The sequence below is a fragment of the Streptomyces sp. NPDC002520 genome, assembly GCF_053595235.1.
Map to the genome: position 1 here is coordinate 1 of NZ_JBSFXG010000044.1, position 56,354 is coordinate 56,354.

The window sequence follows — 56,354 nt, forward strand, 5'->3', positions numbered from 1 at the left end:
GGCGGCAGCGGGCGCGGCGACGCGGGTCGCATCGACACCGGGCAAGGCGGCGGGGGGCGCGGCGGCAGCGGGCGCGCCGACGCGGGTCGCATCGACACCGGGCAATGCGGCGGGGGGCGCGGCGGTATTGGGCAAGGCGGTGGGGGGCGCGGCGACGCTGGGCGAGGGGTGGCCCGTATCGGGCGCAGCCGCGGGGATCGCGCCGGCACCCGGCGCGGCGACCTGGGGCCCGACGGCATCAGGTAAGGCGGCGGTGGGCGCGGCCACGCGGGGCGAGGCGGCGGAGCGCGCGGCCGTATCAGGCAAGGCGGCGGGGATCGCGTCGGCACCCGGCGCGGCAGCGCAGTGCGCGTCGGCATCAGGCAAGGCGCTGAAGGTTGCGTCGGAACGGGGCGTGGCGGCGGGGGGACGGGCGGGGCGGGGTGTCGGGCCGGGCGGTGGTGGAGCGGTCATTTCTCCCCCCTTCGGTCGCGACGGCCACAGGACAGGCGCAGAGCGTAGTCAGGGGCGGGAGGAGTGGCCCGCAACCGTGGGGGGACACGGCGGGTGAGGGGACGGGGCGTAGGCCGTTCGGGCGTTCGTCCGGCGTCCGGGGAGGTGGGCCGGGCAGGGATGCGCCAGGCTGCGGGGCAGGAGCACGAGGGCGCGGACAGGCGGTGCGGACAAAGGGCGGTGGGCTCGTGCAGTTCGACGACGACGCGAGGCTGGACACCTCCGAGGTGCAGGATGTGCGCGGGCGCCGGATCCCGGGCGGCAGGGCGACCGTCGGCGGTGGCGTCGTCGGGCTGATCGGCCTGCTGCTGGCCCTGTTCCTGGGCGTCGGCCCGGACCAGCTCGGTCTGTCCTCGGGCGACTCGCCCGGGCCCGCCAGTTCCTCGCTCGCGCAGGTCCAGCAGACGTGCCGTACCGGGCGGGACGCGAACACCCGGGACGACTGCCGGATGGTGGCGGTGGTCAACAGCGTGCAGGACTACTGGTCGCAGGAGTTCCGGCGGCAGGGGGCCACCTACACGCGGTCGCCGACGGTCTTCTTCAGCGGGGAGGTCGCGACGGGGTGTGGTCTGGCGACCTCGGCGGTCGGGCCGTTCTACTGCCCCGGGGACCGGAAGGTCTATCTGGACCTGGGGTTCTTCGACGAGCTGCGGACGAAGTTCGGGGCGAGCGGCGGGGCGTTCGCGCAGGCGTACGTGGTGGCGCACGAGTACGGCCATCACGTGCAGGACCTGACGGGCACGCTGGGCCGTTCCCAGGACGGGATGACCGGGGCGAGCAGCAACTCGGTGCGGACGGAGCTCCAGGCGGACTGCTACGCCGGGGTGTGGGCGCGGCACGCGACGACGACGCCGGACGAGTCGACGGGCCGCCCGCTGATCACCAGTCTGACGACGGCGGACGTCCAGGACGGTCTGGACGCGGCTGCGGCCGTGGGCGACGACCGGATCCAGGAGCGGTTCCAGGGGCGGGTGACGCCGGAGGCATGGACGCACGGGTCGGCGCAGCAGCGGCAGCAGTGGTTCCAGCAGGGGTTCCGGACCGGGGACCCGGCCCGCTGCGACACGTTCCGCTGAGGCGTTGTCAGTGGTGGCTGCGAGACTCGGAAACCACCACGGACACGACCGAGGGGCACGACGGATCCGACGCACGAAGGAGTGATCGGCATGGCAGGCACGGGCGGACGGCCGGGCATCTGTCCGACGCTGTTGTACGCGGACGCGAAGGCGGCGATCAAGCAGCTCACGGAGGCCTTCGGCTTCACCGAGCTGTCGGTGTACGAGGGGGCGGACGGCACGGTGATGCACGCCGAGCTGGTCCAGGGCAACGGTGCGGTGATGGTCGGCTCCAAGGGACGCGGCGGCGTCTTCGACGCGGCGATGAAGGACGCGGGCCCCGCGGGGGTGTACGTCGTCGTGGACGATGTCGACGCCCACCACCAGCGGGCCCTGGAGCACGGCGCGGAGATCCTGATGCCCCCGACGGATCAGGACTACGGCTCGCGGGACTACATGGCCCGGGACGCCGAGGGCAACATCTGGAGCTTCGGGACGTACGCCCCCGAGACAGGCGCCTGAGGCAGGCGCCCGAGCGGCCCGCTCCCGGTGCCGGGCCGGCTGTCTCCCGGTGTGCGCGCCGGCTATCCCCCGGTGTGCACCTGGAAGGCGGCCCGGCGCACGGCCTTGGCGAGGGCGGGGTCGGGGTGGGCGGCGGCGAGCGCGACCAGGACCTGCACGGTGCGCGGATGGCCGACGGCCCGTACCTCGTCGAGCAGCTGGGGGACGGTGGGCTGCACGGCGGCCTCCAGGTGCCGTACGAGCATGTCTGTCTCGCCGTGGTCGGCGACGGCCGCGGCGGTGTCGACCCAGAGCCAGGTCGCCTCCTCGCGGGTGAGGACCTCGTGGGCGTCCTCGGCGTCGACACCGTCGTGCTCGGCGAGCCACAGCAGGGCGTACGGCCGGAGCGCCGGTTCGTCGACGACCGCGCGGACGTCGGGCTCGGCGGGGGCGCCGACCACGCGCAGCGCCTCGAAGGCGAGGCCGCGCAGCAGGGCGTCCTCGCCACGGGCGGCGTGGACGAGTTCGCCGACGGCGCTGCCGACGGGGCGGGCGGCGAGCCAGGCGCGGTACTCGGCGCGGGCGGCGTTGGGGCGCAGCTGGGCACAGCCGCGGAGCATGTCCTCGGCGGACTGCTCGATGTTGCCGGCGGGGCTCTGCGCGGCCACGCAGATCTGCTCCAGCTTGACCCAGACCGCCCAGCTGCCGAGCGGGGTGAGGGTGGCCTGGCCGCCGCCGTGGGTGAGGGCGCCGACGGAGGCGAGGGCGCGCACGGCCCAGTCGAGGAGGGGGGCGAGCGGGGTGTCCCCGGCGGGCGCGGGCTCCGCGGGGCGGAGCTGCTCGGCGGGGCCGGCGGTCCCCCCGGCCCCGGGCGCGTAGGAGATCTCGCAGCGCTCGGTGCGCAGTTCGCTGACCCGCTGCTGGAGCAGGTCGAGCAGCTGCTCGACCGGGACGGGCCCGGCGGACAGCTGAAGGAAGGAGAGCACCTGGGGCATGGCCGAGACGACCTCGGCGACGGCTGCGGGCTCGTGGTCCTCGGGTTCCGGGCAGGCGAGGGACCAGGCGTCGAAGAGGGCGACCCAGCCGCGCAGCACGGCGCTGTCGTCACGGTCCCAGGCGCGCAGCCGCCAACCGGGGCGCGCGCTGTCCCCGTGCACCTCGACGAGTCCGGCGAGGCGGGCGGTGTCCCACTCGGCGCGGATCTGGGCGGAGCTCAGGCCGAGGTCGGTGGCGGCGCGTTCGGCGGTCTTGTCGGAGAGGGTGGCCTTGCCGTCGGCGGTGGCGTCGTTCCCCGGGCCGAGGGCGGCGTCGGCCCAGCGGGCGACGCGGACCGCGCCGGCCAGGCCGGTGCGCGCCATTCGGGCCAGTTCGGCGGGGGCGGGGGTGCCTTCCGGCGGCCGGGGTGCGGGGCGGCGTGGGCGCCGCTGGTTCACAGCTCTGGGGGCGGCGGCCAGGGGTCGCGGTCGGACGAGTCGAAGCCTGGAGTCGCGCGGGATACGGGACGTCACGGGTGCAGTCTTCCGGTTGACGGTCCGAAAACCCAAACGGAATGTCACGGGGGGCGACGGGGGTGGCCAATGCACGGGGTGCGATGACAGGCGAGGAGACGTGATCCAGTCATTCGTACGGCCCTAAACGGAACGGCTGGAACCGGGACGTCCGGCTCGGGCCGGAGGAGTCGGGGCCCGCGTGATCAGCGATGACTCGCATAGGCGGGGTCCCGCACCAGCGGTGGCTCTCCCCGGGTGTCTCACCACGGCCGACTCACATCAGCGGTATCAGGAATCGGCGCAGCCGCTCCTCGTACTCCTGCGGGTCCACGTTCCACATCGCGGCGTGCGAGGCCTGCGCGACGGTGTGCAGGGCGACGCGGTCGGGGTGGCGGGCGGCGAGGCGGCGCGAGTACTCCCACGGGGCCACCGTGTCGTCCGGGCCGTGGAAGATCAGGGTGGGCACGGGCGGCGGGACGGGGTCGGCGGGCCCGGTGACCTGGTCGGCGGAGAGCCCGGCACGGCCCTGCGCGGCGCGCACCGCAAGCGGCAGCAGCGGACCGGGGGTGTGGTGGGCCCGGGCCAGGGCGCGCAGCGTGGCCTCCCAGTCGAGCACCGGCGAGTCGAGGACGAGACCGACGACGCGCTCGCGCACCGGGGAGTGCTCGGCGGTGCGCAGGGCCATGGTGGCGCCGGTGGACCAGCCGAGGAGGACGACCCGGCCGGCGCCGTAGCGGACGGCGTAGCGGATCGCCGCGTCGACGTCCCGCCACTCGGTCTCGCCGAGGTGGCCCAGGCCGTCCGGCGGGCGCGGGGCGCCGAGGTCGCCGCGGTAGGCGAGCGCGAGGACGGGCAGGCGCCGCTCGTGCAGGAAGCGCATGACGTTCATGGCCTGCTCGCGGGTGGTGCCCAGGCCGTGGACCGCGATCACCCAGGTGTCCCGCTGTCCCGGTACGAACCAGGCGGGCAGGGTGCCCAGTTCGCCGGGCACGTCGACGTCGGCGTGGTCGAGTCCGAGGGCGGTGCTCGGGTTGCCGACGTACACGTTCGGGGTGAGCCACACCGCGTCGCCGGGGCCGAGGGTGCCGTGCGTGACGCGTTCGAGGCGTCGTACGACCGCGTCGGCGCTGTGCTCGGCCGACTCCAGGACGGCGCCGACGACCGCGTGGGAGCCGTCGCCGGAGAGGCCGTAGGTGCCGGGGCGCAGGGAGGCCAGGTCGCGGGTGAGGGTGATCCGGCCGGCCGCCGTCGCGTGCACGGTGAGCCGGGGCTCGGTGGGCAGGGGCCGGCCCGCGGGCGCCTTCAGCGCGGCGTCACTGGCGAGCCTGCCGGCGGCCACGGATGCCGCGCCGGCGGCCAGGACTGCGGTGAGTGCGGCGGCGGTCGCCTTGACGGTGCGCACCCGTCCAGTGTCGTGGCGCTCGGTGGTCCCGGCCAGCGGAGCGGCACCGCGGAAGTCCGGCGGGGCGGCTCGGCGGAAGGTCAGCCGCGCTGCCCGTACCCCTTCAGGCGTTCGGTGACCTCGGACAGCTGGGAGTCGGTGAGCAGGGACGGGGACAGACCCGGGAGCGAGGACGCGGTCAGCCAGAGACGGCACATCCACTCCAGTTGGGCGGTGCGGTCGTAGGCCTGGTCGAGGGTGGCGCCATGGGTGACCGTGCCGTGGTTCTGCAGGAGGCAGCCGGAGCGGTCGGTGAGGGCGCGCAGCATGTTCTCGGCCAGTTCGTCGGTGCCGTAGGTCGCGTAGGGGGCGACCCGGACGCGGCCGCCGAGGGCGCTGCTCATGTAGTGGATCGCGGGGAGTTCGATCACGAGGGTGGAGACGGCCGTGGCGTGCACCGCGTGGGTGTGGACGACGGCGCGGGCGTCGGTGGTGCGGTAGATCGCGAGGTGCAGGGGCAGCTCGCTGGTCGGTACCAGCGTGCCGAGCACCTGCCGGCCGGTGAGGTCGACGCCGGTGATGTCGTCCGGGGTCAGCCGGTCGTAGGGCACGCCCGAAGGCGTGACGAGCACGGTGTCGCCGACGCGCGCCGAGACGTTGCCGGAGGTGCCGACGACCAGCCCGTCGGCGACGGTCCGCCGGGCCGTCGCGACCAGTTGCTCCCAGACGCCTGCCGCGTCCCCGTCCGCGTCCCCGTCCGCTTCCGTGCCCGCGGTGCGCCGCTGTTCAGCCATGCCGTGATCCTGCCAGCAGACCGCGTGGGGAACGGCACGTCGGAGCGCAACAGTTGAGCCGCCGAATGGGTGCATATCGCCGCGAAATATACGAAAAACTCCTCCTCGTCGGTGATCAACCGCATTCAATGTTCCCCGGCTCGCCGGACTCCACCGCGCCCTAATCGGGAGGACACATGACCCTCGATCACTCCTCTCCTTCACGCCCTTCACGTCCTTCAGGTCCTTCTCGCCCTCCGCGCCCGACGCGGCGCCGCATGGGCGTCCTCGCGGCGGTCACCGCGGTGCTCGCCCTCGCCGGCACCCAGGCCGCGGCCGCCCGGCCGCCGTCGGCCTCGGCAGGGGGACTGCCGTCGGAGGCCATGGCGGGACTGCCCCTGGGGCACGACGTGTCGTCCCACCAGGAGCACGTGGACTGGCCGGAGGTCCGCTCGAACGGCGCGCGGTTCGTCTACGTCAAGGCGACCGAGTCCACCGGCTACCGCAACCCCTACTTCGACCGGCAGTACGACGGCGCGTACCGGGCGGGGCTGATCCGGGGCGCGTACCACTTCGCCCGCCCGGACCGGTCCTCCGGCGACGCGCAGGCCGCCTACTTCGTGCGGAACGGCGGCGACTGGCGGGCGGACGGACGGACGCTGCCGCCCGCGCTCGACATCGAGTACAACCCGTACGACCCGGACGAGAAGTGCTACGGGCTGAGCGGGCCGGAGATGGTCCGATGGATCCGGTCGTTCAGCGACGAGGTCCGGCGGGAGACCGGCCGCCGCCCGGTCATCTACACCACCGCCCTGTGGTGGAGCGCCTGCACCGGCGACAGCCGCGCGTTCGCCGACGACCACGCCCTGTGGATCGCCAGCCACGGCGCACCGGACCCGGGGGCGCTGCCCGGCGGTTGGCAGCACTGGACCTTCTGGCAGTACGACATCCAGGGCGGTCTGCCGGGTGACCAGAATCTCTTCAACGGGCCGCAGAGCCGGCTGCGGGCCTTCGCGCGCGGCCGTTGACCAAGGGGCACCTGAGGCGCCGGACACGAACAGACGCGAACGGAACCCCGACCCCCCGTTTGTGACACCCCTACGCCCGCCTCAGTTCACCTTCCGTTCACCCAGGTTGCCTACGGTCCAACAGCCAATGACCTCGAACGATTGCCTGGGTAAATGGAAAACTTCTCGCTGATCCTCGCGATTGTGGTGGTAACCGCACTCGCGTTTGATTTCACGAACGGTTTTCACGACACCGCCAACGCGATGGCCACGACCATCTCGACCGGTGCGCTCAAGCCCAAGGTCGCGGTGGCCATGTCCGCCGCCCTCAACCTTGTGGGCGCCTTCCTCTCCGTGGAGGTCGCCAACACGATCTCCAAGGGTCTCGTCGATGAGAACGGCATTCGTCCCGAGGTCATCTTCGCCGCCCTCACCGGCGCGATCCTCTGGAACCTGCTGACCTGGCTGGTGGGACTGCCCTCCAGCTCCTCGCACGCCTTGATGGGCGGCCTGGTCGGGGCCACCGTCGCCTCCGCCGGCTTCGGCGCCGTCCACGGTGACGTCCTGGTCACCAAGGTTCTGCTCCCGGCGGTCGCCGCACCGCTCGTGGCCGGTCTCGCGGCGATGCTCGCCACCCGCTTCTCCTACGGCATCGGCAGGAACGCCGGCGGCGAGGCCACCCGCAAGGGCTACCGCGCCGGCCAGATCGCCTCCGCCGGCCTGGTCTCCCTCGCCCACGGCACCAACGACGCGCAGAAGACGATGGGCATCATCACCCTCGCGCTCGTCGCGGGCGGCACGATCGCCCCCGGTTCCAACCCTCCCACCTGGGTGATCCTCTCCGCGGGTCTGGCCATCGCGCTCGGCACCTACATCGGCGGCTGGCGCATCATCCGCACCATGGGCAAGGGCCTGACCGACCTGGAGCCGCAGCAGGGCTTCGCCGCGCAGACCAGCGCCGCCACGGCCATCCTGGCCTCCTCGCACCTGGGCTTCTCCCTCTCCACCACGCACGTCGTCTCCGGCTCGGTGATGGGTGCGGGCCTCGGCCGCAAGGGTGGCGTGGTCCGCTGGTCCACCGCGACCCGGATGTTCATCGCCTGGGTGCTGACCCTCCCGGCCGCCGCCCTGGTCGCCGCGGGCGCCGAGTCCGTGACGGACCTGGGCGACTGGGGCACCGGGCTCGTCGCCGTCTTCCTCGTCGCCGCCAGCGCCACGATCTGGAAGGTCTCCCGCCGCGAGGTCGTCGACCACACCAACGTCACCCACGACGGCACCACCGAGCCCGCCGGCGTGGTGACCACCGCCATCGCCGCGGTGACCCCGCCCCCCGCCGGCACGGTCGGCGAGGGCCTGACGGCCACCATCGCGGCTCCGGCCATCGCCGACCCGGCCCCGGCGACCCCGCCGGCCGCCACGGTCTGACCCCGAGCACCCGGTACCTGAAGGAAGCATCCCCATGAAGATCGACTGGGCGGCCATCGGCTCCGTCTTCGGTGTCAGCCTCGTGGCGACCGTCGGCCTGGTGGCCCTGTTCACCCTCGGTGTCACCGGCCTCTCCCGCCGGGAGAAGGCCGCGGCGCAGGGCAACTCGGCGGCGCTCGCGGTGACCGGCGCGTACATCTGCTTCGCCGCCTGCGCGGCCGCCGTGGCGTACGGCATCTACCTGATCGTGGTCAAGGCCTGAACCCCGGGTCCACGGCCCGGACCTGACCGACCGTCCGGAAGACTCCGCCCCCGAAGTGTTCGGGGGGCGGAGTCTTTCGCGTGCCCCCACATCGCGCGACCGGCGCCGATGTGGGGCTCGGCACACTCTCCCCACGCAGGTCAACGGCAAGTTGACGGCTCTTCCGGGGGCGTGGTGGACTGCCGGGGCCATGTACGGCGGCAGAAGAGGAAGCCGGTGCGAATCCGGCGCGGTCCCGCCACTGTCACCGGGGTAGAAACCCCGGGAGCCAGGAACTCTCGCCGCCGGTCTCGTCGAACCAGGGCGTGGACACCCTGAGTGAGGACATATCGCCATGCTCGGCTGCCGATCGAGAACCCGTACCAGGACTGCGCCTTCGCCCACGGCCGGCTGAGCCGATGGGTGCCGATCGCTCGTACGCGTACGGCGCCGCCGCCGGCCTCCTGGGCGACCTGCTCCTCGGCGATCCGCGCCGCGGGCATCCCGTCGCCGTGTTCGGGCGTGCGGCCGGCGCCGTGGAAGGCGCGTTGTGGCACGACCACCGCGGCTGGGGTGCGCTGCACACCGCCGTGTGCGCCGGAGGCGCCGTCGCGCTGGGTGTCGTGGCCGAGCGCGCCGTGCGCCGCTCCCCCGCCGCGACCGTCGCGCTGACCGCCGCCGCCACGTGGGCCGTCGTCGGGGGCACCTCGCTGGCCCGGGAGGCCCGGACCGTCGGGCGTGCCCTTCAGGCCGGGGACGTGGCGGCCGCCCGTGCGCGGCTGCCGCACCTGTGCGGCCGGGACCCGCAGGCCCTCGACGCCGACGGGATCGCCCGTGCGGTGGTCGAGTCGGTCGCCGAGAACACCTCCGACGCCGTCGTGGGCGCACTGGTGTGGGGAGCGGTCGGCGGGGTGCCGGGGCTGCTCGGGTTCCGGGCGGTCAACACCCTGGACGCGATGGTGGGCCACAAGTCCCCCCGCTTCCGGCGCTACGGCTGGGCCTCCGCCCGCCTGGACGACGTCGCCGGCTGGCCGGGGGCCCGGCTGACCGCCGTACTGGCCACGCTCGCCGGACCCGATCCGCGCGGTGCCGTACGGGCATGGAAGGCGGACGCGGCGAGCCATCCGAGCCCCAACGCCGGTCCCGTCGAGGCGTCGTTCGCGGGCGCCCTCGGGGTGCGCCTCGGCGGGACGCTGTCCTACGGCGGGCGCGTCGAACACCGGCCCGTGCTCAACGGGGGCGCCGGGCGCGCCGTCCGCGTCACCGACATCGACCGGGCGGTACGGCTGTCCCGGCGCGTCGGCCTGCTCGCGCTCGGCACCACGGTGGCCGCGCGCGTCCTCCTCAAGAACCTGAAAGGACGGGGCGAGTGAACGGTGGTCTCCTCGTCGCCGGCACCACCTCCGACGCCGGCAAGAGCGTCGTGACGGCCGGGATCTGCCGGTGGCTGGTGCGCCAGGGCGTCAAGGTGGCGCCCTTCAAGGCGCAGAACATGTCCCTCAACTCCTTCGTGACCCGCGAGGGCGCGGAGATCGGCCGCGCGCAGGCCATGCAGGCCCAGGCGTGCCGGATCGAGCCGACCGCGCTGATGAACCCCGTGCTGCTCAAGCCGGGCGGTGAGCAGAGCAGTCAAGTGGTGCTGCTGGGCAAACCGGTGGGCGAGATGAGCGCGCGCGGCTACCACGGCGGGCGCCAGCAGCAGCTGCTCGGCACCGTGCTGGACTGCCTGGCCGAGTTGCGGGGCACGTATGACGCGGTGATCTGTGAGGGGGCCGGTTCGCCCGCCGAGATCAATCTGCGGCGCACGGACATCGTCAACATGGGGATCGCGCGGAACGCGCGGCTGCCCGTCCTCGTCGTCGGCGACATCGACCGCGGCGGTGTCTTCGCCTCCTTCTTCGGGACCGTCGCCCTGCTCTCGCCCGAGGACCAGGAGATGGTCGCGGGCTTCCTGGTCAACAAGTTCCGGGGCGACGTGTCGCTGCTGGAGCCCGGCCTGGACATGCTGCACGGGCTCACCGGGCGGCACACCTACGGCGTGCTGCCGTTCCGGCACGGGCTCGGCATCGACGAGGAGGACGGCCTGAGGGTGTCGCTGCGCGGCACCGTCCGCGAGTCCACGGTCGCCCCGCCGCACGGCGAGGACGTGCTGCGGGTCGCCGTCTGCGCGATCCCGCTCATGTCCAACTTCACCGACGTGGACGCGCTGGCCGCCGAACCGGGCGTCGTCGTGCGGTTCGTGGACCGGCCGGAGGAACTGGCGGACGCGGACCTGGCGGTGGTCCCGGGCACGCGCGGGACCGTACGGGCGCTGGAGTGGCTGCGCGAGCGGGGTCTCGCCGACGCGCTGGTCCGCAGGGCCGCAGAGGGGCGCCCGGTCCTGGGCATCTGCGGCGGCTTCCAGGTGCTCGGCGAGCACATCGAGGACGACGTCGAGTCGCGCGCCGGCGCCGTCCCCGGCCTCGGGGTGCTGCCCGTGCGGGTGCGGTTCGCCCGCGAGAAGACCCTGACCCGCCCGGCCGGGGAGGCTCTCGGCGAGCGGGTCGAGGGGTACGAGATCCACCACGGGGTCGCCGAAGTCCTCGGCGGGGATGCGTTCATCTCCGACGGCAAAGGGCACAGCCTGGACGGCTGCCGGGTCGGCCACACCTGGGGCACGCACTGGCACGGTTCGCTGGAGTCGGACGGCTTCCGGCGGGCGTTCCTGCGCGAGGTGGCCGCCGCCGCGGGGCGCCGCTTCGTGCCGGCCCCGGACACCTCGTTCGCCGCGCTGCGCGAGGAGCAGCTCGACCGGCTCGGCGACCTGATCGAACAGCACGCGGACACGGACGCGCTCTGGCGGCTCATCGAGTCGGGCGCGCCGCAAGGACTGCCTTTCATTCCACCGGGAGCGCCCGCATGAGCACAGTGTTGTTGTTGTCGACCGCCGACACCGATCTCCTGGCGGCCCGGGCGTCCGGCGCCGGCTACCGCATCGGCAACCCGACCCGCGTCGACGTCACCGGCGAACTGCCGGGCCTGATCGCGGGCGCCGACATCGCGGTCGTACGGCTGCTGGGCGGAAAGCGCGCCTGGGAGGACGGGCTGGCCGCGCTGAAGGCGGCCGGGATCCCGGCCGTGCTGCTGGGCGGCGAGGCCGTACCGGACGCGGAGTTGATGGCCGAGTCGTCGGTGCCGGCGGGTGTCGTCGCGGAGGCGCTGAGGTACCTGGTCGAGGGCGGGCCCGCGAATCTGCTGGAGCTGTCCCGGTTCCTGTCGGACACCGTGCTGCTGACCGGCGAGGGCTTCGAGGAGCCGCGGAAGATGCCGGAGTACGGCGTCCACGGCGAGCGTGCTCTCGTGGCCGGCCGGCCGACCGTGGGCGTGCTCTTCTACCGGGCGCACGAACTGAGCGGCAACACCGCGTTCGTGGACACCCTGTGCGAGGCGATCGAGGCGAAGGGCGCCAACGCCCTTCCCGTGTACTGCGGTTCGCTGCGCGGCGCGGACGCCGGGCTGTACGAGCTGCTGGGCCGGGCCGACGCGCTGGTCGCCACCGTGCTCGCGGCCGGCGGCACGCACGCCTCGCAGGCGTCAGCGGGCGGCGACGAGGAGGCCTGGGACATCGGGGCGCTCGCCGACCTCAACATCCCGGTGCTGCAAGGCCTGTGCCTCACCTCGTCGAAGCAGGCCTGGGACGAGTCGGACGCCGCCCTCTCCCCGATGGACGCGGCGATGCAGGTCGCGATCCCGGAGTTCGACGGCCGGCTGATCACCGTGCCGTTCTCCTTCAAGGAGCAGGGCCCCGACGAGGTACCGGTGTACGTGGCCGACCCGGAGCGGGCCGGGCGGGTGGCCGGGATCGCCGTACGGCACGCGCTGCTCCGGCACAAGCCGAACGCGGAGAAGAAGGTCGCGCTGGTCTTCACCGCCTACCCGACCAAGCACTCCCGGGTCGGGAACGCGGTCGGCCTGGACACGCCCGCCTCGGCGGTCCGGGTACTGGACGCGCTCCGCGACGCGGGGTACTCCCTCACCGAATACCCCTCCGGCGGCGACGAGTTGATCCACCGGCTCATCGAGGCCGGCGGCCACGACGTCGAGTGGCTCACCGAGGACCAGCTGGCCGCCGCGCCCGCGCGGGTGCCGCTGGCCGACTACCGGGCGTGGTTCGAGACGCTCGATCCGGAGCTCAGGGACGCCATGGTGGAGGCGTGGGGCGAGCCGCCGGGCAGCCTGTACGTGGACGGCGAGGACATCGTGCTCGCCTCCCTCCGGTTCGGGAACGTCGTCGTGATGATCCAGCCGCCGCGCGGCTTCGGGGAGAACCCGATCGCGATCTACCACGACCCCGACATGCCGCCCTCCCACCACTACATGGCGGCCTACCGCTGGCTGGACAACAGCTTCGGCGCGGACGCGGTCGTGCACATGGGCAAGCACGGCACGATGGAGTGGCTGCCGGGCAAGGGCCTGGGGCTGAGCGCCGGTTGTGCCCCGGACGCCGTCCTCGGCGACCTGCCGCTGATCTACCCGTTCATCGTCAACGACCCGGGCGAGGGCACCCAGGCCAAGCGGCGCGGGCACGCCACCGTCGTCGACCACCTGGTGCCGCCGATGGCACGCGCCGACACGTACGGCGATCTGGCCAAGCTGGAACAGCTGCTGGACGAGTACGCGCTCGTCTCCGACCTGGACCCGACCAAGGCGCCGGCCGTGCGGGCGCAGATCTGGACGCTGGTCAAGGCGGCCGAGCTGCACCACGACCTGCATGTGGACGAGCAGCCGGACGACTCCGACTTCGACGAGTTCGTCATGCACATCGACGGCTATCTGTGCGAGATCAAGGACGTGCAGATCCGCGACGGTCTGCACATCCTGGGCGGCGGCCCGGTCGCCGAGCCCCGCGTGAACCTGGTCCTCGCGGTCCTGCGCGCGTCCCAGGTGTGGGGCGGGCAGGCGAACGCGCTGCCGGGGCTGCGGGCCGCGCTGGCCGCGCACTTCGGGCTGGTCGAGAAGGAGCTGCTGGCCGAGCCGGGCGCACCGGTGAAGGTGCCGGTCGAGCTGACGGACCTGGTGGAGGGTCCGTCCCGGTCGGCCGCCGACGCGATCGACCTGCTGGAGCAGCTGTGCCGGCGGTTCGCGGAGGGCATGGAGGCCCGCGGCTGGGCGGTCGCCGAGAGCGCGCCGCTGGTCCGCGAGGTCCTGGGCACCGAACTCCCGGACGCGGTGGCCGTGCTGGAGTTCGCCTGCGCCGAGGTCGTACCGCGGCTCGCGCGCACCACGGACGAGATCGGGCACATCCTGCGCGCGCTGGACGGCGGTTACGTCCCGGCGGGCCCCTCGGGCTCCCCGACCCGCGGACTGGTCAACGTGCTGCCGACCGGTCGCAACTTCTACTCCGTCGACCCCAAGGCCATTCCCTCCCGGCTGAGCTGGGAGGTGGGCCAGTCGCTCGCGGACTCGCTGGTGCAGCGGTATCTGCAGGACACCGGGGAGTACCCCAAGTCGGTCGGCCTCACCGTCTGGGGCACCTCCGCCATGCGCACCCAGGGCGACGACATCGCCGAGATCCTCGCGCTGCTGGGCTGCCGCCCGGTGTGGGACGAGGCCTCGCGCCGGGTGACGGGGTTCGAGGTGGTTCCCCCGGCGGAGCTGGGCCGGCCGCGCATCGACGTCACGGTCCGGATCTCCGGGTTCTTCCGGGACGCGTTCCCGCATGTGGTCGGGCTGATCGACGACGCCGTACGGACGGTCGCCGAGCTGGACGAGCCCGCCGAGTCCAACTACGTGCGGGCGCACGTCGAGGAGGACGCCGCGGGGCACGGTGACCGGCGGCGGGCGACGGCGCGGATCTTCGGCTCGAAGCCGGGCGCGTACGGCGCGGGGCTGCTGCCGCTGATCGACGCCCGCAACTGGCGCTCGGACGCCGACCTCGCCGAGGTGTACGCGGTGTGGGGCGGCTACGCGTACGGGCGCGGGCTCGACGGGCGGGCGGCGCGCGGGGACATGGAGACCGCGTTCAAGCGGATCGCGGTCGCCGCGAAGAACGTCGACACCCGCGAGCACGACCTGGTCGACGCAGACGACTACTTCCAGTACCACGGCGGCATGGTCGCCATGGTCCGGCACCTGACCGGCGCCAACCCCGAGGCGTACGTGGGTGACAGCGCCGTGCCGGACCAGGTGAGGACCCGCACGCTCGGCGAGGAGACCCACCGCGTCTTCCGCGCCCGCGTGGTCAATCCGCGCTGGATGGCGGCCATGCGCCGGCACGGCTACAAGGGCGCCTTCGAGATGGCGGCGACCGTGGACTACCTGTTCGGCTACGACGCCACGGCGGGTGTGGTCGACGACTGGATGTACGAGAAGCTCAGCGCGGAGTACGTCTTCGACCCGGAGAACCGGGACTTCATGAAGAAGTCCAACCCGTGGGCGCTGCGCGGGATCACCGAGCGGCTGCTGGAGGCGGCCGACCGGGGGCTGTGGGCGGAGCCGGACGCGGACACGCTGGAACGGCTGCGCGCCACCTACCTCGAGCTGGAAGGCGACCTGGAGGGCGACCAGTGACCACCCCTTTCCCCTTTACGGCCGTGGTCGGCCAGGACGACCTGCGGCTCGCGCTGCTGCTGAACGCCGTCTCGCCGGCGGTCGGCGGTGTGCTGGTGCGCGGCGAGAAGGGCACGGCCAAGTCGACGGCGGTGCGCGCCCTCTCGGCGCTGCTGCCGCAGGTGCCCGTGGTTCCCGGATGCCGTTTCTCCTGTGACCCTGCCTCCCCCGACCCGTCCTGCCCGGACGGTCCGCACGAGCCGGGGCCGGGCGTTCAAAGGCCCTCGCGCATGGTCGAACTCCCCGTCGGCGCCTCAGAGGACCGACTCGTCGGAGCCCTCGACATCGAGCGCGCCCTGGCGGAAGGCGTGAAAGCCTTCGAGCCGGGCCTGCTCGCCTCGGCGCACCGCGGGATCCTGTACGTGGACGAGGTCAACCTGCTCCACGACCACCTGGTCGACCTGCTGCTGGACGCCGCCGCGATGGGTGCCTCGTACGTCGAGCGCGAGGGCGTCTCCGTGCGACACGCCTCGAAGTTCCTGCTCGTCGGCACGATGAACCCCGAGGAGGGCGAGCTGCGGCCGCAGCTGCTCGACCGGTTCGGGCTGACCGTGGAGGTCGCGGCCTCGCGGGAGCCGGACCAGCGGGTCGAGGTCGTGCGGCGCAGGCTGGCGTACGACGACGATCCGGCCGGCTTCGCCGCGCGGTGGGCGGGCGAGGAGGCCGTCGTACGGCAACGGATCGTGGCGGCACGGGAGTTGCTGCCGCAGGTGTGCCTCGGCGACGGGGCACTGCGGCAGATCGCGGCGACCTGCGCGGCCTTCGAGGTGGACGGCATGCGCGCCGACATCGTGATGGCGCGCACGGCGACCGCGCTGGCCGCGTGGGCCGGGCGGACGGATGTGCTGGCCGAGGACGTGCGGCAGGCCGCGCTGCTGGCGCTGCCGCACCGCCGCCGGCGCAACCCCTTCGACGCGCCGGGCCTGGACGAGGACAAACTGGACGAGACGCTGGAGCAGTTCTCCGGGGACGCCCCGGACGGCGACGAGGACCCCGACCCCGACGGCCCCGGTGGCGGCGGCGGTCGGCCGGCGCCCGACTCCGGTCCCCAGGGCGACGGCGGCGACGCCGCGCAGCCCGAGGCCGGTGAGGGCGGGCAGCCGGGGGCCTCCGGCGCGCGGGAGCAGTCGGCCGTACGGGCCGCCGAGCCCTTTCGCACCAAGGCGCTGAGCGTGCCCGGCATCGGCGAGGGTGCCGCCGGACGGCGCTCGCGCGCGCGGACCGAGCACGGGCGGACGACCGGGGCGCGCCGGCCCCGGGGGACGCTGACCAAGCTGCACCTGGCGGCCACCGTGCAGGCCGCGGCCCCGCACCAGCGGGCGCGCGGCCGGTCCGGTCCTGGGCTGGTGGTGCGCCGGGACGATCTGCGGCAGGCGACCCGTGAGGGGCGCGAGGGGAACCTCGTGCTGTTCGTGGTCGACGCCTCCGGGTCGATGGCGGCGCGGCAGCGGATGAGCGCCGTGAAGGGTGCCGTGCTGTCGCTGCTGCTGGATGCCTACCAGCGGCGGGACAAGGTGGGACTGGTGACCTTCCGGGGCGCCGCCGCCGATGTCGCGCTGCCGCCCACGTCCTCCGTGGACGCCGCCGCCGTCCGGCTGGAGTCGCTGCCGACGGGCGGCCGTACGCCGCTCGCGGCCGGGCTGCTCAAGGCGCACGAGGTGCTGCGGGTCGAGCGGCTGCGGGATCCGGCGCGGCGGGCGCTGGTCGTCGTGGTGACCGACGGACGGGCCACCGGTGGTCCGGAACCGGTGGCACTGGCGGGGCGCGCGGCGCGGCTGTTCGCGGCCGAGGGGGTCGCCTCCGTGGTCGTGGACTGCGAGTCGGGGCCGGTGCGGCTGGGGCTCGCCGGGCAGCTCGCGGGTGAGCTGGGCGGTACGGCGGTGACGCTGGACGAGCTGCGGGCCGACTCGATCGCCGGGCTGGTCAGGGATGTGCAGGGGACGCCGAGGAGGGCCGCGTAATGCCGCAGGGACAGCCGAGTGTCGTACCGGACGACGGTCTGACGACGCGTCAACGACGTAACCGGCCACTGGTCGTCGTGCACACCGGGATCGGCAAGGGCAAGTCGACCGCCGCGTTCGGTCTCGCGCTGCGCGCCTGGAACCAGGGGTGGCCGATCGGGGTGTTCCAGTTCGTCAAGTCGGCGAAGTGGAAGGTCGGCGAGGAGAACGCGCTGCGCGTGCTCGGCGCCTCCGGCGAGGGCGGGACCGTCGACTGGCACAAGATGGGCGAGGGCTGGTCCTGGGTCCAGCGGGGCATCCAGGGTGACAACGCGACCAACGAGGAGAAGGCCCGGGAGGGCTGGGAGCAGGTCAAGCGGGACCTCGCGGCCGAGACGTACCGGCTGTACGTGCTCGACGAGTTCGCGTACCCCATGCACTGGGGCTGGGTGGACACGGACGAGGTCGTGGAGGTGCTGCGGAACCGGCCGGGCACCCAGCATGTGGTGATCACCGGGCGGAACGCGCCGGAGAAGCTGGTCGACTTCGCCGATCTGGTCACCGACATGTCCAAGGTCAAGCACCCCATGGACGCGGGTCAGAAGGGCCAGAAGGGCATCGAGTGGTGACGTCGTCGGTGCCTCGGCTGGTCGTCGCCGCGCCTTCCTCGGGCAGCGGCAAGACCACCGTCGCCACGGGGCTGATGGCCGCGTTCGCCGCGCGGGGACTCGCCGTGTCCCCGCACAAGGTCGGGCCGGACTACATCGACCCCGGCTATCACGCGCTCGCGACCGGGCGGGTGGGGCGCAACCTGGACGCGTACCTGTGCGGTCCGGATCTGGTCGCCCCGCTGTTCCTGCACGGGGCACGGGGTTGCGATCTCGCCGTCGTCGAGGGCGTGATGGGGCTGTACGACGGGGCCGCGGGCCAGGGGGAGCTCGCGTCCACCGCGCATGTGGCCAAGCTGCTCAGGGCGCCGGTGGTGCTGGTCGTGGACGCGTCGTCGCAGTCCCGGTCGGTGGCGGCGCTGGTGCACGGGTTCGCGTCCTGGGATCCGGAGGTGCGGATCGGGGGCGTGATCCTGAACAAGGTCGGCTCGGACCGGCATGAGGAGCTTCTGCGGGAGGCGCTGGATTCGGCCGGGGTTCCGGTGTTGGGTGTGCTGCGGCGGGCGGCTCAGGTGGATACGCCTTCTCGGCATCTGGGGTTGGTGCCCGTTGCCGAGCGGCGGGCCGCTGCGGTCGACGCCGTTGCCGCGATGGCCGAACAGGTGGCCACCGGCTGCGACTTGCCCGCGCTGGAGGCACTTGCCCGTGCCGCGGGTCCCCTGCCGGAGGGCTCCGCCCCCTGGACCCCCGCCTCGCCCACCGGCCGTCCGGCTCCGCCGCCCGGGAAGCCGGCGCCCGTCGTGGCCGTCGCCGGTGGTCCCGCGTTCACGTTCTCCTACGCCGAGCACACCGAACTGCTCGCCGCCGCCGGTGCCGACGTCGTCACCTTCGATCCGCTGCGGGACGAGCAACTCCCGGACGGCACCGCGGGGCTGGTCGTCGGCGGTGGTTTTCCCGAGGTGTACGCGGCCGAGCTGTCCGCGAACGAGCCGCTGCGCAAGGCCGTCGCCGAGCTGGCGCTGGGCGGTGCGCCGGTCGCCGCCGAGTGCGCGGGGCTGCTCTATCTCAGCCGGGAGCTGGACGGGCTCCCCATGTGCGGCGTCCTCGACGCCACCGCGCGGATGACGGAACGGCTCACCCTCGGCTACCGGGACGCCGTGGCCGTCGGGGACAGTGTGCTGGCCGTCGCCGGGACCCGGATGCGGGGGCACGAGTTCCATCGCACCGTCGTCGAACCCGGCGCCGGTGCCGCGCCCGCCTGGGGGCTCACCGCCCCGGTGCGGCGGGTCGAAGGTTTCGTACAGCAGGGCGTGCACGCGAGTTATCTGCACACGCACTGGGCGTCGCAGCCCGGTGTGGCCCGTCGGTTCGTGGAGAGGTGCCGGACGTCATGAGCAGCAGGCTGGTCGGAGTCGGGGTCGGTCCCGGTGACCCGGAGCTGGTGACCGTCAAGGGGGTCAACGCACTGCGCGCGGCCGATGTCGTCGTCGTACCGGTGATGGACACCGGTGAGCGGGGCCGGGCCGAGGCGACCGTGTTGCACTACGTCCCCGAGGAGAAGGTCGTCCGGGTGGTGTTCGCGCTGAACGAGCGGACCGACCGGGCTCGCCGGGAGGCCGCCTGGGACGCGGCGGGCGAGCGGGTCGCCGAGTTGCTCGGCGGCCATGGGTCCGTCGCGTTCGCCACCATCGGGGATCCCAACGTGTACTCGACGTTCACGTACCTCGCGCAGACGATCGTGGAGCTGGTGCCGGGTACCGTGGTGGAGACCGTGCCCGGGATCACCGCCATGCAGGACCTGGCCGCGCGCTCGGGTGCCGTGCTGACCGAGGGCACCGAGCCGCTGACGCTGGTGCCGGTGACGGCGGGTTCGGCGGTGCTCAAGGAGGCGCTGGCCGGGCCGGGGACCGTCGTGGCGTACAAGTTCGGGCGGCAGGCCGCCGAGGTCGCCGAGGCGCTGCGGGAGACCGGGCGGATCGGGGACGCCGTGTGGGGCTCGGCGCTCGGGCTGCCGGAGGAGTCGGTGCGGCCGGCCGCCGAGCTGGACGGGGCTCCGCTGCCGTACCTCTCCACGCTGATCGCGCCCCCGCGGCGCGACGGCGGGCGGGGCGGGAAGCTGTGACGCGGACGGCGCGTTCGGCCGCCGGCGGTCGCGGGGCCTCGGTCACCGCGGGCCCGGGGGGCTCGGCGGCCGGGGGCCGGAGTGGCTCGGCGGCACAAGGGTGGGACGGCTCGGCCGCCGGTCGGCGCACGGGCTCGGCCGCCGGTCGGCGCACGGGCTCGGCCGCCGGTCGGCGCACGGGCTCGGCCGCCGGTCGGCGCACGGGATCAGCTGCCGGTCGGCGCGCGGGATCAGCTGCCGATCGGCGCACGGGATCAGCCGTCGCGAGCCGGGGTGGCCCGGCCACCGGAAGCCAGGCCGGCACAGCCGCCGCCGGGCGCGCGGCCTCAGGCGTCGGACACCGGGTCGGCTCGGCCGCCGGGCACCCGGTCTGCTCAGCCGCCGGAGACGCCGACCACCAGCCAGATGAACGCCGCGCCGGCCACCGTGCACAGCAGGGTGGAGTGGGCCGGGTGCTCGTGGTGGGCCTCCGGGAGGATCTCGGCGGCGGCGAGGTAGAGCAGCACGCCGCCGAAGAGGCCGAGATAGCCGCCGAGCACCGGCTCGGGGATGTGGATGAAGGCGGTCGACAGGGCGCCCACGAGCGGTGCGCAGGCGTCGGCGACGAGCATGCCCACCGCCCGGCGGCGCGCGTTGCCGTACAGGTTCGTGATGGTGAAGGTGTTGAAGCCGTCGGCGAAGTCGTGCGCGATCACGGCGAGCGCGACGGACGTCCCCATTCCGCCGCCCACCTGGAAGGCCGCGCCGATCGCCACGCCGTCCATGGCGCTGTGGCCGACCATCGCGGCGGCCGCCGTCAGGCCCACCTCGGGCGCCCGGTGGTTGTGCTCGGCACCGCCGTGCGCCGCCCGCCGGGCGGCCAGCGTGCGCTCCACGAGGTGGGCCAGCAGGAAGCCGGCCACGAACAGCAGCAGGGCGGCGGGTACGCCGAAGATCTCGCGGCCGGCCACGTGCAGCGCCTCGGGCAGCAGGTCCAGGCCGACCACGCCCAGCATCAGTCCGCCGGCCAGTCCCAGGACCAGGTGCCGACGGTCGGTCACACGCTGGGCCGTCCAGCCGCCGGCCAGCGTCATCAGGAACGCGCCGAGCGCGACGAAGACCGCCATAGGGCCTTGCTATCCGATGGAGGGCTCTTCGCGCACATCCGGCGCCACCACAACCACCCCAAAATCTGACAATCACCCCATTTTGATTCGCGATTCCGTTGCGCGTTTTCGTACGAGAGGACCCCTTCCCATGGCCGATGCCCCCACCGGCAAGGTGACGTTCGTCGGTGCCGGCCCCGGCGCCGCCGACCTGCTGACGTTCCGCGCCGCGCGCGCGATCGCCGAGGCGGACGTGGTGATCTGGGCGGCGAGCCTGGTCCAGGCGGAGGTCCTGGAGCACGCGCGCGAGGACGCGGAGATCCTGGACTCGGCGACCATGTCCCTGGAGGACGTCGTCGCCGTCTACCGGCGAGCCCACGCGGAAGGGCTGCGGGTGGCGCGGATCCACTCCGGGGACCCGGCGCTGTGGGGCGGCACGCAGGAGCAGCTGGACCGGTGCGCGGAGGTCGGGATCGCCACGGAGGTCGTCCCGGGTGTCTCCTCCTTCTCGGCCGTCGCCGCGCTCGCGCAGCGCGAGCTGACCATCCCGGAGGTCGCCCAGTCCGTGGTCCTCACCCGGCTCGGCGGCGGCAAGACGCCGATGCCGCCCGGTGAGGAGGTGCGCGAGTTCGCCCGGCACGGCACCACCATGGCGATCTTCCTGTCGGCGGCGCGCAGCGGCCAGCTGGTGCGGGAGCTGCTGGAGGGCGGCTACCCGACGGACACCCCGGTCGTCATCGCCCACCAGGCGACCTGGCCGGAGGAGCTGGTCGTGAAGTGCACGATCGGCACGCTGGAGGAGACGGTCAAGGAGCACAAGCTCTGGAAGCACACGCTCTTCCTGGTCGGCCCGGCCCTGGACGCCCACGGCACCCGCTCGCACCTGTACCACCCCGGTCACTTCCACGGCTATCGCAAGGCCGACCCGCAGGCGCGGCGGGCGCTGCGCGAGCGGGGAGCGAGCAGTTGATCACGGTCGTCGGCACGGGCACCCAGGCGGGAGCGCCCGTCCCGCGGGACGTGCTCGCGAAGGCCGCCCTGGTGGTCGGCGGACGGCGTCACCTGGACGCGGTGCAGCTGCCCGAGGGCGCGGAGCGCATCGTGCTCGGGCCGCTGGCGCCCGCCCTGGACGCGATCGCGGAGTACGTCGGCAAGGAGTTGCCGGTGGCCGTGCTGGCCTCCGGCGATCCCGGGTTCTTCGGGATCGTGCGGGCACTGGCCGAGCGGTTCGGGTCCGAGCGACTGGACGTGCGGCCGGGGGTGTCCTCGGTGGCCGCCGCGTTCGCCCGGATCGGGCTGCCGTGGGACGACGCGGTCGTCGTGAGCGCGCACGGGCGTGACCTGCGCACCGCGGTCAACGTGTGCCGGGCGCACCCGAAGACGGCCGTGCTGACCGGGCCGGGGGCCGGGCCCGCCGAGCTGGGGGCGGCCCTCCTCGCCGACGGCGACCGGGTGCTCGTCGTGGCGAGCGCGCTCGGCGATCCGGAGCGCGAGCGCGTGGAGCGGGTGACACCGGCCGAGGCCGCCGCCCGGGACTGGGGTGCGGCGGTGAGCGTGGTGCTGTGCCTGGACGAGGCACGGGCACTCGGCGCCGTGCGCACGGTCGCCGGGGTGCCCGAGCGGCCGGCCGGATGGGCCCTGGACGAGGGCGCGTTCGCGCACCGCGACTCGATGATCACCAAGTTCGAGGTGCGGGCGCTGGCCCTCGCCCGGCTCGGGCCGCGCCCGGGCGACCTGGTGTGGGACGTCGGCGCGGGCTCCGGCTCGGTGGCGGTGGAGTGCGCGCGGCTCGGCGCGGCCGTCGTCGCCGTCGAGAAGACCCCGGACGGGGTCGAGCGGATCCGCGCCAACGCGGACGCGCACGGTGCCGACGTGCGCGTGCTGCACGGCGAGGCGCCGGACGCGCTGTCCGGCCTCGCCGACGACCCCGACGCCGTGTTCGTCGGCGGCGGGGGGCGCGAACTTCCCGCAGTCGTCGAGGCGTGCGCACGGCGGGCGCGGCGGACCGTGGTCGTCGCCATGGCCGCGCTGGACCGGGTGCCGGCGGCGCGCCGGGCACTGACGAGCGCCGGGTTCCACTGCGACGGAGTGCTGCTGCAGTCGTCCCGGCTGGCACCGCTGCCGGGCGACGTGACCCGGCTCGCGGCCACCAATCCCGTTTTCCTGCTGTGGGGCGTGCGGCCCCCGGCATCCAGTGAAGGAGTGACTCCGTGATCGGCCTCATTTCCGCCACCGCGGCGGGGGCGGCGGCGCGCGACCGGCTGGCCGCGGCCTGGCCGGACCGTACGCGGGTGTACGACGGTCCCGTCGGCGCGGCCGTACGGGCCGCGTTCGCCGAGTGCGAGCAGTTGGTGTGCTTCCTGGCGACGGGCGCGACGGTACGGCTGCTCGCGCCGCTGCTCGGTGACAAGGCGACGGACCCGGGTGTGGTGTGCGTGGACGAGGGCGGCCGGTTCGCGGTGTCGCTGGTCGGCGGGCACGGCGGCGGCGCCAACGAACTCGCCCGTGAGGTGGGCGCGTTGCTGGGAGCCGAGCCGGTGGTGACGACGGCGACGGACTCGGTGGGGCTGCCGGGTCTGGACACCCTCGGGTTCCCGTTCGAGGGAGCGGTGGCCTCGGTGTCGCGGGCTCTGCTGGACGGTGAACCCGTCGCCCTGGAGGCCGAGTTGCCGTGGCCGCTGCCGCCGCTGCCCACCTCGCCGCAGGGGTCGTACACGATCCGCCTGACGGACCGGGCGGTCGAGCCGGGTGAGCGGGAGGTGCTGCTGCGGCCCCCGTCCCTGGTGGTCGGCGTCGGCGCGTCCAAGGGCGCGCCCGCCGAGGAAGTGCTCGGGCTGGTCGAGGAGACGCTCCTGGAGGCCGGACTGTCGGTCCGGTCGGTCGCCGAACTCGCCACCGTGGACGCCAAGTCGGAGGAGCCGGGCATCGTGGCCGCCGCCGAGCGGCTGGGAGTACCTCTGGTGACGTACCCGGCCGGGCAGCTGGCGGCCGTCGAGGTGCCCAACCCGTCCGACGCGCCCCTCGCGGCCGTCGGCACCCCGTCCGTGGCGGAGGCGGCGGCGCTGGTGCGCGGAGGCGAACTCCTCGTGCCCAAGCGGAAGTCCGAGCACGCCGACGGCCGGCCGGCGATGGCGACCTGTGCGGTCGTACGGCGTCCGGCGCGCGGGCGGCTCGCGGTGGTCGGGCTCGGGCCGGGCGCCCGGGACCTGCTCACCCCGCGCGCGGCCGAGGAACTGCGCCGGGCCTCCGTGCTGGTCGGCCTCGACCAGTACGTCGACCAGATCCGCGACCTGCTGCGGCCCGGCACCCGGGTGCTGGAGTCGGGGCTCGGCGCGGAGGAGGAGCGGGCCCGTACGGCGGTCGCCGAGGCCCGCGAGGGGCGTGCGGTGGCGCTGATCGGCAGCGGTGACGCGGGCGTGTACGCCATGGCCTCCCCCGCGCTCGCCGAGGCGTCCGACGACATCGACGTGGTCGGCGTGCCGGGTGTGACGGCGGCGCTGGCCGCCGGGGCGATCCTGGGCGCGCCGCTCGGGCACGACCATGTGTCGATCAGCCTGTCCGACCTGCACACGCCGTGGGAGGTCATCGAGCGGCGGGTGCGGGCGGCCGCCGAGGCGGACATCGTGGTCACCTTCTACAACCCGCGCTCCCGGGGCCGCGACTGGCAGCTGCCCAAGGCGCTCGCGATCCTCGCGGAGCACCGGGAGCCGACGACGCCGGCCGGTGTCGTCCGCAACGCCTCGCGGCCGGACGAGTCCAGCCGGCTGACCACTCTCGCGGCGCTGGACCCGGCGAGTGTCGACATGATGACCGTCGTCACCGTGGGCAACACCGCGACCCGGAACATCGCCGGGCGCATGGTGACCCCGCGCGGCTACCGCTGGCAGGAGTCCGCGTCGGCGAGCGGCTCCGCCGCGGGGCAGGAGAGCACGCGGCCGAGCACGCAGGAGGAGGCCCGGTGAACAGGATCGTCCATCCCATCGAGCAGGAGTCCTTCCGGCGGCTGCGCGCCCGCCTGGACACCGCGCACTTCCCGCCGCTGACCAGGGCGGTGGTCGAGCGGGTCATCCACTCCGCCGCCGACCTGGAGTACGCGAACGACCTCGTCATAGACGAGGCGGACCTGGTCACGGCGCACGCCGCGCTGCACGCGGGCGCGCCGGTCGTCGTGGACGTGGAGATGGTCGCGGCCGGCATCACCCGCCGGGACACCGTCTGCCGGCTGAAGGACGCCGGGTCCGGGCCGGGGCTGACCCGTTCGGCGCACGCGATCCGGCTCGCGTACGAGCAGGTCGGGCCCGGGGCGATCTGGGTGATCGGCTGTGCGCCAACCGCCCTGGAGGAGCTGCTGACCCTGGACGCCTCCCCCGCACTCGTCATCGGCCTGCCCGTCGGCTTCGTCGGCGCGGCCGAGTCCAAGGAGGCGCTGCGCGCGAGCGGGCTGCCCGCCGTGAGCAACGTGTCCGAGAAGGGCGGCTCGGCGGTCGCCGCCGCAGCGCTCAACGCCCTGCTGTACCACCCGATTTCCGCGAAGGAGACACCGTGACCACCCCTCCCCCCGCGCTGCTCGTCGCCGGCCACGGCACCCGGGACGAGGCCGGAGCCGAAGCGTTCCGCGACTTCGTACGGGAGCTGGGCCGCCGGCACCCCGAACTGCCCGTCGCCGGCGGCTTCATCGAGCTGTCCCCGCCGCCGCTGGGCGACGCCGTCACCGAGCTGGTGGAGCGCGGGGTGCGGCGGTTCGCGGCCGTGCCGCTCATGCTGGTGTCCGCCGGGCACGCCAAGGGGGACATCCCGGCGGCGCTGACCCGCGAGAAGGAACGGCACCCGGGGATCTCGTACACCTACGGGCGTCCGCTCGGCCCGCACCCGTCGCTGCTGTCGGTGCTGGAGCGGCGGCTGGACGAGGCGCTGGGCGCGGCCGGGCACGACCCCGCGGACCGGGCCGACGTCACCGTGCTGCTGGTGGGGCGCGGGTCCACCGACCCGGACGCCAACGCCGAGGTGCACAAGGCGGCGCGGCTGCTGTGGGAGGGGCGCGGGTACGCCGGTGTGGAGACGGCGTTCGTGTCGCTGGCGGCGCCGGACGTGCCGAGCGGTCTCGACCGGTGCGTGAAGCTGGGCGCCCGGCGGATCGTCGTCCTGCCCTACTTCCTGTTCACCGGGATCCTCCCGGACCGGGTGCGGGAGCAGACCGGCCAGTGGGCCGCGGCGCATGCCGAGGTCGAGGTGTGCTCGGCGGACGTCATAGGACCCGAGCCGGAGCTGCTGGACCTGGTGATGGAGCGCTACGAGGAGGCCGTCAAGGGCGATCTGCGCATGAACTGCGACTCGTGCGTGTACCGGATCGCGCTGCCGGGGTTCGAGGACAAGGTGGGGCTGCCGCAGCAGCCGCACTTCCACCCGGACGACGACGGGCACCACCACGGGCACCACCATCACGGGGGGCACTCCCACAGCCATGCGCACTGAGGACTCCGGGCACACCGGGCACGATCTGCGTCACCACGGGGACGCCGAGGTGCGGGACGACGGGGCCGCGCTGGTCGACCTCGCCGTCAACGTGCGGGCGGACACGCCTCCGGCGTGGCTGCGGGAAGAGATCGCCGGATCCCTGTCGTCGCTCGCGGCCTACCCGGACGGACGGGCCGCGCGGGCGGCGGTGGCGGCGCGGCACGGGCTGCCGGTGGACCGGGTGCTGCTGACGGCGGGCGCGGCGGAGGCGTTCGTGCTGCTGGCGCGGGCGCTGAAGGTGCGCCGGCCGGTGGTCGTGCATCCGCAGTTCACCGAGCCGGAGGCGGCGCTGCGGGATGCGGGGCACACCGTGGACCGGGTGCTGCTGCGGGAGGCCGACGGCTTCCGGCTGGACCCGGCGGCCGTCCCGGAGGACGCCGACCTGGTGGTGATCGGGAACCCGACGAATCCGACGTCGGTGCTGCATCCCGCCGAGGCCGTCGTCCGGCTCGCTCGCCCGGGTCGGACGCTGGTGGTCGACGAGGCGTTCATGGACGCCGTGCCGGGCGAGCGGGAGGCGCTGGCCGGGCGGACCGATGTGCCGGGTCTGGTCGTGCTGCGCAGTCTGACCAAGACGTGGGGTCTGGCCGGGCTGCGGATCGGGTACGTACTGGCTCCTTCGGAGATCGTCGCCGAGTTGGAGCGGGCGCAGCCGTTGTGGCCGGTGTCGACGCCGGCGCTGGCCGCGGCGGCGGCGTGTGTGGCGCCGAGGGCGCTGGCGGAGGCCGCGCACGCGGCGCATCGGATCGCGGCGGACCGCGCCCACCTGGTGACGGGCCTGGCCGCGTTCGCCGACCGGGGTGTACGGGTGGCCGGTCCCGCCGAGGGCCCGTTCGTGCTGGTGCGCGTGCCGGGCGCCGCCGCGGTGCGACGGCGCCTGCGCGAGCTGGGCTACGCGGTACGGCGCGGGGACACGTTTCCCGGTCTGGACGACGACTGGATCCGCATGGCCGTGCGCGACAGGGCCACGGTGAACGGGTTCCTGGCGGGGCTGGAGCGCGCGCTGGGCTGACCCCGCCAGGAGTTCCGTCAGCCCTTGCGGCGGCGTGCCACCGTCAGCGCTCCGCCGCCCACCAGCACCAGCACCAGTGCGCCGCCCGCGATGTACGGCGTCGCCGAGCTGCCGCCCGTCTCCGCGAGGTCGGCTTCGGCTCGGGCGCCCTGGGGTTTCACGGCGGCGGCCGGGTCGTGGCTCGGGACCGGGTTGCCCTTCGGCGGGTGCATGGGCGACTCGCACGTGGCCTTGGCCAGCGTGACCGTCCCTTCCACCTCGGCGACGTTGAGCTTCAACGGGTTGACGGAGACCTTGAGTTCGAGGGCCGTCGCGGCGGCCGTGCGCGTGGTGGTCCGGCGTTGGGAGAGGTCGAGGCGGACCTCGCCGACGCCGGGCACCTTCACCTCGGTGGGGCCGCCGGCGGTGAGCGTGACGCGCTTGCCGAGGACGGTGACGGCGCCGAGGACGTTCGCCGAGGCGACGGGCCGTCTGCCCACTTCGCAGGTCGCCTTGGCGGTCACCGTGTCGGCCTCGATCACGGAGAGCAGGGGCAGGCCCGGCACGTGCAGCCGGGCGTGGACGACACGGACGGAGCCCTCGGCGCTCTTCGACGTCACGGTGGCCTTGGCCGAGGCGACGTCCGCGCCGAGAACCGTGAACGGGCTTCCTCCGTTCACCCCGTCGAGCCGGGCCGACAGCGCGGTCCTGTCGGCGCTGCGCGGCGCCTGGACCTCGTTGAGGGAGAGCGCGAGCGGGACGTTCACGGTCTTGTTGAGCAGGGACACGTCGAGCCCGGTGCGCAGCACGACGGCGGAGGCGCGACCGTGGTCCTCGGTCGCGTGTGCGGCGCCCGCGCCCAGGGCCGCGGGACCTGCGGCGAGGGCGGTGACCGTCGCCACGGCGGCGAGACGGCGTGCGGGCATGCGGAAGTTGTTGCTGTTCAAGGTGGTGGGACCCCCAGACGGAACATGCTTGGGACCCGACAACTGTTACGCACTGAGGGTGAACGGGCGGCAATCCTGAGTTACTTCACTCATTCGTGGATACTCCGCACGTTTCTTCGAAACATTGGGCACACCCGTTCCCCCGCACCCCTAGCCCCTAGCCCCTACGCCCCTCTACTCAACGACGTGCCCGTTCAGGACCACCCGGCGCGGTGCCGCCAACACCCGTACGTCCGCACGGGGATCGGCCTCGTACACGACGAGGTCGGCCGGTGCGCCCTCCTCCAGGCCGGGGCGTCCGAGCCAGGCGCGGGCGCCCCAGCTCGTCGCCGAGAGGGCGTCCAGCGGCGGGATGCCGGCCGTGACCAGTTCCTCGACCTCGGCGGCGACCAGTCCGTGCGCCAGCGTGCCGCCCGCGTCCGTGCCGACGTACACCGGGATCCCGGCGTCGTAGGCCCCGCGCACGGTGTCGTAGCGGCGCTCGTGCAGCCGGCGCATGTGGGCCGACCAGCGCGGGTACCTGGTGTCGCCGCCGGCCGCGAGCCGCGGGAAGGTGGCGATGTTGACGAGGGTCGGGACGATCGCGACGCCGCGCTCGGCGAACAGCGGGATCAGCTCGTCGGTGAGCCCGGTGGCGTGCTCGACGCAGTCGATGCCCGCCTCGACCAGGTCGCGCAGCGAACTCTCCGCGAAACAGTGCGCGGTGACGCGGGCGCCGAGCCGGTGGGCCTCGGCGATGGCCGCCTCGACGGCGTCGCGCGGCCAGCAGGCGGACAGGTCACCGAGGTCGCGGTCGATCCAGTCGCCGACCAGCTTGACCCAGCCGTCACCGCGCCGGGCCTCCTGGGCGACGTACGCGACGAGTTCGTCCGGCTCGATCTCGTGGGCGAAGTTGCGGATGTAGCGCCGGGTGCGGGCGATGTGCCGGCCGGCCCGGATGATCTTCGGGAGGTCCTCGCGGTCGTCGACCCAGCGGGTGTCGGAGGGCGAGCCCGCGTCGCGGACCAGCAGGGTGCCGGCCTCCCGGTCGGTCAGCGCCTGCTTCTCGGCGGTGTCCGCGTCCACCGGGCCCTCGGCGCCCAGACCGACGTGGCAGTGCGCGTCGACCAGGCCGGGCAGCGTCCAGCCCTCGACGGTCCGGACGTCCCGGACGCCGGCGGGGCGGTCGTAGGAGACGCGGCCCCCGATCACCCACAGCTCGTCGCGGACGTCCTCGGGCCCCGCCAGGACCCGGCCCTTCACGTGCAGCACCGCGCGATCGCTCATGTATCGCACCTTAATGAGCCGGGACGCGGTCCCGTTAGTGAGCTACGCCTCTGTCTTGCCCACCTGGTCCGACTTCCCCACCTGGTCCGAGGTCTCCTCCTCCACCTCGGCCATCGCCGGGTCGAGCAGGCGGGACAGGAAGTGGCGGGTGCGCTCGTGCTGCGGGTCGCCGATGACCTGCTCGGGGCTGCCGTCCTCGACGATCACGCCGCCGTCCATGAAGACGACCCGGTCGGCGACCTCGCGCGCGAAGGTCATCTCGTGCGTGACGACCATCATCGTCATGCCGTCCTCGGCGAGGCTCCGCATCACCGCGAGGACGTCACCGACGAGCTCGGGGTCGAGCGCGGAGGTCGGCTCGTCGAAGAGCATCACCTCGGGGCCCATGGCGAGCGCGCGGGCGATGGCCACGCGCTGCTGCTGGCCGCCGGAGAGGGACGACGGGTAGGCGCCCGCCTTCTCGGACAGGCCGACCCGGGCCAGGTTCTCGGCGGCGATCCTCGCGGCCGTCCTCTTGTCGCGCCGAAGGACCCGTCGCTGCGGGAGCGTGAGGTTCTCGGTGACGCTGAGGTGCGGGAAGAGGTTGAACTGCTGGAAGACCATGCCGATCCGGCGGCGGGCGGCGTCGATGTCGACGTCCGGGTCGGTGATCTCGGTGCCGCCGACGAAGACCTGCCCCTTGGAGGGCTCCTCCAGGAGGTTCACGCACCGCAGCAGGGTCGACTTGCCGGAGCCGGACGGGCCGATGACACAGACGACCTCGCCCTGGTTGATCTCCAGGTCGATCCCGCGCAGGACGTGGTTGTCGCCGAAGGACTTGTACAGGTCCTGGACGCGGATCTCGGGGCTGGTCTCCGGGCGGGTCACGTGATCTCCTTCTGGGCCTTGGCCTCCATGCGGCGGGCGACGAAGCCGAGCGGGATGGTGACCAGCAGGTAGCACAGGCCCGCGACCAGGATCGGCGTGGAGTTGGCGGTCGTGCTCGCCAGGTCCCGGCCGAACTTGGACAGTTCGCGCTCCTCCAGGGTCACACCGAGCAGCAGGACGAGGGAGGAGTCCTTGAAGAGCATGATCAGCTCGTTGGTGAGCGGCGGGAGGATGATCCGCACGGCCTGCGGGATGATGATGGAGATCATCGCGCGGGCGGGCGAGAAGCCCAGCGAACGGGCCGCCTCCGTCTGCCCCTTGGGCACCGCCTGGATACCGGCGCGGAAGGTCTCCGCCATGTAGGCGGCGCCGATGAGCCCGAGGCCGAGCGCGGCCTTGCCGTACGTGCCGCCGGGGATCTCGGTGCCCGGGAAGGCCAGCGGCACGGCCACCGCGATGAAGACGAAGATCAGCAGGGCGGGCAGGCCGCGGAAGATCTCGATGTAGACGCCGGCCAGCCAGCGGTAGGGCCCCACCGAGGACAGCCGCATCAGGGCGACGACCAGGCCGAGCACCACGCCGACGGCGAAGCCGGACACCGTGAACAGCACGGTGTTCTTCAGCGCCAGCGTGATGACGTCCGGGAACATCTGCCGGGCGATGGAGCCCTGCGCGAACTGGTTCTGCAGCCGGCCCCAGTCCGCCGTGACCGCCACAGCGATCACGGCGGCGACGAACACGACGTACTGGATGCCGCGCGAGAGCCGGCGCTTCTGCCGCCGGGTCAGGCCCTTCTTCTTCGGGTTCTTCGGCTGGAGTCGTACGTCGAGCTCGCTCATGAGGCGGCGGGAGAGGCCGCGGAGGCGTCGTACGGGCCGATCCACTGCTCGTAGATCTTCTTGTAGGTGCCGTCGGCCTTGGCGGTCGTGAGGGCCTTGTTGATGGCGTCGAGCAGGACCTTGTTGCCCTTCTTGACCGTGAAGCCGTACTGCTCACCGGTCTTGATGTTCTCGACGAGCTTGAACTTGTCCGCGTTGGCCTTGTCCTTCAGCCAGCCCTGGACGACCGGGTAGTCGATGACGACCGCCTGGACCTGGCCGGTGCGCAGGCCGTTGATGACCGCGTCGGAGGACTCGAAGGAGACCGGGTCGTAACCCTTGCTCTTGGCGTAGTCCTCGCCGGTGGTCTGCGCCTGGGCGCCGAGCTTCTTGCCCTTGGCCTTGACGTCGGCGAGCGAGTTGACGCCGCTGCTCTTGTCCACGAGGACGGCCTGGGTGGCCTCGAAGTACGGGTCGGAGAAGTCGACGTTCTTCTTGCGCTCGGGCGTGATCGTCATGCCGGCCGCGGCCAGGTCGCACTGGCCGGAGTTGAGGAACGCGCCGGTCTTGAAGTTCTCGAACGGCGTGTCGTTGATCACCTGCTTGACGCCCAGGTCCTTGGCGACGAGGTCGATGAGGGAGACGTCGAAGCCCTGCACCTTGCCGTCGACCTCCGACTGGAAGGGCGGGTAGGGCAGGTGGGTGCAGGTGGTCAGCTGACCGGCCTTGGCGAGGTGGACCCCCTTGACGGTGGTCTTGCCACTCCCCGAGTCGCTGGAGGAGCAGCCGGCCACGAGCACCAGCCCGGCCGTCGCGGTGGTGGCGGCCAGGATGCGGGTCCGGCGTCCGAGGAGCGTTTTCATGGAGGAAATCTCCCAGTAGAGGGAACTGTCAGTTCCGATTATAAGGATCAGTTTGAGTCTCTCAAACCAAACCCATGATCAAGGACCCCCCCGACTTAAGATCGGTGGAGTTGTCCCCTTGAAGGACCCCCGAACAACTCCCTGAACGACTTCCTGAACGACCTCCTGAACGAAGAGAGCACCGCCGTGACCCACCCCTTCCTCGATCTGCCCCCGCTGAGCGCCGAGCGGTTCGCCGCCATCGAGGACCGGGTGGCACGGCTGCTGGACACGCGGCAGGACGTCGTGATCACGCAGGGCGAGGCGCTGCTGCCGCTGGAGGGCGCGATCCGCGCGGCGGCCGGTCCCGGCACGACCGCGCTGAACGTGATCACGGGCCCGTACGGCCAGACCTTCGGGAACTGGCTGAGGGACTGCGGCGCGACGGTGCACGACCTCTCCGTCCCCTTCCACACGGCGGTGACCGCGGCGCAGATCCGGGAGGCGCTCGCCGAGCACCCGGAGATCGACTTCGTGTCCCTCGTCCACGCGGAGGCCGCGACCGGCAACACCAACCCGGTCGCGGAGATCGGCGAGGTGGTGCGGGAGCACGGCGCGCTGTTCTACCTGGACGCGGTTGCCTCGGTCGGCGCGGAGCCGGTGCTGCCGGACGCGTGGGGTGTGGACCTGTGCGTGATCGGGGCACAGAAGGCGATGGGCGGGCCGGCCGGCGTCTCGGCGATCTCGGTGAGCGAGCGGGCGTGGGCCCGGATGGCCGCGAACCCCAACGCCCCGCGCCGCTCCTACCTGTCCCTCCTGGACTGGAAGGAGCGCTGGATCGACGGTGGCCGCACGGCGCTGCTGCACGCTCCGGCCCAGCTGGAGATGCTGGCGCTGGAGGCGTGCCTGGAGCGGATCGAGGCGGCGGGTCCGGACGCGGTGATGGGCCGTCACCGTAGCGCGGCGCTGGCCGTGCGCGCGGGCGCGGTGGCCCTGGGCGGCGGCCTGGAGCCGTACGTGTACGAGGCGCGGGACGCGGCGCCGGTCGCGACGACCCTGCGGGTGCCGTCGGGCGTGGTGGCCTCCGAGCTGGTGGCCCGCGCCCTCGAGAGCGACCCCGCGCTGCCGCTGGCGGCCGGGGGCGGCGCCCTGGCCAAGGAGATGATCCGGGTCAATCACTACGGTCCCGACGCGACCCCGGCCGCCGTGCACAGCTCTCTCGCGGCCCTGGGCGCGGCTCTCGCCGAGCGGGGTCTCACGGTGGACCTGGCGGCGGCCCGCCGGGCGGCGGACGAGGCCTGGCGCTGACCCGAGCCCTTCACCCGACAGCGGCCCGCGCGAAATGCGCGGGCCGTTTTATTTTCCCGAAATCCGAAATCCAAACAGGGTTTCACCATTCCTTCGAATTCATTCGACGGCAGCTTCCCATATCCTCCTGCCCGCTTTTCGCGAAGCTAAACAACAATGTTTCGCATGGATTTTTCGGCTGTGACACATTCCACATGAGGGGTATTTTGTCACGATTCAAGGTTGGATATTTCAGACATACGACTCAAGCGGACGTCCATCTCGCTCGACGCCGCCGTGCATTTCTGAATTCGCCTCGCTAAATTCCTTCGGCATGACTGCCGCTGCAGCAGACCTGCTCATCGACCGACCGACGACGGCCGACGGGGCCGCACTCTGGCGCCTCGCCAAGGACTCGAAAACCCTCGATCTGAACTCCTCGTACAGCTATCTGCTGTGGTGCCGGGACTTCGCCGGCACCTCGGCGGTGGCACGCGGGGCGGACGGTGAGCCCGTCGGTTTCGTCACCGGGTACGTGCGGCCCGACCGCCCCGGCACCCTGCTCGTCTGGCAGGTCGCCGTCGACGCCGCCCAGCGGGGTCGCGGGGTCGCCGCCGCGCTGCTGGACGGGCTGACCGCGCGGCTCACCGCCGAACGCGGCGTCACCTCCCTCGAGACCACCATCACCCCCGGGAACACCGCCTCCGAGCGGCTGTTCACCTCGTTCGCGCAGCGCCACGGCGCGGACCTCACCCGCGAGGTGCTGTTCCCCGCCGACCTGTTCCCGGACGGCCCGCACGACCCCGAAGTCCTGTACCGGATCGGCCCGTTGCCCCACTGACCAGCCGACCAGCCGACCTGCCGATCCGTCGGTCCGCGGACCCGCGGACCCGTCGCCCCGCCGACCCGCACTCCAGCTCGCTTTGAGGAGCGATTCACCGTGACCATCACCCAGCCCGACCTCAGTGTCTTCGAGACCCTCGAGTCCGAGGTGCGCAGCTACTGCCGCGGCTGGCCCACCGTGTTCGACCGTGCGCAGGGCAGCCGGATGTACGACGAGGACGGCCACGGCTACCTCGACTTCTTCGCCGGCGCCGGCTCACTCAACTACGGCCACAACAACCCCGTCCTGAAACGGGCGTTGATCGACTATCTGTCCCGGGACGGGGTGACCCACGGCCTGGACATGTCGACCACGGCCAAGCGGACCTTCCTCCAGACCTTCCAGGATCTGGTGCTGCGCCCGCGCGATCTGCCGTACAAGGTCATGTTCCCGGGCCCGACCGGCACCAACGCCGTCGAGTCGGCGTTGAAGCTGGCCCGCAAGGTGAAGGGGCGGGAGGCGATCGTGTCGTTCACGAACGCCTTCCACGGGATGTCCCTGGGCTCCCTCGCCGTCACCGGCAACGCCTTCAAGCGGGCCGGTGCCGGCATCCCGCTGGTGCACGGCACACCGATGCCGTTCGACAACTACTTCGACGGCACGGTGCCGGACTTCCTGTGGTTCGAGCGGCTGCTGGAGGACCAGGGCTCCGGCCTGAACAAGCCGGCCGCGGTGATCGTGGAGACCGTGCAGGGCGAGGGCGGCATCAACGTGGCCCGGCCCGAGTGGCTGCGCGCCCTCAAGGAGCTGTGCGAGCGGCAGGACATGCTGCTGATCGTCGACGACATCCAGATGGGCTGCGGCCGCACGGGCGCCTTCTTCTCCTTCGAGGAGTCGGGCATCGCGCCCGACATCGTCACCGTGTCCAAGTCGATCAGCGGCTACGGCCTGCCGATGTCGCTGTGCCTGTTCCGGCCCGAACTCGACGTCTGGGAGCCGGGCGAGCACAACGGCACGTTCCGCGGCAACAACCCCGCGTTCGTCACCGCCACCGCGGCCCTGGAGACGTACTGGACCGATGGCTCGGCCATGGAGAAGCAGACCCGGACCCGCGGCGAGCAGGTCGAGCAGGGGCTGATCAACATCACCGAGGAGAACCTCGCCGACGTCAAGGAGTACCGCGGACGCGGTCTGGTGTGGGGCCTGGAGTTCCACGAGAAGGAGCGGGCCTCCCGGATCGCCCGGCGGGCCTTCGAACTCGGGCTGCTCATCGAGACGTCCGGACCGCAGGGCGAGGTCGTCAAGCTGCTGCCCGCCCTCACCATCACCCCGGACGAGCTGGACGAGGGCCTGAGCGTCCTGGCCCGCGCCGTCCGCGAGACCGTCTGACACCGGTCGCCGAGGAACCGGAACCGGCACCATCCACCGAGGAGGAAGCACAGCACCGTGATCGTCCGATCGTTCAAGGACATCGAAGGCACCGACCGGCATGTGAGGGCGAAGTCCGGCACCTGGGAGAGCAAGCGCATCGTGCTCGCCAAGGAGCGCGTCGGCTTCTCCCTGCACGAGACCGTCCTGTACGCAGGCACCGAGACGTCGATGTGGTACGCCAACCACATCGAGGCCGTCGTCTGCACCGAGGGCGAGGCCGAACTCACCGACCACGAGACCGGGAAGACGCACACGATCACCCCCGGCACCATGTACCTGCTCGACGGGCACGAGCGGCACACGCTGCGCGTCAAGGAGGACTTCCGCTGCATCTGCGTGTTCAACCCGCCGGTCACCGGACGGGAGGACCACGACGAGAACGGCGTCTACCCCCTGCTCACCGAGCCCGAGGAGGTGTGAGGCAACGATGACCACCGTCACCGACCTGTACCCCAGCCGCGCCACCACCGAGGTGACCACCCCCCGCAAGGACCCGGTCGTCTGGGGCTCCCCGGACACCCCCGGCCCGATCCCGGCGTCGGACCTCACGTCGTACGAACGCGACGGCTTCCTCGCCGTCGAGCAGCTGATCACGCCGGACGAGGTCGAGGTCTACCGGCGCGAGCTGGACCGGCTGGTCGCCGACCCGGCGATCCGCGCCGACGAGCGCGCGATCGTCGAGCCGCGGTCGCGGGAGATCCGCTCGGTCTTCGAGGTGCACCGGATCAGCAAGGTGTTCGCGCGGCTGGTGCGCGACGAGCGGGTGGTCGGCCGGGCCCGGCAGATCCTCGGCTCGGACGTGTACGTCCACCAGTCCCGGATCAACGTCAAGCCCGGTTTCGGCGCGAGCGGCTTCTACTGGCACTCGGACTTCGAGACCTGGCACGCCGAGGACGGCCTGCCCAACATGCGTACGGTGTCCGTCTCGATCGCGCTGACCGAGAACCACGACACCAACGGCGGGCTCATGATCATGCCGGGCTCGCACCGGACGTTCCTGGGCTGCGCCGGGGCCACACCGACGGACAACTACAAGAAGTCGCTGCAGATGCAGGACGCCGGCACGCCCTCGGACGAGGCGCTGACCAAGCTGGCGAGCGAGTACGGCATCAGGCTGTTCACCGGCCCGGCCGGCTCGGCGACCTGGTTCGACTGCAACTGCATGCACGGGTCCGGCGACAACATCACGCCGTTCCCGCGCAGCAATGTCTTCATCGTGTTCAACAGCGTGGAGAACGCCGCGGTGGAGCCGTTCGCGGCGCCGGTGCGCCGGCCGGAGTTCATCGGGGCCAGGGACTTCACCCCCGTGCGGTGAGGTGACAGATGCCGCGTCAGGGGCCTCCGTAAGGTGGGACAGCCCGGAGGCCCCTGACGCATGTCACAGCGCCGGGTAGAGATGCTGCAGCGGCTGGAGCAGGCCGGGCACGTACGGCGGCTGCCGGACCCGGCGGACCGGCGCGCGGTGCTGGTGGAGGCGACGGATTCGGGCACCCGGCTGCTGGCCGAGGTGGAGCGCGTGTGGAGCGTGCTGGAGGAGGAGAGCCTCGCCGGGCTGGCCCCGGCCGAGCGCGAGCAGCTGCTCACACTGCTCGGCCGGGTCGAGGCCAACCTGTGCGATCGGAACGCGGCACGGGGCCGACCGGACCGCGCGGACTCGTCAGGCGGACAGCGCGTTCAGCAGCCGGTCCACGTCGGCGGGCGTGTTGTACAGGTGGAACGCCGCGCGCAGGTTGCCGGCGCGGTTGGAGACCTCGATGTCCGCACGGCTCAACTCGGGCTGGCGGTCGCCGAGTCCGGGCACCGAGACGATCGCCGAGCCGGGCGCGGGCACGGCCGCGTGACCGAGGGAGGCGAGTCCGTCCCGGAACCGGTCGGCGAGGGCCACGTCGTGCGCGTGGACGGCGGCCGGGCCGAGTTCCTCCAGCAGTTCCAGGGAGCGCCGCAGGCCCGCGAAGGTGAACAGGGCGTGGCTGAGGTCGAACCGCCTTGCGGAGTGGGCGAGTTCGGCGACCGGGCCGTAGCAGCTCTCCCAGGGCTCCTCGCCGGCGGCCCAGCCCGCGAGCACCGGCGTCAGACCGCCGAAGTCCTCGGGGACCGTGAGGAAGGCCGCGCCGTGCGGGCCCAGCAGCCACTTGAAGGAGACGGTGGCGGTGAAGTCGTAGGCGCTCGCGTCCACCGGCAGCCAGCCGGCGGCCTGGGAGCAGTCGACGTAGGTGCGCGCGCCGTGCGCGCGGGCGGCCTCGCGCAGAGCGGGCAGGTCGGCGACGCGCCCGTCGGCGGACTGGGCGGCGCTGACCGCGACGAGCGCGGTCCCCGGCCGGACGGACTCGGGGATCCGCTCCAGCGGCACCGCGCGGACCTTGAGGTCGCCGCGGACGTGGAACGGGTTCAGCACGGAGGTGAAGTCGTCCTCGGCGGTGAGGACTTCGGCGCCGGCCGGCAGGGAAGCGGCGATCACCCCGGTGTGCGCGGCGACGGAGGCGCCGGCGGCGACCCGGCCGGCGGGGACACCGGCGAGGCGGGCGTAGGCGGCCCGGACGGCCTCCACGTCCTCGTAGAGCGGGGTCAGGGGCCGGCCCGCGGCCCGCAGCAGCGCCGCCTCGTTGAGGGCGGCGACGGTACGGGCGGGCAGCAGGCCGTTGCTCGCGGTGTTCAGGAAGGTGTTCTGCGGGGTGAACTCGGCGCGGACGAGGCTCTCGAACGTCTCCGTGGTCTCCATGGGTCCACTCTGCGACCCAGGGACCTGGCAGTCCATCGCGTATTTATGAGCAGATGCGCTTAGGAACGCTTATACGTCCGCGCCGAGCTGCGGTTTCCCGGTCCTGCGGTTGCTCAGCCCTGCGGCACCGCGCACCCGTCCGGGCCACAGGCCGCCCCGTCCCCCTGGCCGGCCTGGTCCAGCAGCTTCAGCGGGGAACGCTCGCCCCAGGCCTGGGTCAGCGCCTGGGTGAAGACCTCGGCGGGCTGGGCGCCGGAGACGCCGTACTTGCGGTCCAGCACGAAGAAGGGGACACCGTTCGCGCCGAGCTGGGCGGCCTCGCGCTCGTCGGCGCGGACCTCGTCGGCGTAGGCGGTGGGGTCGGCCAGCACACCGCGGACGGTGCCGGCGTCCAGGCCGGCCTCGACGGCCAGCTCCACCAGCCGCTCGTCGCTCTCGGCGAAGACGGACCGTTCCTCGGCGAAGTTGGCCCGGTAGAGGATCTGGATCAGCTCGTCCTGCCTGCCCTGCTCCTTGGCGAGGTGCAGCAGGCGGTGCATGTCGAAGGTGTTGCCGTGGTCGCGGCCCCGGGTGCGGTAGTCCAGGCCCTCGGCGGCGGCCTGGGCGCCCAGGTTGTCCTCGCCGGCCTGGGCCTGCGCCTCGCTCATGCCGTACTTCTTCGTGAGCATGGTGATCACCGGCTGGGTGTCGCCCTTGGCGCGGCCCGGGTCCAGCTCGAAGGAGCGGTGCACCACCTCGACCTCGTCGCGGTGCGGGAAGGCAGCCAGCGCCTTCTCGAAGCGGGCCTTGCCCACGTAGCACCAGGGGCAGGCGATGTCGCTCCAGATCTCGACGCGCATGTCTTCGGCTCTTCTCCAGGTCGTACGGGGACGGAGGATCTCTCCCCCCAGTACGTGAACGTTCAAACAGGCGTGTTCATTCCCCGGACACGGCGAAGCGCAGGACGAGGTGGTGGTCGCCCTCGGCGGGCGGGTTCTCCGGGTCGGGGAGCCAGCCCTGGCGGGCGTAGAAGGCCTGGGCGCGCGCGTTGTCCACGTGCACGTCGAGGACGGCCGTGCGCCTGCCGTCGGCCCGCCACTGCTCCTCGCAGGCCGTGTGCAGGGCCGTGCCGAGGCCGGAGCGCCAGCGGCCGGGGTCGATGTGGAACTGGAACAGCTTGACCGTGTCCGCGGGTGCGCCGTCCGGGGTGCGGAAGGAGGCGATGCCCACGATGCGGCCCTGCTCGACGGCGCACAGCACATGGGCGTCGGGGCGCGCGATGGAGGTGCGCCAGGCCTCCACCCAGTCGACGTCGGTCGGGGGAAGCCCGTCCGGATAGTAGGTGGAGCGCGCCCGGACGTGCAGATCGGCGATGTCCTCGGCCTCGGCGGGCAGGGCGGTGCGGATCACCCGGGCACCGGTCACACGTGCACTGATCATGCAACGGAGGACGCCGCGGGGCCCGTTCCGGTTGCGTGGCGCTCGCCCTCGCCCGCCGCCGCCCGGATCGTCAGCTGCCGTCGCGCAGGTCGTCCGGCCAGGTGTCGCGGAACTCGATGTGGTCGTACGTCACCACACAGCCCTCGCCGAGCGGCGACTGCGTCATGAACCCGACCAGCGCCGCTCCCGTCTCCTTCTCGTCGCCGAGGGTGAACAACCGCACGAAGGTCCAGCGTTCCCCGTCGCGCGAGGCGTGGAAGGCGAGCGCCCGGCCGGTCCTGCTGACCCGCAGCCACACCGAACTGCCTTCCACGGTGAAGGAGTTCGCGTCGTCGGAGTGCCCCCGGGTGACCACGGTGCAGATGGTGGGCACGTCCGGGGAGTACTCCAGACAGAGCTTGGCCCACGCCCGGTCGCCGACATGGACGTACAGCACGCCCGCGTCGAAGGAGGCACGGAACCCCACCGTGACGCGGGCGATCAGCTGGAAGTCGCCTTCGGGCGCCCCGAGCAGCCGGGGCGCGTCGGCGGCGGGGTCCAGGGCTTCCCCGGCCGGCGGCACGAACCGGTCCTGCCGGGGGCCCGCCCATCCCGTGAGCACACCGTCCTCGTACGACCAGTGCCCGTCGGGTCCGTAGGTGCGAAGGGCGAAGGGCAGTTCGGGAAGTTCCACGTCCATCGCCCCATCATCGCAGGGTGGCCTGCCCGCCTACCGCTCCAGGACCCCGTTGAACCTTCGGGGCAGCCCCAGCGGGTTGTCGTCGCGCAGTTCCCTGGGCAGCAGGGCCTCGGGCGCCCCCTGGTACGCCACCGGCCGCAGCCACCGCTCGATGGCCGTCCCGCCCACGGACGTGGACATGGAGGTGGTCGCCGGATAGGGCCCTCCGTGGTGCTGGGCCGGCGCCACGGCGACGCCCGTCGGCCATCCGTTCACCACCACGCGCCCGGCGAGCGGCGTCAGTTCGGCGAGGATCTCCGCGCCCCGCCCCTCCCCCGCGGCCTCCGCCGAGGACATCTGGACGGTCGCGGAGAGGTTGCCCGGCAGCCGCGAAAGGACCGCCGAGACCTCGGCCTCGTCGTCGTACCGCACCACCACGGTCACCGGCCCGAAGCACTCCTCCAGCAGCAGGTCGTACGCCCCGCCCTCGGCCAGCCTCGCCGCCGGCACGGTGAGGAAGCCCGCGCTGACGGTGTGCGCGCCGCCCGCCCCCGGGGTGACCGGGGACTCCACCTCGGGCAGCCGGCCCCGTTCGGCGACGCCCGCGACGAAGTTGTCCCGCATGCGGTGGTCGAGCAGCACTCCGGCCTCGGTGTCGCTGACCGCGTCGGTGAGCGTCTTGACCAGCCCGTCGCCCGCCGCGCCGGACGGCACCAGCACGAGGCCGGGCTTCACGCAGAACTGGCCGACTCCGAGGGTCATGGACCCGGCGAGCCCGGCGCCGATCGCCTCCGCCCGCTCGGCCACGGCCGCCTCGGTCACCACGACCGGGTTCAGCGAGCCCAGTTCGCCGTGGAACGGGATCGGCACCGGGCGCGCGGCGGCCGCGTCGAACAGGGCCCGTCCGCCCCGCACGGAGCCGGTGAAGCCGGCGGCGGTGACCAGCGGATGCCGGATCAGCTCGACGCCCGCGTCGAAGCCGTGCACGAGGCCGACGACGCCCTCCGGGATGCCGTGCTCGGCGGCGGCCCGGCGCAGCACCTTGGCGACCAGCTCGGACAGGGCCGGATGGTCGGGGTGGGCCTTGACGACCACGGGGCAGCCCGCGGCCAGCGCGCTCGCGGTGTCGCCGCCGGCGACGGAGAAGGCGAAGGGGAAGTTGGAGGCGGAGTAGACGGCCACGACACCGAGGGGGACCTTGTAGCGGCGCAGGTCCGGGACGGGTGGGGTGGGGGTGTCGTCGGGGTGGTCGATGACGACGTCCAGGAAGGCGCCCTCGTCGACGATGTCCGCGAAGGAACGCAACTGGTAGGTCGTGCGGGCGAGTTCGCCGGTCAGCCGGACCGGGCCGAGGGCGGTCTCTGCGTCGGCGGTCTCGATCAGACCGTCCTTGGCCGCGTCCAGGCCGGCGGCGGCCGAGCGCAGGAAGGCGGAGCGGACCGCGCGGTCGGCGAGGGCGCCGCGCGCCGCGTGCGCCGCCCGGACGGCCGCGTCCACCTCCTGCGCTGTGGCCTCCACCGCAACCTGTTCCCGCTGCTTCCCGTTGCGCGGGTCGACACTCCAGACTGGTGATGCTGCCACCGCGGGTCCCTCCCAGTGAGGCCGTACTTTCGAGGTCGATCGTCAGTTGCGTTCGATATACTGAACGCCGTCTCTGATGATGAATTTGCTGCTCGGAGACTATATATCGAGGTCCTCGTCGAACGAAGGGGTCAACGGCGATGTCGGCAGGCGAGACAGGCGGCGGGGCGCAGGTCAAGTCCGCGGTGCGGACCGTGGAGTTGCTCGAGTACTTCGCAGGCCGGCCCGGTATGCACTCCCTCGCGGCGGTGCAGGAGGCCGTGGGTTACCCCAAGTCCAGCCTGTACATGCTGCTGCGCACGCTCGTGGAACTGGGCTGGGTGGAGACGGACGCGACGGGCACGCGCTACGGCATCGGGGTGCGGGCGCTGCTGGTCGGCACGTCCTACATCGACGGCGACGAGGTGGTGGCCGCGGCCCGGCCGACCCTGGACCGGCTCTCCGACGACACCACGGAGACCATCCACCTGGCCCGTCTCGACGGCACGAACGTGGTCTACCTGGCCACCCGCCAGTCCCAGCACTACCTGCGCCCCTTCACCCGCGTCGGCCGCCGCCTGCCCGCCCACTCCACGTCCCTCGGCAAGGCGCTGCTGGCCACGCACACCGACGAGCAGGTCCGCAAGCTCCTCCCGGAGACCCTGCCGGCCCTGACGGAGCACACGATCACCGACCGCGAGGAACTCATCGAGGAGCTGCACCAGGTCCGCGAGCAGGGCTTCGCCGTCGACCGCGAGGAGAACACGCTGGGCCTGCGCTGCTTCGGCGTCGCCATCCCGTACCGCACCCCCGCTCGGGACGCCATCAGCTGCTCGGTGCCGGTGGCCCGCCTCACCCCGGCCCACGAGCAGATGATCAAGGACGCCCTGTTCGACGCCCGGGACCGGCTGACGCTCGCGACGCGGCGGCTCTGAGTCTGCGCCCTTTCCGAGTCTTGGCCTTTTCCGAGTCGTCATCTTTTCCGAGTCGTCGTCTTTTCTGAACATGGGATGAGAAAGCGGGCGTGCGGGAACGTTCGCACCCGTTCCACTCGTCTTCATCAGCGGCATGAACAAGACGATCAGGCGGGCGTCCGTCTTCGCGCTGCTGCTCGTGCTCGCTCTGCTGGTCAGGGCGACATGGGTGCAGTTCTACGACGGCAAGGCCCTCGCGGACGACAACGACAACCGCCGGAACGCGATCGAGACGTACTCCAGGCCGCTCGGCAACATCATCGTGGCGGGGAACTCGATCACGGGCTCGGCTCGGACGAAGGGCGGCGATCTCGCGTACAAGCGCACGTACACGGACGGTGAGCTGTACGCGCCGGTGACCGGCTACGCCTCGCAGGCCTACGCCCCGACCCAGCTGGAGGGCATCTACAAGGACCTGCTCAACGGCACGGACAGCCGGCTGAAGACCGTGCTGGACACGGTGACCGGCAAGCGCGCCGACCCGGGCAACGTGCTCACGACCATCAACCCCGCCGTGCAGAAGGCCGCCTACGAGGCGCTCGGCAACACGAAGGGCGGGGCCGTCGCCGTCGACCCGAAGACCGGCCGGATCCTCGCCGTGGTGTCGACGCCGTCGTACGACCCCTCGCAGCTCACCGACGCGAACACGGCCGGGTCCGCCTGGCAGCGGCTCAACGCGGACAAGGACAAGCCGCTCACCAACCGGGCGCTGCGCCAGCCGCTGCCGCCGGGCTCGACGTTCAAGCTGGTCGTCGCGGCGGCCGCGCTGGAGAACGGGCTGTACGAGAACGTGGACCAGCACACCAGCAGCCCCGACCCGTACACCCTGCCGGGCACGACGCGGCCGCTGGAGAACGAGAACCGGTCGGCCCCCTGCGAGAACGCCTCGATCCGGGTCGCCCTCCAGTACTCCTGCAACAACGTCTTCGGCAAGATGGCCGTCGACCTCGGCCAGGACAAGGTGAAGGCGATGGCCGAGAAGTTCGGCTTCGACGACCAGGAGCAGGACGTGCCCGTGCGGGCCTACACCAGCGTCTACCCCTCGGGCATGGACAAGGCGCAGACCGCCCTCTCCGGCATCGGCCAGTTCGACGTCACCGCGACCCCGCTCCAGATGGCCATGGTGTCCGCGGCCATCGCCGACGGCGGCAAGCTGGTCTCGCCGCACATGGTCTCGCGGATCACCGACAGCGGTGGCTCGGTGCTCGAGGACTACGACGACAGCGCGGACAGCCGCCAGATCATGGACTCCCACACGGCCGAGCAACTGCAGTCGGCCATGGAGACGGTGGTGAAGGAGGGCACCGGTACGAACGCGCTGATCGACGGGGTGACCGTGGGCGGCAAGACCGGTACCGCCCAGCACGGCGAGAACAACAGCAAGACGCCGTACGCCTGGTTCACCTCGTACGGCAAGTCCGACAGCACCGGCAAGGAGGTCGCCGTCGCGGTGATGGTGGAGCAGTCGGACGCGGCCCGCTCGGAGGTCAGCGGCAACGGGCTGGCCGCGCCGGTGGCGAAGGCGATGATGCGGGCGGCGTTGAAGTAGCCACCGGGAGGGGGCGGTTCGGCGGAACCGCCCCCGGCCTCACTTGACGCCCAGGATCTGCTCCACCGGGTCGATCGCGAAGTACACCAGGAACAGCGCCGAGACGCCCCACAGCAGCCAGTTGACCTCCCTGGCCTTGCCGACGACGGTCTTGATCACGACGTACGCGAGGAAGCCCGCGCCGATGCCGTCGGTGATGGAGTACGTGAACGGCATCGCGGCGATGGTGAGGAACGCCGGTACGGCGATCTCGTAGTCGTCCCAGTCGATGTGCTTGACGTGGGTCATCATCAGGAAGCCCACCGCGATCAGCGCGGGCGCCGCCGCCTGGAGCGGGACGATGGTGAGCAGCGGGGTGAGGAAGAGCGCGAGGCCGAAGAGGCCGCCGGTGATCAGGTTGGCGAAGCCGGTGCGGGCGCCCTCGCCGACGCCGGCGGCGGACTCGATGTAGGCGGTGTTGGAGGAGGCGGAGCCGATACCGCCCGCGACGGCCGCGGCGCCGTCGATGAACAGGACGCGGCCGATGCCCGGCACCTGCCCCTTCTCGTCCAGGAGTCCGGCCTCGGCGCTGATGCCGACGATGGTGCCCATGGCGTCGAAGAAGTCGGACAGGATGAGGGTGAAGACCAGCAGGACGGCGGTGAGGACACCCGCCTTGGCGAAGCCGCCGAACAGGCTGAAGTGACCGAAAAGACCGAAGTCCGGGGCGGCGACGAACTTGTCGGGGACCTTGGGGGTGGTCAGGCCCCACGTCTTGATGTCGGCCACGGCGTCGATGACGACCGCGACGACGGTCATCGTGACGATGCTGATGAGGATCGCGCCCTTCACCTTCCGGGCGAGCAGCGCGACCGTGATGAGGACGCCGAGACAGAAGACGAGGACCGGCCAGCCGGTGAGGCGTCCGACGGCGCCGAGCTGCACCGGCACGGTGGTGTGCGCGGCGTCCGGGATGCGGCTGACGAAGCCGGCGTCGACGAAGCCGATGAAGGCGATGAACAGGCCGATGCCGACGCCGATGGCCTGCTTCAGCTGCTGCGGGATCGCGTCCATGATCGCTCGGCGCAGCCCGGTGAGGACCAGGAGGCAGATGACGATGCCTTCGAGGACGACCAGGCCCATCGCGTCGGCCCAGCTCATCAGCGGCGCCAACTGGAAGGCGACGACGGCGTTGAGGCCGAGTCCGGCGGCGATGGCGAGCGGGAGGTTGCCGCCGACGCCCATGACGATCGTCATCACGCAGGCCACCAGGGCGGTGGCGGTGACGAGTTGGCCGGTGTCGAGGGAGTGCCCGAACTTGTCCTTGGCGCTGCCGAGGATGATCGGGTTCAGCACGAGGATGTAGGCCATGGTGAAGAACGTGGCGAAGCCGCCGCGTATCTCGCGGCCGAAACTGGATCCCCGTGCGGAGATTCTGAAGTACCGGTCGAGGCTGTTGCCGGGAAGTGGCGCGGCGCCTGGCCGCTGGTCCACCTTCGCCGTCTCGGACATGGGTGTACTCCTCGGTGCCTGGGGAGCGGTGCGCGGATGCTGGCTGGATTGTTCCCTCGCCTGATCGCTTTCAGGTGTGCGCCGTGTTACGGATTCGGCGCCACGGACGGGGCCGGGAGACGGTTTGACCCCTCCCCCGGTCAGATCCTGCGGATGTCGCCCTCGACGGCGGCGTGGGTGGGACGTCCGGAGACGGCGGCGGCGCGGGCGGTCGCCGACTCGCGGGTGAGCGTGGGGCCGACATGGGTGACAAGCAACTCCCGTACACGCGCCTCCTGGGCGATGCGGCCCGCGTCCTCCGGGGTCAGATGCACCTGTTCGCCGCCGTGATGCCGGTCGGTGTCGGCCTCGCACACGAACAGGTCGGCGTTGACGGCCAGTTCGGTCAGCGCGGTGCAGGGGCCGCTGTCGCCCGAGTAGGCCAGCACACTGCCCTGGCACTCGGCGCGCAGCCCGTACGCCTCGGTGTCGTGGGCGACGGCGCGGGCGGTCAGCCGGAGGTTCCAGTGCCGGACGTCGTGGCCGTCGTACAGGGCCCGGAAGTCGAAGATCTCCTTGAGGAAGTCGAGGTCCGGACGGCCGAGGAATCCGGCGAGCCGGCGGGCGCAGTCCTGCGGGGCGTAGACCGGGACGGGCACGGTCGGGGTCATCCCGCCGAACGCGAAGGCGTACGCGGCGGCGAGCAGGTCGGCGCTGTGGTCGGCGTGCAGGTGCGAGATCCAGATCGCGGTGAGCCGGGACGGATCCGTGTACCGCTGCAACGCGGCGAACGTCCCGGGCCCCGCGTCCACCCACACCTCGGCGCCGCCCCCGGACAGCAGGTATCCGGAACAGGGACGGTCTGGGCCGGGGTGGGGCGAGGCGGTACCGAGGACGGTGAGGCTGAGCGGCATGAAAGGGAGCGTACGACGCCGCGCACCCGACAACCTTCACCTCCTGCCCACAACGCCCCCCGACCCGTTACAGCGCCTCCATCACCCTAGGCCCGCCACCCCGGGTCCCGCCCGCTCAGGCCCACGGCGCGGTCCAGCAGGGATGCCTCCGCCGGGACCGGGACGACGGGGCCGAAGATGCCGTTGCCGCCACCGGCGTCGGTGGTGGCGGCGAGGAGGAAGCCGTGGGCAGCGTCGAGGGCGGCGGGGTCGGGATCGTAGTCGCGGCCGAGGGTACGGGCCAGGTCCCAGCCGTGGATCACCAGTTCGTCGGCGACGACGGCGCCCATGACCTCGCCGGGCAGGTCCACGCCTCCGGCGCGGGTCATGCCGGTCCAGGCCGCCGGATCGCGCCAGGCGTCGGCGAGTTCGTCCAGTGCCTCGGGCAGCTGCTCGCGCCAGTCGGGGCCGAGGTCGGGGACGCTTGCGTCGGGGCTGATGTCGGTCGTCGGCCCCAGTTTCTTGCGGGCGGTGTCGCAGAAGGCGACGGACAGCCCGTGGATGTGGGCCAGCAGGTTCCGCAGCGCGTAGTCCGGGCACGGCGTGGCGGCCGACAGTCGCTCGTCCGTCACCGCCTCGGCGAGCCGTGCCACGATCCGTGCCTGCGGGCCCAGGTCGACGATGTTCATCCCTCGCTCCTTATGGATCGCCATAGCAGTACGGAGGTGAGACCGGTCGGCTCCCGGAAACTCATCGGCGCCGGGCCACGGGCCTTGTTACCGTGACGCCGTGTCCAAGATCGAGATCGATGCGCTGACCGCCGAGTTCTTCGGCGCCTTCGACAACCGGCGCGGCAAGGCTCCCGACGTGGAGCGGATACGGCGACTGTTCCTCCCTCAGGGTGTGATCACCCGCACGGGCCCCGGGTTCGCCGTCTACTCGGTCGACGCGTTCATCGAGCCCCGGCGCACGCTGCTGACCGACGGCCGGCTCACCGAGTTCTCCGAGTGGGAGACCTCCGAGCGGACCGAGATCGTGGGCGGCATCGCCTCACGGACCGGCGAGTACCGCAAGTCCGGGATCATGGACGGCGAGCCGTTCGAGGGCGGGGGAACCAAGAACCTTCAGTTCGTCCACACCCCCGAGGGCTGGCGGATCGCCTCACTCGCCTGGCACGACCAGCGCTGACCTCCTCGGACGGACGCCCGGAAATCCTCGTGCGGCCGGCCCTGACCGAGGCATCTTCCCGATCCCTCCGCACCCCCCTTAGGCCCACGATCGTCAGGCATGACGACTTCATGGACCACGGCCCGCGTGCTGCGGGACCGCAACGCGGGACTGTTTCTGACAAGTGTGGTGGTGTCCGGCTTCGGCACGTCCTCGCTGTGGCTGGCGTCGGGTGTGTGGGTCAAGGACCTCACCGGCTCCGACGGTCTGGCCGCGCTGTGCATGCTCGCCATGTGGGCGCCCACCCTGGCCGGCCCGGCGCTCGGCACGCTCGCCGACCGCTTCCCCCGCAAGCCCCTGCTCATCGGCGTGAATACCGGCCTCGCCGGGCTCCTGCTCAGCCTGTTCGCGGTGGACTCCCCCGGCCGCCTGTGGCTGCTGTTCGCCGTGCTGTTCGGCTACGGCGCGGCCGGTGTCGTCCACGACGCCGCCGAGTCGGCGCTGGTCACCGCCACTGTCGGCCCGGACCGGCTCGGCGACTTCAACGGGCTGCGCATGACCGCGGGCGAAGGGATGAAGCTCGTCGCGCCGCTGACCGGGGCGGGCCTGTACACGGCCTTCGGCGGGCCGGCCGTCGCCTGCCTCGACGCGGTCACCTTCGTCCTCGCCGCCGGGCTGTGCGCCCTCCTGCGGGTGCGCGAGGAGCGGCCGGCGCGGTCCGGCGCCCGCTGGTGGCGGGAGACGGCGGAGGGCGTCCGCGGGTTGTGGGGTCACCCCGGGCTGCGTCCGCTGGTCCGGGCGGGCGGGATCACGATGCTGCTCGCCTCGCTGAGCAGCACGACGCTGTACGCCGTCGTGGACCGTCTCGGGCACGGCCCCGCGTTCGCGGGCGTGCTGTACGCCGTGCAGGGCTCGGGCTCGGTGGCGGTCGGTCTGGTCTCGGGGCCGGCGCTCGGGCGGCTGGGCGGGCGCCGGTTCGCGGCGGCCGGGATCGCGCTGACGGCGGCCGGGATGGCCGCGCGGGCGGTGCCGTCGGACGCGATGGCCCTGGCGGGCGGCGCGGCCGTCGGGCTCGGTCTGCCCTGTGTGCTGATCGCCGCGCTGACCGCCGTGCAGCGCGAGACGCCGGGGCCACTGCTGGGCCGGGCGACGGCCACCGCGAACACGCTGATGTTCACGCCGAACGTGGCCGGGCTGGCCGTGGGGGCCGGCCTGGTCGAACTGGCCGGTCCCGGCACGCTGCTGCCCGTGTACGGCCTGGCGTTGCTCGTGACGGCCGCCGTGCTCGCGGGTCAGCGCACCGCCGACAGTGCCTCGCGCACCGCCGCCAGGTCCGGGTCCGACGCCAACCCGGCGTGATACAGCCGCAGTTCCGTCGCCCCTTCGGCACGCGCGCGTGCCGCGTCCGCCGCGAGGGTGCCGGGGCTGCCGCCCATGCCGGTGACGACCGTGAAGTTGGCCGCGAGGACCGTGCCGCGGCGCGCCTGTGCGGCGAACGGCGCCAGCAGGGCCGTACCACCCGTGCACGGGACCACCACGCCGTCGGCGACGGAGAGGATGTGCGCGGGGTCGACGCCGGCGTTGGCGCCGCAGTGGTAGGAGACCGGGTCGGCGTGCAGCAGCACCTGGAAGCCCTCGGGCGCGGCGGCGCGTACGGCGGTGACGGACTCCTCCTGGAGGGTGCGGGCGGTGGTGTCGCGCCACGCGCGCGTGGCGGCCGCGGTGTCCGGTCCGAGGAGTTTCTCCACGGCCGGCCAGCTCCCGTCGTCCGGCGCACCGCGCCACAGCGGCTCCAGCGCGGTCCTGACGGCGGCCGCCAGTTCGCCGGCGTCCAGGCCCTGCTCGCCGTAGCCGGCCCGGCAGTCCGGGCAGAAGCACAGGGACATCAGGTACTGCCCGGCCTCCCCGAGGGCGACCCCGGAGATCTTGTCGTGGGCGTGCAGGTGCGGGAGGCCGTACCAGCCGAGGGACTCCAGTTCTGTGCCGCGGGCGCCGGGGCGTACGGCGGCCTCGGCGGCGAGGTCGACGAGGTACGCGCGCGTGGCGGGCTGGGCGATGCAGGGGGCCCACGGGTAGCGGTCGCCGTAGGCGTTGACGACGGAGGTGTCCGGGTGTTCGGCGCCCAGGCGGGAGTTGTGCGCGAGGACGACCCAGGTGTGCACCTCGAGGCCGGCCGCCGCGAGCGCCTCGGCGGCCCGTCCGTGGGCGTCGCCGGTGGCCCAGCGGCCGGCGGCGTAAGGGCGCAGGCCGCGGCCTGCCCAGCGGTGCCCGGCCGGGTACAGGACGGCCGCGTACTCGGCGGTGACGACGCGGTGGCGGGGGTGGCGGGGGGTGAGCGCGCGGGTGGAGTGGTAGGCGGAGGCGAGGGTCGCCTGCCGCACGCCGAGCTCCGCCAGGCGGGCCGGGGCCTCGGGGTCCCCGTCGACGTCCCAGGGGTAGACGAACGCCGAGGCCTTCACGCCCCCTCCTCCAGCAGCGCGTGGCCGCGTTCGATCAGCTGGGCGAGCTGCTTGACATGGTTCTCGTCGGGTTCGTTCAACGGGGGCCTGACCTCGCCGACCTCCAGGCCGTGCAGCCGTACGCCCGCCTTGACGAGCGAGACGGCGTAGCCGCGGCCCTGGGCGCGCAGTTCGACGAACGGGCGGTAGAAGCCGTCCAGGAGGCGGCGCACGGTGGCCTCGTCACCCGTCTCCAGGGCGTGGTGGAAGGCGAGGGCGATCTCGGGGGCGAAGCAGAAGACGGCCGAGGAGTAGAGGGTGATGCCGAGGGCGCGGTAGGCGAGTTGGGTCTGCTCGGCGGTGGGCAGGCCGTTGAAGTACAGGAAGTCGCCCGGGACCTCGGTGCGCACCACGCTGACGATGCGCTGCATGAGGTCGAGGTCGCCGAGGCCGTCCTTGAGGCCGATGACACCGTCGGTGCGGGCGAGTCCGACGACGGTCCGCGGGGTGAAGACGGCGTTGTCGCGCTGGTAGACGATGACCGGCAGGGCGGTGGCCGCGGCGAGCTCGCGGTAGTGCCGCAGCAGTCCCTCCTGGCCGGCGACGACGAGGTACGGCGGCATGGCGAGAAGGCCGTCGGCGCCCGCCTCCTCGGCGAGACGCGCGAAGCGGACGGCGAGCGCGGTGCCGTAGCCGGCGCCGGCGATCACCGGGACGCGGCCCTCGGCCGCCTCGACGGCCGCCCGGACGCAGGCCTCGAACTCCTCCGGCAGCAGTGCGTGGAACTCGCCGGTGCCGCAGCAGGCGAACACGGCGGCGGCTCCGGCCTCGACGCCCTGGCGCACATGGGTGCGGTAGACGTCGAGGTCGACGGAGCCGTCCGGGCCGTAGGCCGTCACGGGGAAGAAGAGCGGTCCGCTCGGGTCGCGGAGCCGGGCGGCGAGAGAGGCTGGCGTCACGGGCGCTCCCTGTCGATGCATGCCATCGGTGCATGAGTCTGATCGTTGTCCATATTTCTGAACGCCCTCACGCTACGATCCCTCCTCGGGGGCGGTCAAGCGGGCAAACCCTCAACGTGGCAAAGGATTTCCGCACTCCATGGCACCCTTGACCGGGCACCCCGGCCCTCTTTAGCGTGTCCACGGATGTGAATAGCGTGCACGAATGAGGCCGTCGGCCGAGGCTTCGCCCAGGACATCAAGGAGATCGAGGATGCCCGCTCCCCGCACCGTTCTGCTCACCGGCGCCGCCGGCGGGCTCGGCACCCTGATGCGCCCGCTGCTCACGGGGTACGGCTACTCGCTGCGCCTGTTCGACATGCGCCCCGTCGAAGGCGCGCCGGACGCGATCACCGCGGACCTCGCCGACACCGGGGCGCTGCGCGAGGCGGTGCGGGGCGTGGACGCGATCCTCCATCTCGCGGGCATCTCCCTGGAAGCGCCCTTCCAGAAGATCCTGAAGGCGAACATCGAGGGCACCTACAACCTCTACGAGGCGGCCCGTGAGGAGGGCGTGCGGCGGATCGTGTTCGCCTCCTCCAACCACGCCGTCGGCTTCACCCCGGCCCCGCGCGCGGGGGACCCGCTGATCCCCGTCGACACCCCGCGCCGCCCGGACACCTTCTACGGCCTGTCCAAGTCCTTCGGTGAGGACCTCGCCCAGCTCTACTGGGACAAGCACGGCCTGGAGACGGTCTCCGTGCGCATCGGCTCCTGCTTCCCCGAGCCCACCAGCGTGCGGATGCTCTCGGTATGGATGAGTCCCGCCGACGGCGCCCGCCTCTTCCACGCGGCCCTGACCGCCGAGGGGGTCGGTCACACGGTCGTCCACGGCTCCTCGGCCAACACACGCCTGTGGTGGGACCTCACCGGCGCGCGGGCGCTCGGCTACGAGCCGCGGGACGACTCCGAGCCGTACGCGGCGAAGCTGATCGCCGAGCAGGGCGAGCTGGACCCGGACAACCCGGCGCACAGCCACCTGGGCGGGCACTTCGTATACGACCCGCCGATCTGGCCGTACTGAGCCGGGCCGATCGGCGGAAATCGATCGCTCACGGCGGCGGGCGGGCACCGAACGGGCCCGCCCGCCGCCGTTCTCGGGCATCGAGGGTGCCCGCTCCCACTTCCCGGCGCACAGCCGTGCAGGTCCGAGACGGGCACACGTAAGCTTAACCGGGCACATACGGGCAGCAACGAGTGCGCAACAAGCCTGGTCAGTGCCGGACGCCGACTGTAGAACTTCCTTCATGGGCCTCACCGGGCCCGAACGGGCAGTGAGCACGTGAGTACGGAAGCAGGTGTCGGCGATGACGACGAATCCCGCGAGGACGGCTGAAGAGCGCCAGCGCGAGATCGTGCGGTTCGCCCGCACCACCGGCTCCGTCGACGTCACCGCGCTCGCCGCCGAGCTGGGCGTGGCCAAGGAGACCGTACGACGGGATCTGCGCACCCTTGAGGACCACGGCCTGGTCCGCCGCACCCACGGCGGCGCCTATCCCGTGGAGAGCGCCGGCTTCGAGACGACGCTGGCCTTCCGCGCCACCAGCCACGTACCCGAGAAGCGCCGCATCGCGACCGCCGCGGCCGAACTGCTGGGCGACGCCGAGACGGTCTTCATCGACGAGGGGTTCACCCCGCAGCTCATCGCCGAGACACTCCCCAGGGACCGGCCGCTGACCGTGGTCACCGCATCCCTGACCACCGCGGGCGCACTCGCGGAGGCCGAGAACAGGACCGTCCTGCTGCTCGGCGGCCGGGTGCGCCGCGGAACCCTCGCCACCGTCGATCACTGGACGACGAAGATGCTGGCGGGGTTCGTCATCGACCTGGCCTACATCGGCGCCAACGGCATCTCCCGGGAACACGGGCTGACCACGCCCGACCCCGCCGTCAGCGAGGTCAAGGCACAGGCGATCCGCGCCGCCCGCCGCACGATCTTCGCGGGCGTGCACACCAAGTTCGGGGCGGTGAGCTTCTGCCGGTTCGCGGAGATCGCCGAACTGGAAGCCGTCGTCACCAGCACCCAGCTGCCCGCCTCCGAGGCCAACCGCTACTCGCTGCAGGGCCCGCAGGTCATCCGGGTCTGAACAAGAGAACCCAGAAACCCAGAAAACCCCGAGAACACCGAGAACACCGAGAACGCAGTCCCCAGGGACATCTCCACACCCTTCCGCGCCCCTCAACTCCCAAAGAGTCCAGGAGTACCCCATGAGAAGCCAGAGCCGCCGAACGCCCCGCACCCTGCTCGCCGTAGCCACCGTAGGGACGCTGATAACCCCACTGCTCACCGCATGCTCGGGCGCCGGTGGATCCGGCGGCGGGGACTCCGCCCACTCCATCAACGTCCTGATGGTGAACAACCCGCAGATGGTGGAGCTGCAGAAGCTCACCGCCGGCCACTTCACCAAGGACACCGGGATCAAGGTGAACTTCACCGTCCTCCCGGAGAACGACGTCCGGGACAAGATCAGCCAGGACTTCGCCAACCAGGCGGGCCAGTACGACATCGCCACGCTCAGCAACTACGAGATCCCGATCTACGCCAAGAACGGCTGGCTCCACCCGATCGACTCGTACGTCAAGAAGGACACCGCCTTCGACCAGCAGGACATCCTTCCCCCGATGCGGCAGGCCCTCACCGCCGCGGACGGCAAGCTCTACGGCGAGCCCTTCTACGGCGAGTCGTCCTTCCTGATGTACCGCAAGGACGTCTTCCAGAAGAAGGGCCTCACCATGCCGCCCAAGCCCACCTGGCAGCAGGTCGCCGACCTGGCCGCCAAGGCGGACGGCGCCGAGTCCGGCATGAAGGGCATCTGTCTGCGCGGACTGCCCGGCTGGGGCGAGGTCATGGCACCGCTGACGACGGTCGTGAACACCTTCGGCGGCACCTGGTTCGACAAGAACTGGAAGGCGCAGGTGGACTCCCCCGAGTTCAAGAAGGCCACGCAGTTCTACGTCGACCTCGTCCGCAAGCACGGCGAGTCCGGCGCGGCCCAGTCCGGCTTCGCCGAGTGCCTGAACAACATGACGCAGGGCAAGACGGCGATGTGGTACGACGCCACGAGCGGCGCCGGATCGCTGGAGGCCCCCGGCTCCCCGGTCAAGGGCAAGATCGGCTACGTCCCGGCCCCGGTCGAGAAGACCGACAGCTCCGGCTGGCTCTACACCTGGGCGTGGGGCGTCCAGAAGGCGTCCAAGAACCCCGACGACGCCTGGAAGTTCATCTCGTGGGCGTCCAGCAAGGGCTACGAGAACCTCGTCGGCAAGACGGCGGGCTGGTCCAACGTGCCGGCCGGCAAGCGTTCGTCGACCTATGACATCCCCGAGTACCGCAAGGAGGCCGGCGCCTTCGCGGACGTCACCCGCGACGCCATCGCCAGCGCCAAGCCGAACGACCCGGGTGTGCAGCCCCGCCCCGCGCCCGGCATCCAGTTCGTCGGCATCCCCGAGTTCACCGACCTCGGCACCAAGGTCTCCCAGGAGATCAGCTCCGCCATCGCCGGCCGCACGTCCGTGGACAGCGCGCTGAAGAAGTCCCAGGAGCTCGCCCAGACCGTCGGCAAGAAGTACGAGGGATCATGACCGCCGCAGCTCCCACCCGGATCGCCGCCGCCACCGCGCGGCCGGCGACCCGGCCACCGAACCGCATGCGCGCCTGGGCCACCCGGGCCCCGCTGCTGCCCGCACTGGTCTTCATGATCGTGGTGACCCAGCTGCCGTTCGTGGCGACCGTGGTGATCTCGTTCTTCGACTGGAACGCCCTCTACCCGAAGGACCGCCACTTCACCGGCGTCGACAACTACCAGCAGGTCCTGACCGACGCGGACCTGCGCCAGTCGGTGTGGACGACGATCCTGCTGACGGTCACGGTGGTCCTGGTCAGCCTCATCCTGGGCCTCGGCATCGCGCTGCTGCTCAACCGGAAGTTCATGGGCCGCGGCCTGGTCCGCACCCTGCTGATCGCCCCGTTCCTGGTCGTGCCCGTGGCGGCCGCACTGCTGTGGAAGCACGTGCTCTACAACCCGGAATACGGCCTGCTCAACGGGTTGCTGCACTACGTCGGCGGCCCCCAGCCGGACTGGATCTCCAACACCCCGCTGCTCGCGGTCGAGATCTCGCTGATCTGGCAGTGGACCCCGTTCATGATGCTGATCCTGCTGGCCGGGCTGCAGAGCCGCGACAGCGAGCAGCTCGAGGCGGCGCGCGTGGACGGCGCGAGCGGCTGGCAGATCTTCCGCTATCTGACGGTCCCGCACCTGCGCCGCTACCTCGAACTCGGCGGCCTGCTGGGGTCGATCTACATCGTCCAGAACTTCGACGCGGTCTTCACGATCACGTCGGGCGGCCTGGGCACCGCCAACCTTCCCTACACCGTCTACCAGAGCTTCTACCAGGCCCACGAGAACGGACTCGCGTCCGCCGCCGGCGTCCTGGTCGTCATCGGCTCGATCATCATCGCGACCTTCGCGCTGCGCGTGGTGTCGTCCCTGTTCCGCGAGGAGGTGTCCCGCGCATGAGCGCCGTCGCCGAACACACCGGGGCAGCACGCGCCCGCAGCCGCCGCGGAGTCGGTCTCGGCCTGCTGGCCTGGCTGGTCGGTCTGCTGTTCTTCCTGCCCATCGCCTGGATGGCCCTGACCTCCTTCCACTCGGAGGCGGACGCCGCCACGAACCCGCCGTCCTTCGGGGCCTCGCTGACCCTGGACAGCTACCGCGAGTTCTTCGGGGCGGGCGGGGGCGCGAGCCCCTGGCCGGCACTGATCAACTCGACCATGGCGTCGCTGGTCTCGACCCTGTGCGTGCTCCTGCTGGCCCTCCCGGCGGCCTACGCGCTGTCCATCCGCCCGGTGAAGAAGTGGACGGACGTCCTGTTCTTCTTCCTGTCCACGAAGATGCTGCCGGCGGTGGCGGGTCTGCTGCCCATCTACCTGTTCGCCAAGAACGCCGGGATGCTCGACAACATCTGGCTGCTGATCATCCTCTACACCTCCATGAACCTGCCGATCGCGGTGTGGA

General features: G+C 72.4%; 51 protein-coding genes, 2 pseudogenes and 1 riboswitch (1 of these 54 running past the window's edge). Of the genes and pseudogenes, 33 read left to right on the forward strand and 20 right to left on the reverse strand.

Annotated features, from left to right (window positions below):
* A pseudogene (locus ACWD5D_RS38200) lies at positions 1-366 on the reverse strand (RNA polymerase subunit sigma); the annotation flags it as partial.
* 314 nt (positions 367-680) lie between these two features.
* Between ACWD5D_RS38200 and ypfJ the strand changes: the two are divergent.
* Complete coding sequence (gene ypfJ / locus ACWD5D_RS38205) at positions 681-1,568, forward strand: KPN_02809 family neutral zinc metallopeptidase (RefSeq protein ID WP_451377406.1); 888 nt, start codon at positions 681-683, stop codon at positions 1,566-1,568.
* Positions 1,569-1,658: 90 nt separating this feature from the next.
* Positions 1,659-2,069, forward strand: coding sequence for a VOC family protein (locus tag ACWD5D_RS38210; protein ID WP_451377407.1), 411 nt, complete (start codon positions 1,659-1,661; stop codon positions 2,067-2,069).
* A gap of 62 nt (positions 2,070-2,131) precedes the next feature.
* Here the strand turns inward: ACWD5D_RS38210 and ACWD5D_RS38215 are convergent, their stop codons facing one another.
* The 3 genes from ACWD5D_RS38215 to ACWD5D_RS38225 all read right to left on the reverse strand — a co-directional run bounded on the left by ACWD5D_RS38215 (position 2,132) and on the right by ACWD5D_RS38225 (position 5,713).
* Positions 2,132-3,406 carry a hypothetical protein gene (locus ACWD5D_RS38215; RefSeq protein ID WP_451377408.1) on the reverse strand — a complete coding sequence of 425 codons (1,275 nt, stop codon included), beginning with the start codon at positions 3,404-3,406 and terminating at the stop codon, positions 2,132-2,134.
* A gap of 406 nt (positions 3,407-3,812) precedes the next feature.
* Complete coding sequence (locus ACWD5D_RS38220) at positions 3,813-4,940, reverse strand: alpha/beta hydrolase (RefSeq protein WP_451377409.1); 1,128 nt, start codon at positions 4,938-4,940, stop codon at positions 3,813-3,815.
* 80 nt (positions 4,941-5,020) lie between these two features.
* Positions 5,021-5,713 carry a class II aldolase/adducin family protein gene (locus ACWD5D_RS38225; protein ID WP_451377410.1) on the reverse strand — a complete coding sequence of 231 codons (693 nt, stop codon included), beginning with the start codon at positions 5,711-5,713 and terminating at the stop codon, positions 5,021-5,023.
* 257 nt (positions 5,714-5,970) lie between these two features.
* On the opposite strand from ACWD5D_RS38225, the gene ACWD5D_RS38230 reads away from it, so the two are divergent.
* The 10 genes from ACWD5D_RS38230 to cobI all read left to right on the forward strand — a co-directional run bounded on the left by ACWD5D_RS38230 (position 5,971) and on the right by cobI (position 19,623).
* The gene (locus ACWD5D_RS38230) at positions 5,971-6,720 is read left to right on the forward strand and encodes a lysozyme (protein ID WP_451377411.1); all 750 of its coding nucleotides are present in this window, start codon (positions 5,971-5,973) and stop codon (positions 6,718-6,720) included.
* Between the two features lie 153 nt (positions 6,721-6,873).
* Entirely contained in the window at positions 6,874-8,124 is a 1,251-nt protein-coding gene (locus ACWD5D_RS38235) for an anion permease (RefSeq protein ID WP_451377412.1), read from the forward strand.
* A gap of 34 nt (positions 8,125-8,158) precedes the next feature.
* Entirely contained in the window at positions 8,159-8,386 is a 228-nt protein-coding gene (locus ACWD5D_RS38240; RefSeq protein ID WP_451377413.1) for a hypothetical protein, read from the forward strand.
* Positions 8,387-8,544: 158 nt separating this feature from the next.
* Positions 8,545-8,686, forward strand: a riboswitch (cobalamin riboswitch).
* 98 nt (positions 8,687-8,784) lie between these two features.
* Positions 8,785-9,738 carry a cobalamin biosynthesis protein gene (locus tag ACWD5D_RS38245; RefSeq protein WP_451377414.1) on the forward strand — a complete coding sequence of 318 codons (954 nt, stop codon included), beginning with the start codon at positions 8,785-8,787 and terminating at the stop codon, positions 9,736-9,738.
* Positions 9,735-11,267, forward strand: a complete 1,533-nt coding sequence (locus ACWD5D_RS38250) for a cobyric acid synthase (RefSeq protein WP_451377415.1) — start codon at positions 9,735-9,737, stop codon at positions 11,265-11,267. Before ACWD5D_RS38245 ends, ACWD5D_RS38250 begins: the two co-directional genes overlap by 4 nt.
* Positions 11,264-14,914 (forward strand): cobaltochelatase subunit CobN, encoded by a 3,651-nt coding sequence (gene cobN, locus ACWD5D_RS38255; protein ID WP_451377416.1) that lies wholly within the window; start codon positions 11,264-11,266, stop codon positions 14,912-14,914. The genes ACWD5D_RS38250 and cobN overlap by 4 nt, the downstream gene beginning before the upstream one ends.
* Entirely contained in the window at positions 14,911-16,914 is a 2,004-nt protein-coding gene (locus ACWD5D_RS38260; protein WP_451377417.1) for a putative cobaltochelatase, read from the forward strand. Before cobN ends, ACWD5D_RS38260 begins: the two co-directional genes overlap by 4 nt.
* A complete protein-coding gene (gene cobO / locus ACWD5D_RS38265; protein WP_451377418.1) occupies positions 16,914-17,522 on the forward strand; it encodes a cob(I)yrinic acid a,c-diamide adenosyltransferase in 609 nt (202 codons plus the stop codon). Before ACWD5D_RS38260 ends, cobO begins: the two co-directional genes overlap by 1 nt.
* Positions 17,519-18,895: a cobyrinate a,c-diamide synthase gene (locus ACWD5D_RS38270; RefSeq protein WP_451377419.1), complete on the forward strand. Its 1,377-nt coding sequence runs from the start codon at positions 17,519-17,521 to the stop codon at positions 18,893-18,895. The genes cobO and ACWD5D_RS38270 overlap by 4 nt, the downstream gene beginning before the upstream one ends.
* On the forward strand, positions 18,892-19,623 hold the full coding sequence (cobI, locus tag ACWD5D_RS38275) for a precorrin-2 C(20)-methyltransferase (protein WP_451377420.1): 732 nt from the start codon (positions 18,892-18,894) through the stop codon (positions 19,621-19,623). The genes ACWD5D_RS38270 and cobI overlap by 4 nt, the downstream gene beginning before the upstream one ends.
* A 374-nt stretch (positions 19,624-19,997) precedes the next feature.
* Here cobI and ACWD5D_RS38280 read toward each other — a convergent pair whose 3' ends face one another.
* A complete protein-coding gene (locus ACWD5D_RS38280) occupies positions 19,998-20,729 on the reverse strand; it encodes a ZIP family metal transporter (protein WP_451377421.1) in 732 nt (243 codons plus the stop codon).
* Positions 20,730-20,859: 130 nt separating this feature from the next.
* Here ACWD5D_RS38280 and cobM point away from each other — a divergent pair, with 130 nt between their 5' ends.
* From cobM to cobC, 6 genes are read left to right on the forward strand one after another with little or no spacing between them, the layout of a single operon-like run.
* Complete coding sequence (cobM, locus tag ACWD5D_RS38285) at positions 20,860-21,678, forward strand: precorrin-4 C(11)-methyltransferase (RefSeq protein ID WP_451377422.1); 819 nt, start codon at positions 20,860-20,862, stop codon at positions 21,676-21,678.
* Entirely contained in the window at positions 21,675-22,922 is a 1,248-nt protein-coding gene (cbiE, locus tag ACWD5D_RS38290; RefSeq protein ID WP_451377423.1) for a precorrin-6y C5,15-methyltransferase (decarboxylating) subunit CbiE, read from the forward strand. Before cobM ends, cbiE begins: the two co-directional genes overlap by 4 nt.
* Positions 22,919-24,670 carry a precorrin-3B C(17)-methyltransferase gene (gene cobJ, locus ACWD5D_RS38295; protein ID WP_451377424.1) on the forward strand — a complete coding sequence of 584 codons (1,752 nt, stop codon included), beginning with the start codon at positions 22,919-22,921 and terminating at the stop codon, positions 24,668-24,670. The genes cbiE and cobJ overlap by 4 nt, the downstream gene beginning before the upstream one ends.
* Positions 24,667-25,254: a precorrin-8X methylmutase gene (locus ACWD5D_RS38300; RefSeq protein ID WP_451377425.1), complete on the forward strand. Its 588-nt coding sequence runs from the start codon at positions 24,667-24,669 to the stop codon at positions 25,252-25,254. The genes cobJ and ACWD5D_RS38300 overlap by 4 nt, the downstream gene beginning before the upstream one ends.
* Positions 25,251-26,180: a sirohydrochlorin chelatase gene (locus tag ACWD5D_RS38305; RefSeq protein ID WP_451377426.1), complete on the forward strand. Its 930-nt coding sequence runs from the start codon at positions 25,251-25,253 to the stop codon at positions 26,178-26,180. Before ACWD5D_RS38300 ends, ACWD5D_RS38305 begins: the two co-directional genes overlap by 4 nt.
* Complete coding sequence (gene cobC / locus ACWD5D_RS38310) at positions 26,170-27,234, forward strand: Rv2231c family pyridoxal phosphate-dependent protein CobC (RefSeq protein WP_451377427.1); 1,065 nt, start codon at positions 26,170-26,172, stop codon at positions 27,232-27,234. The genes ACWD5D_RS38305 and cobC overlap by 11 nt, the downstream gene beginning before the upstream one ends.
* A gap of 17 nt (positions 27,235-27,251) precedes the next feature.
* Here the strand turns inward: cobC and ACWD5D_RS38315 are convergent, their stop codons facing one another.
* From ACWD5D_RS38315 to ACWD5D_RS38335, 5 genes are all read right to left on the reverse strand, one after another.
* Entirely contained in the window at positions 27,252-28,160 is a 909-nt protein-coding gene (locus ACWD5D_RS38315) for an SCO1860 family LAETG-anchored protein (RefSeq protein ID WP_451377428.1), read from the reverse strand.
* Between the two features lie 174 nt (positions 28,161-28,334).
* Positions 28,335-29,426, reverse strand: coding sequence for an amidohydrolase family protein (locus ACWD5D_RS38320; RefSeq protein ID WP_451377429.1), 1,092 nt, complete (start codon positions 29,424-29,426; stop codon positions 28,335-28,337).
* A 42-nt stretch (positions 29,427-29,468) separates the two neighbouring features.
* Positions 29,469-30,293: an amino acid ABC transporter ATP-binding protein gene (locus ACWD5D_RS38325; RefSeq protein WP_451377430.1), complete on the reverse strand. Its 825-nt coding sequence runs from the start codon at positions 30,291-30,293 to the stop codon at positions 29,469-29,471.
* Positions 30,290-31,132: an amino acid ABC transporter permease gene (locus ACWD5D_RS38330; protein WP_451377431.1), complete on the reverse strand. Its 843-nt coding sequence runs from the start codon at positions 31,130-31,132 to the stop codon at positions 30,290-30,292. Before ACWD5D_RS38330 ends, ACWD5D_RS38325 begins: the two co-directional genes overlap by 4 nt.
* Entirely contained in the window at positions 31,129-31,974 is an 846-nt protein-coding gene (locus ACWD5D_RS38335; protein ID WP_451377432.1) for a transporter substrate-binding domain-containing protein, read from the reverse strand. The genes ACWD5D_RS38330 and ACWD5D_RS38335 overlap by 4 nt, the downstream gene beginning before the upstream one ends.
* Before the next feature lie 186 nt (positions 31,975-32,160).
* On the opposite strand from ACWD5D_RS38335, the gene ACWD5D_RS38340 reads away from it, so the two are divergent.
* The 6 genes and pseudogenes from ACWD5D_RS38340 to ACWD5D_RS38365 all read left to right on the forward strand — a co-directional run.
* A complete protein-coding gene (locus ACWD5D_RS38340) occupies positions 32,161-33,261 on the forward strand; it encodes a pyridoxal-phosphate-dependent aminotransferase family protein (RefSeq protein ID WP_451377433.1) in 1,101 nt (366 codons plus the stop codon).
* Positions 33,262-33,574: 313 nt separating this feature from the next.
* Positions 33,575-34,081 carry a diaminobutyrate acetyltransferase gene (ectA, locus tag ACWD5D_RS38345; RefSeq protein ID WP_451377434.1) on the forward strand — a complete coding sequence of 169 codons (507 nt, stop codon included), beginning with the start codon at positions 33,575-33,577 and terminating at the stop codon, positions 34,079-34,081.
* A 99-nt stretch (positions 34,082-34,180) separates the two neighbouring features.
* The gene (gene ectB, locus ACWD5D_RS38350; protein ID WP_451377435.1) at positions 34,181-35,452 is read left to right on the forward strand and encodes a diaminobutyrate--2-oxoglutarate transaminase; all 1,272 of its coding nucleotides are present in this window, start codon (positions 34,181-34,183) and stop codon (positions 35,450-35,452) included.
* A gap of 57 nt (positions 35,453-35,509) precedes the next feature.
* Positions 35,510-35,914 carry an ectoine synthase gene (locus ACWD5D_RS38355; RefSeq protein ID WP_451377436.1) on the forward strand — a complete coding sequence of 135 codons (405 nt, stop codon included), beginning with the start codon at positions 35,510-35,512 and terminating at the stop codon, positions 35,912-35,914.
* A gap of 7 nt (positions 35,915-35,921) precedes the next feature.
* Positions 35,922-36,809, forward strand: a complete 888-nt coding sequence (thpD, locus tag ACWD5D_RS38360; protein WP_451377437.1) for an ectoine hydroxylase — start codon at positions 35,922-35,924, stop codon at positions 36,807-36,809.
* A 78-nt stretch (positions 36,810-36,887) separates the two neighbouring features.
* Positions 36,888-37,121, forward strand: a pseudogene (locus ACWD5D_RS38365) (MarR family winged helix-turn-helix transcriptional regulator); the annotation flags it as partial.
* A gap of 30 nt (positions 37,122-37,151) precedes the next feature.
* Here the strand turns inward: ACWD5D_RS38365 and ACWD5D_RS38370 are convergent.
* The 5 genes from ACWD5D_RS38370 to ACWD5D_RS38390 all read right to left on the reverse strand — a co-directional run bounded on the left by ACWD5D_RS38370 (position 37,152) and on the right by ACWD5D_RS38390 (position 41,871).
* Positions 37,152-38,213: an aminotransferase class V-fold PLP-dependent enzyme gene (locus ACWD5D_RS38370; RefSeq protein WP_451377438.1), complete on the reverse strand. Its 1,062-nt coding sequence runs from the start codon at positions 38,211-38,213 to the stop codon at positions 37,152-37,154.
* Between the two features lie 113 nt (positions 38,214-38,326).
* Positions 38,327-39,052: a DsbA family oxidoreductase gene (locus tag ACWD5D_RS38375; protein ID WP_451377439.1), complete on the reverse strand. Its 726-nt coding sequence runs from the start codon at positions 39,050-39,052 to the stop codon at positions 38,327-38,329.
* 76 nt (positions 39,053-39,128) lie between these two features.
* A complete protein-coding gene (locus tag ACWD5D_RS38380) occupies positions 39,129-39,632 on the reverse strand; it encodes an N-acetyltransferase family protein (RefSeq protein ID WP_451377440.1) in 504 nt (167 codons plus the stop codon).
* A gap of 70 nt (positions 39,633-39,702) precedes the next feature.
* Positions 39,703-40,311, reverse strand: coding sequence for a DUF1349 domain-containing protein (locus ACWD5D_RS38385; protein WP_451377441.1), 609 nt, complete (start codon positions 40,309-40,311; stop codon positions 39,703-39,705).
* Between the two features lie 30 nt (positions 40,312-40,341).
* Entirely contained in the window at positions 40,342-41,871 is a 1,530-nt protein-coding gene (locus ACWD5D_RS38390; protein ID WP_451377442.1) for an aldehyde dehydrogenase (NADP(+)), read from the reverse strand.
* Positions 41,872-42,011: 140 nt separating this feature from the next.
* Between ACWD5D_RS38390 and ACWD5D_RS38395 the strand changes: the two genes are divergently transcribed.
* Positions 42,012-42,785, forward strand: coding sequence for an IclR family transcriptional regulator (locus ACWD5D_RS38395; protein WP_451377443.1), 774 nt, complete (start codon positions 42,012-42,014; stop codon positions 42,783-42,785).
* 133 nt (positions 42,786-42,918) lie between these two features.
* On the forward strand, positions 42,919-44,373 hold the full coding sequence (locus ACWD5D_RS38400) for a peptidoglycan D,D-transpeptidase FtsI family protein (protein ID WP_451377444.1): 1,455 nt from the start codon (positions 42,919-42,921) through the stop codon (positions 44,371-44,373).
* A gap of 39 nt (positions 44,374-44,412) precedes the next feature.
* On the opposite strand, the gene ACWD5D_RS38405 is transcribed toward ACWD5D_RS38400, so the two are convergent.
* From ACWD5D_RS38405 to ACWD5D_RS38415, 3 genes are all read right to left on the reverse strand, one after another.
* Positions 44,413-45,864: an NCS2 family permease gene (locus tag ACWD5D_RS38405; protein ID WP_451377445.1), complete on the reverse strand. Its 1,452-nt coding sequence runs from the start codon at positions 45,862-45,864 to the stop codon at positions 44,413-44,415.
* A gap of 140 nt (positions 45,865-46,004) precedes the next feature.
* Entirely contained in the window at positions 46,005-46,757 is a 753-nt protein-coding gene (locus ACWD5D_RS38410; RefSeq protein ID WP_451377446.1) for an MBL fold metallo-hydrolase, read from the reverse strand.
* Positions 46,758-46,843: 86 nt separating this feature from the next.
* The gene (locus ACWD5D_RS38415) at positions 46,844-47,425 is read right to left on the reverse strand and encodes a TIGR03086 family metal-binding protein (RefSeq protein WP_451377447.1); all 582 of its coding nucleotides are present in this window, start codon (positions 47,423-47,425) and stop codon (positions 46,844-46,846) included.
* Between the two features lie 100 nt (positions 47,426-47,525).
* On the opposite strand from ACWD5D_RS38415, the gene ACWD5D_RS38420 reads away from it, so the two are divergent.
* Positions 47,526-47,924 carry a DUF4440 domain-containing protein gene (locus tag ACWD5D_RS38420; protein WP_451377448.1) on the forward strand — a complete coding sequence of 133 codons (399 nt, stop codon included), beginning with the start codon at positions 47,526-47,528 and terminating at the stop codon, positions 47,922-47,924.
* Positions 47,925-48,023: 99 nt separating this feature from the next.
* Entirely contained in the window at positions 48,024-49,262 is a 1,239-nt protein-coding gene (locus ACWD5D_RS38425; protein ID WP_451377449.1) for an MFS transporter, read from the forward strand.
* Here the strand turns inward: ACWD5D_RS38425 and ACWD5D_RS38430 are convergent.
* Both ACWD5D_RS38430 and ACWD5D_RS38435 read right to left on the reverse strand, forming a co-directional pair.
* Complete coding sequence (locus ACWD5D_RS38430; RefSeq protein ID WP_451377450.1) at positions 49,196-50,362, reverse strand: hypothetical protein; 1,167 nt, start codon at positions 50,360-50,362, stop codon at positions 49,196-49,198. The genes ACWD5D_RS38425 and ACWD5D_RS38430 overlap by 67 nt on opposite strands.
* Positions 50,359-51,300, reverse strand: a complete 942-nt coding sequence (locus tag ACWD5D_RS38435) for a 5-dehydro-4-deoxyglucarate dehydratase (RefSeq protein WP_451377451.1) — start codon at positions 51,298-51,300, stop codon at positions 50,359-50,361. The genes ACWD5D_RS38430 and ACWD5D_RS38435 overlap by 4 nt, the downstream gene beginning before the upstream one ends.
* Positions 51,301-51,553: 253 nt before the next feature.
* Between ACWD5D_RS38435 and ACWD5D_RS38440 the strand changes: the two genes are divergently transcribed.
* From ACWD5D_RS38440 to ACWD5D_RS38460, 5 genes are all read left to right on the forward strand, one after another.
* Positions 51,554-52,363, forward strand: coding sequence for an NAD-dependent epimerase/dehydratase family protein (locus tag ACWD5D_RS38440; protein ID WP_451377452.1), 810 nt, complete (start codon positions 51,554-51,556; stop codon positions 52,361-52,363).
* Between the two features lie 283 nt (positions 52,364-52,646).
* Positions 52,647-53,426, forward strand: coding sequence for a DeoR/GlpR family DNA-binding transcription regulator (locus ACWD5D_RS38445; RefSeq protein WP_451377453.1), 780 nt, complete (start codon positions 52,647-52,649; stop codon positions 53,424-53,426).
* A gap of 121 nt (positions 53,427-53,547) precedes the next feature.
* Complete coding sequence (locus ACWD5D_RS38450; protein WP_451377454.1) at positions 53,548-54,921, forward strand: ABC transporter substrate-binding protein; 1,374 nt, start codon at positions 53,548-53,550, stop codon at positions 54,919-54,921.
* The gene (locus tag ACWD5D_RS38455; RefSeq protein WP_451377455.1) at positions 54,918-55,856 is read left to right on the forward strand and encodes a carbohydrate ABC transporter permease; all 939 of its coding nucleotides are present in this window, start codon (positions 54,918-54,920) and stop codon (positions 55,854-55,856) included. The genes ACWD5D_RS38450 and ACWD5D_RS38455 overlap by 4 nt, the downstream gene beginning before the upstream one ends.
* Positions 55,853-56,354 carry the 5' portion of a carbohydrate ABC transporter permease gene (locus ACWD5D_RS38460; protein ID WP_451377456.1) on the forward strand. It continues 359 nt past the right edge of the window, so 502 of the gene's 861 nt are visible here — the first part of the coding sequence; the start codon lies at positions 55,853-55,855; its stop codon lies beyond the right edge, outside the window. The genes ACWD5D_RS38455 and ACWD5D_RS38460 overlap by 4 nt, the downstream gene beginning before the upstream one ends.

Coding starts and splice junctions, on each gene's coding strand:
- cobC (WP_451377427.1), top strand. CDS start 26,170: ATGCGCACTGAGGACTCCGGGCACACCGGGCACGATCTGCGTCACCAC.
- ACWD5D_RS38245 (WP_451377414.1), top strand. CDS start 8,785: ATGGGTGCCGATCGCTCGTACGCGTACGGCGCCGCCGCCGGCCTCCTG.
- ACWD5D_RS38450 (WP_451377454.1), top strand. CDS start 53,548: ATGAGAAGCCAGAGCCGCCGAACGCCCCGCACCCTGCTCGCCGTAGCC.
- ACWD5D_RS38455 (WP_451377455.1), top strand. CDS start 54,918: ATGACCGCCGCAGCTCCCACCCGGATCGCCGCCGCCACCGCGCGGCCG.
- ACWD5D_RS38425 (WP_451377449.1), top strand. CDS start 48,024: ATGACGACTTCATGGACCACGGCCCGCGTGCTGCGGGACCGCAACGCG.
- ACWD5D_RS38225 (WP_451377410.1), bottom strand. CDS start 5,713: ATGGCTGAACAGCGGCGCACCGCGGGCACGGAAGCGGACGGGGACGCG.
- ACWD5D_RS38280 (WP_451377421.1), bottom strand. CDS start 20,729: ATGGCGGTCTTCGTCGCGCTCGGCGCGTTCCTGATGACGCTGGCCGGC.
- ACWD5D_RS38380 (WP_451377440.1), bottom strand. CDS start 39,632: ATGATCAGTGCACGTGTGACCGGTGCCCGGGTGATCCGCACCGCCCTG.
- ACWD5D_RS38400 (WP_451377444.1), top strand. CDS start 42,919: ATGAACAAGACGATCAGGCGGGCGTCCGTCTTCGCGCTGCTGCTCGTG.
- ACWD5D_RS38445 (WP_451377453.1), top strand. CDS start 52,647: ATGACGACGAATCCCGCGAGGACGGCTGAAGAGCGCCAGCGCGAGATC.
- ACWD5D_RS38440 (WP_451377452.1), top strand. CDS start 51,554: ATGCCCGCTCCCCGCACCGTTCTGCTCACCGGCGCCGCCGGCGGGCTC.
- ACWD5D_RS38415 (WP_451377447.1), bottom strand. CDS start 47,425: ATGAACATCGTCGACCTGGGCCCGCAGGCACGGATCGTGGCACGGCTC.
- ACWD5D_RS38320 (WP_451377429.1), bottom strand. CDS start 29,426: ATGAGCGATCGCGCGGTGCTGCACGTGAAGGGCCGGGTCCTGGCGGGG.
- ACWD5D_RS38210 (WP_451377407.1), top strand. CDS start 1,659: ATGGCAGGCACGGGCGGACGGCCGGGCATCTGTCCGACGCTGTTGTAC.
- cobN (WP_451377416.1), top strand. CDS start 11,264: ATGAGCACAGTGTTGTTGTTGTCGACCGCCGACACCGATCTCCTGGCG.
- ACWD5D_RS38385 (WP_451377441.1), bottom strand. CDS start 40,311: ATGGACGTGGAACTTCCCGAACTGCCCTTCGCCCTTCGCACCTACGGA.
- cobO (WP_451377418.1), top strand. CDS start 16,914: ATGCCGCAGGGACAGCCGAGTGTCGTACCGGACGACGGTCTGACGACG.
- ectA (WP_451377434.1), top strand. CDS start 33,575: ATGACTGCCGCTGCAGCAGACCTGCTCATCGACCGACCGACGACGGCC.
- ACWD5D_RS38375 (WP_451377439.1), bottom strand. CDS start 39,052: ATGCGCGTCGAGATCTGGAGCGACATCGCCTGCCCCTGGTGCTACGTG.
- ACWD5D_RS38405 (WP_451377445.1), bottom strand. CDS start 45,864: ATGTCCGAGACGGCGAAGGTGGACCAGCGGCCAGGCGCCGCGCCACTT.
- ACWD5D_RS38240 (WP_451377413.1), top strand. CDS start 8,159: ATGAAGATCGACTGGGCGGCCATCGGCTCCGTCTTCGGTGTCAGCCTC.
- ACWD5D_RS38235 (WP_451377412.1), top strand. CDS start 6,874: ATGGAAAACTTCTCGCTGATCCTCGCGATTGTGGTGGTAACCGCACTC.
- ACWD5D_RS38230 (WP_451377411.1), top strand. CDS start 5,971: ATGGGCGTCCTCGCGGCGGTCACCGCGGTGCTCGCCCTCGCCGGCACC.
- cobM (WP_451377422.1), top strand. CDS start 20,860: ATGGCCGATGCCCCCACCGGCAAGGTGACGTTCGTCGGTGCCGGCCCC.
- thpD (WP_451377437.1), top strand. CDS start 35,922: ATGACCACCGTCACCGACCTGTACCCCAGCCGCGCCACCACCGAGGTG.
- ACWD5D_RS38370 (WP_451377438.1), bottom strand. CDS start 38,213: ATGGAGACCACGGAGACGTTCGAGAGCCTCGTCCGCGCCGAGTTCACC.
- cobI (WP_451377420.1), top strand. CDS start 18,892: ATGAGCAGCAGGCTGGTCGGAGTCGGGGTCGGTCCCGGTGACCCGGAG.
- ACWD5D_RS38215 (WP_451377408.1), bottom strand. CDS start 3,406: ATGGCGCGCACCGGCCTGGCCGGCGCGGTCCGCGTCGCCCGCTGGGCC.
- ACWD5D_RS38330 (WP_451377431.1), bottom strand. CDS start 31,132: ATGAGCGAGCTCGACGTACGACTCCAGCCGAAGAACCCGAAGAAGAAG.
- ACWD5D_RS38410 (WP_451377446.1), bottom strand. CDS start 46,757: ATGCCGCTCAGCCTCACCGTCCTCGGTACCGCCTCGCCCCACCCCGGC.
- ACWD5D_RS38335 (WP_451377432.1), bottom strand. CDS start 31,974: ATGAAAACGCTCCTCGGACGCCGGACCCGCATCCTGGCCGCCACCACC.
- ACWD5D_RS38395 (WP_451377443.1), top strand. CDS start 42,012: ATGTCGGCAGGCGAGACAGGCGGCGGGGCGCAGGTCAAGTCCGCGGTG.